Annotated in this window: 42 protein-coding genes; 29 read left to right on the top strand and 13 right to left on the bottom strand. The window is 65.7% G+C overall.

All coding sequences use genetic code 11. The features are described from left to right. On the bottom strand, nt 1–1,022 hold a 1,022-nt coding region (locus tag RT697_RS13070; RefSeq protein WP_409517436.1), incomplete at its 3' end, for a PLP-dependent aminotransferase family protein. A gap of 96 nt (nt 1,023–1,118) precedes the next feature. Here RT697_RS13070 and RT697_RS13075 point away from each other — a divergent pair. Together RT697_RS13075 and RT697_RS13080 are read left to right on the top strand one after the other, a co-directional pair. After that, nucleotides 1,119–2,381: a 4-aminobutyrate--2-oxoglutarate transaminase gene (locus tag RT697_RS13075; RefSeq protein WP_313699387.1), complete on the top strand. Its 1,263-nt coding sequence runs from the start codon at nt 1,119–1,121 to the stop codon at nt 2,379–2,381. A gap of 143 nt (nt 2,382–2,524) precedes the next feature. Continuing rightward, complete coding sequence (locus tag RT697_RS13080) at nt 2,525–3,994, top strand: NAD-dependent succinate-semialdehyde dehydrogenase (RefSeq protein WP_056566761.1); 1,470 nt, start codon at nt 2,525–2,527, stop codon at nt 3,992–3,994. 93 nt (nt 3,995–4,087) lie between these two features. Here RT697_RS13080 and RT697_RS13085 read toward each other — a convergent pair whose 3' ends face one another. Then, the gene (locus RT697_RS13085; RefSeq protein WP_313699389.1) at nt 4,088–4,864 is read right to left on the bottom strand and encodes a hypothetical protein; all 777 of its coding nucleotides are present in this window, start codon (nt 4,862–4,864) and stop codon (nt 4,088–4,090) included. A gap of 229 nt (nt 4,865–5,093) precedes the next feature. On the opposite strand from RT697_RS13085, the gene RT697_RS13090 reads away from it, so the two are divergent. After that, entirely contained in the window at nt 5,094–5,948 is an 855-nt protein-coding gene (locus RT697_RS13090; protein WP_313699391.1) for an inositol monophosphatase family protein, read from the top strand. Nucleotides 5,949–6,109: 161 nt separating this feature from the next. Here RT697_RS13090 and RT697_RS13095 read toward each other — a convergent pair whose 3' ends face one another. From RT697_RS13095 to RT697_RS13125, 7 genes are all read right to left on the bottom strand, one after another. Beyond that, nucleotides 6,110–6,928, bottom strand: coding sequence for an NAD-dependent protein deacetylase (locus tag RT697_RS13095; protein ID WP_313699392.1), 819 nt, complete (start codon nt 6,926–6,928; stop codon nt 6,110–6,112). A 57-nt stretch (nt 6,929–6,985) separates the two neighbouring features. Beyond that, nucleotides 6,986–7,933, bottom strand: coding sequence for a serine O-acetyltransferase EpsC (epsC, locus tag RT697_RS13100; RefSeq protein ID WP_313699394.1), 948 nt, complete (start codon nt 7,931–7,933; stop codon nt 6,986–6,988). Nucleotides 7,934–8,115: 182 nt separating this feature from the next. Continuing rightward, nucleotides 8,116–9,192: a UDP-glucose 4-epimerase GalE gene (gene galE / locus RT697_RS13105; RefSeq protein WP_313699396.1), complete on the bottom strand. Its 1,077-nt coding sequence runs from the start codon at nt 9,190–9,192 to the stop codon at nt 8,116–8,118. Nucleotides 9,193–9,204: 12 nt separating this feature from the next. Beyond that, a complete protein-coding gene (pgi, locus tag RT697_RS13110; RefSeq protein ID WP_313699397.1) occupies nt 9,205–10,872 on the bottom strand; it encodes a glucose-6-phosphate isomerase in 1,668 nt (555 codons plus the stop codon). Between the two features lie 13 nt (nt 10,873–10,885). Beyond that, nucleotides 10,886–12,283: a phosphomannomutase/phosphoglucomutase gene (locus RT697_RS13115; protein ID WP_313699399.1), complete on the bottom strand. Its 1,398-nt coding sequence runs from the start codon at nt 12,281–12,283 to the stop codon at nt 10,886–10,888. Between the two features lie 21 nt (nt 12,284–12,304). Continuing rightward, entirely contained in the window at nt 12,305–14,566 is a 2,262-nt protein-coding gene (locus RT697_RS13120; RefSeq protein WP_313699401.1) for a GNVR domain-containing protein, read from the bottom strand. A 65-nt stretch (nt 14,567–14,631) separates the two neighbouring features. After that, the gene (locus RT697_RS13125) at nt 14,632–15,768 is read right to left on the bottom strand and encodes a polysaccharide biosynthesis/export family protein (protein WP_313699403.1); all 1,137 of its coding nucleotides are present in this window, start codon (nt 15,766–15,768) and stop codon (nt 14,632–14,634) included. A gap of 242 nt (nt 15,769–16,010) precedes the next feature. On the opposite strand from RT697_RS13125, the gene RT697_RS13130 reads away from it, so the two are divergent. Genes RT697_RS13130 through RT697_RS13190 form a run of 13 tightly spaced genes read left to right on the top strand, consistent with a single transcriptional unit; the run spans nt 16,011 to nt 29,274 of the window. Continuing rightward, nucleotides 16,011–17,420: an undecaprenyl-phosphate glucose phosphotransferase gene (locus tag RT697_RS13130; RefSeq protein WP_313699405.1), complete on the top strand. Its 1,410-nt coding sequence runs from the start codon at nt 16,011–16,013 to the stop codon at nt 17,418–17,420. Nucleotides 17,421–17,466: 46 nt separating this feature from the next. After that, nucleotides 17,467–17,919 carry a GDP-mannose mannosyl hydrolase gene (locus tag RT697_RS13135; RefSeq protein ID WP_313699452.1) on the top strand — a complete coding sequence of 151 codons (453 nt, stop codon included), beginning with the start codon at nt 17,467–17,469 and terminating at the stop codon, nt 17,917–17,919. 5 nt (nt 17,920–17,924) lie between these two features. Next, nucleotides 17,925–19,355, top strand: coding sequence for a mannose-1-phosphate guanylyltransferase/mannose-6-phosphate isomerase (locus tag RT697_RS13140; RefSeq protein ID WP_313699407.1), 1,431 nt, complete (start codon nt 17,925–17,927; stop codon nt 19,353–19,355). 31 nt (nt 19,356–19,386) lie between these two features. Beyond that, on the top strand, nt 19,387–19,749 hold the full coding sequence (locus RT697_RS13145) for a VanZ family protein (RefSeq protein WP_313699409.1): 363 nt from the start codon (nt 19,387–19,389) through the stop codon (nt 19,747–19,749). A 10-nt stretch (nt 19,750–19,759) separates the two neighbouring features. Continuing rightward, entirely contained in the window at nt 19,760–20,869 is a 1,110-nt protein-coding gene (gene gmd, locus RT697_RS13150; protein WP_313699411.1) for a GDP-mannose 4,6-dehydratase, read from the top strand. A 6-nt stretch (nt 20,870–20,875) separates the two neighbouring features. Continuing rightward, a complete protein-coding gene (locus RT697_RS13155; RefSeq protein WP_313699413.1) occupies nt 20,876–21,829 on the top strand; it encodes a GDP-L-fucose synthase in 954 nt (317 codons plus the stop codon). 44 nt (nt 21,830–21,873) lie between these two features. Further along, nucleotides 21,874–23,178, top strand: a complete 1,305-nt coding sequence (locus RT697_RS13160) for an oligosaccharide flippase family protein (protein ID WP_313699415.1) — start codon at nt 21,874–21,876, stop codon at nt 23,176–23,178. Nucleotides 23,179–23,198: 20 nt separating this feature from the next. Continuing rightward, on the top strand, nt 23,199–24,101 hold the full coding sequence (locus tag RT697_RS13165) for a glycosyltransferase family 2 protein (protein WP_313699417.1): 903 nt from the start codon (nt 23,199–23,201) through the stop codon (nt 24,099–24,101). Nucleotides 24,102–24,129: 28 nt separating this feature from the next. Continuing rightward, entirely contained in the window at nt 24,130–25,425 is a 1,296-nt protein-coding gene (locus tag RT697_RS13170) for an O-antigen ligase family protein (RefSeq protein WP_313699419.1), read from the top strand. Next, complete coding sequence (locus RT697_RS13175) at nt 25,418–26,548, top strand: glycosyltransferase (protein WP_313699420.1); 1,131 nt, start codon at nt 25,418–25,420, stop codon at nt 26,546–26,548. Before RT697_RS13170 ends, RT697_RS13175 begins: the two co-directional genes overlap by 8 nt. Before the next feature lie 13 nt (nt 26,549–26,561). Next, complete coding sequence (locus RT697_RS13180; RefSeq protein WP_313699422.1) at nt 26,562–27,449, top strand: glycosyltransferase family 2 protein; 888 nt, start codon at nt 26,562–26,564, stop codon at nt 27,447–27,449. After that, nucleotides 27,446–28,006 (top strand): putative colanic acid biosynthesis acetyltransferase, encoded by a 561-nt coding sequence (locus RT697_RS13185; protein WP_056563330.1) that lies wholly within the window; start codon nt 27,446–27,448, stop codon nt 28,004–28,006. The genes RT697_RS13180 and RT697_RS13185 overlap by 4 nt, the downstream gene beginning before the upstream one ends. Continuing rightward, nucleotides 28,003–29,274, top strand: a complete 1,272-nt coding sequence (locus tag RT697_RS13190) for a glycosyltransferase WbuB (RefSeq protein WP_313699424.1) — start codon at nt 28,003–28,005, stop codon at nt 29,272–29,274. The genes RT697_RS13185 and RT697_RS13190 overlap by 4 nt, the downstream gene beginning before the upstream one ends. Before the next feature lie 77 nt (nt 29,275–29,351). Here RT697_RS13190 and RT697_RS13195 read toward each other — a convergent pair whose 3' ends face one another. The 4 genes from RT697_RS13195 to RT697_RS13210 all read right to left on the bottom strand — a co-directional run bounded on the left by RT697_RS13195 (nt 29,352) and on the right by RT697_RS13210 (nt 34,560). Beyond that, entirely contained in the window at nt 29,352–30,248 is an 897-nt protein-coding gene (locus RT697_RS13195; protein WP_313699426.1) for a hypothetical protein, read from the bottom strand. Nucleotides 30,249–30,620: 372 nt separating this feature from the next. Beyond that, entirely contained in the window at nt 30,621–31,286 is a 666-nt protein-coding gene (locus RT697_RS13200; RefSeq protein WP_313699428.1) for a response regulator transcription factor, read from the bottom strand. Nucleotides 31,287–31,641: 355 nt separating this feature from the next. Next, nucleotides 31,642–32,391 carry a response regulator transcription factor gene (locus tag RT697_RS13205; RefSeq protein ID WP_175138027.1) on the bottom strand — a complete coding sequence of 250 codons (750 nt, stop codon included), beginning with the start codon at nt 32,389–32,391 and terminating at the stop codon, nt 31,642–31,644. 564 nt (nt 32,392–32,955) lie between these two features. Next, on the bottom strand, nt 32,956–34,560 hold the full coding sequence (locus RT697_RS13210) for a hypothetical protein (RefSeq protein ID WP_313699430.1): 1,605 nt from the start codon (nt 34,558–34,560) through the stop codon (nt 32,956–32,958). Between the two features lie 377 nt (nt 34,561–34,937). Here RT697_RS13210 and RT697_RS13215 point away from each other — a divergent pair, with 377 nt between their 5' ends. From RT697_RS13215 to RT697_RS13275, 13 genes are all read left to right on the top strand, one after another. After that, complete coding sequence (locus RT697_RS13215) at nt 34,938–35,621, top strand: TetR/AcrR family transcriptional regulator (protein ID WP_056563348.1); 684 nt, start codon at nt 34,938–34,940, stop codon at nt 35,619–35,621. A gap of 78 nt (nt 35,622–35,699) precedes the next feature. Then, a complete protein-coding gene (locus RT697_RS13220; protein WP_313699432.1) occupies nt 35,700–38,048 on the top strand; it encodes an acyl-CoA dehydrogenase in 2,349 nt (782 codons plus the stop codon). Between the two features lie 12 nt (nt 38,049–38,060). After that, nucleotides 38,061–39,353, top strand: a complete 1,293-nt coding sequence (locus RT697_RS13225) for an acetyl-CoA C-acetyltransferase (RefSeq protein ID WP_313699433.1) — start codon at nt 38,061–38,063, stop codon at nt 39,351–39,353. After that, the gene (locus RT697_RS13230; RefSeq protein WP_313699434.1) at nt 39,350–41,311 is read left to right on the top strand and encodes a 3-hydroxyacyl-CoA dehydrogenase NAD-binding domain-containing protein; all 1,962 of its coding nucleotides are present in this window, start codon (nt 39,350–39,352) and stop codon (nt 41,309–41,311) included. The genes RT697_RS13225 and RT697_RS13230 overlap by 4 nt, the downstream gene beginning before the upstream one ends. 61 nt (nt 41,312–41,372) lie before the next feature. Beyond that, a complete protein-coding gene (locus RT697_RS13235) occupies nt 41,373–42,695 on the top strand; it encodes an OmpP1/FadL family transporter (protein WP_313699436.1) in 1,323 nt (440 codons plus the stop codon). 55 nt (nt 42,696–42,750) lie between these two features. Next, nucleotides 42,751–45,141 (top strand): 3-hydroxyacyl-CoA dehydrogenase/enoyl-CoA hydratase family protein, encoded by a 2,391-nt coding sequence (locus RT697_RS13240; protein ID WP_313699438.1) that lies wholly within the window; start codon nt 42,751–42,753, stop codon nt 45,139–45,141. A 16-nt stretch (nt 45,142–45,157) separates the two neighbouring features. Further along, nucleotides 45,158–46,357: an acetyl-CoA C-acyltransferase gene (locus RT697_RS13245; RefSeq protein WP_313699440.1), complete on the top strand. Its 1,200-nt coding sequence runs from the start codon at nt 45,158–45,160 to the stop codon at nt 46,355–46,357. A gap of 13 nt (nt 46,358–46,370) precedes the next feature. Beyond that, nucleotides 46,371–46,916 (top strand): DUF4442 domain-containing protein, encoded by a 546-nt coding sequence (locus tag RT697_RS13250; RefSeq protein ID WP_313699442.1) that lies wholly within the window; start codon nt 46,371–46,373, stop codon nt 46,914–46,916. Then, the gene (locus RT697_RS13255) at nt 46,880–47,467 is read left to right on the top strand and encodes a chalcone isomerase family protein (protein ID WP_313699444.1); all 588 of its coding nucleotides are present in this window, start codon (nt 46,880–46,882) and stop codon (nt 47,465–47,467) included. The genes RT697_RS13250 and RT697_RS13255 overlap by 37 nt, the downstream gene beginning before the upstream one ends. Before the next feature lie 29 nt (nt 47,468–47,496). Continuing rightward, the gene (locus RT697_RS13260) at nt 47,497–49,245 is read left to right on the top strand and encodes an AMP-binding protein (RefSeq protein ID WP_313699446.1); all 1,749 of its coding nucleotides are present in this window, start codon (nt 47,497–47,499) and stop codon (nt 49,243–49,245) included. Nucleotides 49,246–49,563: 318 nt separating this feature from the next. Then, nucleotides 49,564–51,654 (top strand): TonB-dependent siderophore receptor, encoded by a 2,091-nt coding sequence (locus RT697_RS13265; protein ID WP_313699454.1) that lies wholly within the window; start codon nt 49,564–49,566, stop codon nt 51,652–51,654. A gap of 192 nt (nt 51,655–51,846) precedes the next feature. Beyond that, entirely contained in the window at nt 51,847–52,833 is a 987-nt protein-coding gene (locus tag RT697_RS13270) for a 2-keto-3-deoxygluconate permease (protein WP_409517437.1), read from the top strand. After that, nucleotides 52,830–53,098, top strand: a 269-nt coding sequence (locus tag RT697_RS13275; RefSeq protein ID WP_313699449.1) for a four-carbon acid sugar kinase family protein, incomplete at its 3' end; no start/stop codon positions are given. The genes RT697_RS13270 and RT697_RS13275, both read left to right, overlap by 4 nt.

Below are 53,098 nucleotides of genomic sequence, written 5' to 3' on the forward strand. Positions count from 1 at the left end.
CCGAGACGCAGCGACGGCATCACCGTTTTGCTGAAGGTGCCCATGTAGATCACCGGCGCGTCCGGCTCCAGGCCCAGCAGTGAAGCAATCGGCCGGCCGGAAAACCGGAACTCGCTGTCGTAGTCGTCTTCGATGATCCAGCTGCCGCATTGCCGCGCCACCGCCAGCAATTGCCGCCGGCGCGCCAGCGACATCACGGGCCCCAGCGGATATTGGTGCGACGGCGTGACGAAGATGAATCGCGGCGGCGTGTCTACCGTGTCCGGCACGCGCATGCCTTCTTCATCCACCGGCAGATGCACCGTGCGCAGGCCGTTGGCCTGCAGGATGGTGCGCGCGCCCCAGTAGCCCGGGTCTTCGACCCACGCCGTTTCGCCCGCCTCGCCCAAAATACGCGTCGTCAGGTCGATGGCCTGGTGCGAGCCCTCGGTGATGATGATCTGCTCGGGATCGCAGTCGATGGACCGCGTCAGCGCCAGATGCTGCGCCAGCGCCTCGCGCAGCGCCGGCAGGCCGCCGCCATACGAATACGTCAGCAGATCCGGCGCGGGGTTGCGCCACAGCGCGCTGAAGATGCGGCCAAACTTCTTGTGCGGAAACTCGGTCAGGTCGGGCACGCCCGGCATGAATGCGCCCCATTGGTACGGCGAGGCCGACACGCCATCCACGATGGCCGCGCCGCGCGGCGACAGGGCCGGGCGCGAGGGCGCCTGCTGCGCCTGCCGCGCGCGCCGGCCGCTGGCCAGATACGAGTCCGGCACCGAGGCGTTGACGAAGGTGCCGTTGCCCTGCCGGCTGCGCGTGTAGCCCTCGGCCAGCAGCTGGCTATAGACGTGAACGACGGTGTTGCGGGCAATGCCCAGTTCGGCCGCCAGGTCCCGCGTGGCGGGCAGGCGCGAGTCCGCGGCAATGGATCCATCCAGGATCGCTTCGCGGATGCCGCGATAGAGCCGCTTGTTCATGGGCTCGCTGGCGCCGTCAGCCAGGCGCAGCAGCAGCAAGTCACCGACGATGGACCGCAATTGGTTCTACCTGATTTATCAAAGTGGTTCCCACAAGTGGGGCCATCGTAGCATTAAATAAGTGTTTTACCGCCCATCACTCTCATCGAGACCGAGATGAAGAATCAGGATCTGAATACCCGCCGTTCCCTGGCCACGCCGCGCGGCGTCGGCGTCATGTGCGACTTCTACGCCGTGCGCGCGGAAAACGCCACGCTGTGGGATGCCGAAGGCAAGGAATACATCGACTTCGCAGGCGGCATCGCCGTCCTGAACACGGGCCACCTGCACCCGAAGGTCAAGGCCGCGGTCGCCGCGCAACTGGACAACTTCACGCACACGGCCTATCAGATCGTGCCGTACGAAGGCTACATCTCGCTGGCCGAGCGCATCAACCGCACGGCCCCCATCGACGGCCTGAAGAAGACCGCCTTCTTCACGACCGGCGTAGAAGCCGTCGAGAACGCCGTGAAGATCGCGCGCTCGTCCACCGGCCGCTCGGGCGTCATCGCCTTCTCGGGTTCGTTCCACGGCCGCACGATGCTGGGCATGGCGCTGACCGGCAAGGTCGCCCCCTACAAGCTGTCGTTCGGCCCCATGCCGGGCGACATCTATCACGTGCCGTTCCCCAACGCCACACAGTCCATCAGCGTGGCCGACTCGCTCAAGGCGCTGGACCTGCTGTTCAAGGTCGACATCGATCCGAAGCGCGTCGCGGCCATCATCATCGAGCCGGTGCAAGGTGAAGGCGGCTTCAACATCACGCCGCCCGAACTGATGACCGCGCTGCGCAAGGTCTGCGACGAACACGGCATCCTGCTGATCGCCGACGAAGTCCAGACGGGCTTTGGCCGCACCGGCAAGCTGTTCGCGATGGAACACCACAGCGTGCAGGCCGACATCATCACCATGGCCAAGAGCCTGGGCGGCGGCTTCCCGATCTCCGGCATCGTCGGCCGCGCCGACGTCATGGACGGCCCCGCCGCGGGCGGCCTGGGCGGCACGTACGCCGGCAACCCGCTGGCCGTGGCCGCGGCGCACGCCGTGCTGGACGTCATCGCTGAAGAAAAGCTGTGCGAACGCGCCGCCCAACTGGGCGAGAAGCTGCGCGCGCATCTGGAAGGCCTGCGCGCCAAGGTTCCGGGCATCGCCGACGTGCGCGGCCTGGGCTCGATGGTCGCGCTGGAACTGAACGACGCGGCCGGCAAGCCCGACGCCGAAGCGGTCAAGCGCGTGCAGCAGCGCGCGCTTGACGCCGGCCTGATTTTGCTAAGCTGCGGTGTATACGGAAACGTCCTGCGCTTCCTGTATCCCTTGACCATTCCCGACGCCCAGTTCGCACGCGCGCTGGACATTCTGTCCGAGGCGCTTGCCGCTTGAGGCAAAGACCCTGAATAACCGGTTATTCGGCTGGCAGGAACAACGATTGCGGGCGTAGCAGGCAGGCGGCTTGATGAACAGGCCGCACGCCTGCAACGCCCGCAATCGCTTGGCCCGCCGCACCCATCAAGGAGACTTCAAACATGACAGCACTGTCCCATCCCCTCGCCCGTCCCGACCTGCTGCGCGACGCCTGCTACATCGACGGCAAGTGGGTCGGCGCCGGCGAAGGCGCATCGATCCCCGTCGACAATCCGTCCACCGGCAAGACCATCGTGTCGGTGCCCAAGCTGGGCCGCAAGGAAACCGAGCAGGCCATCGCCAGCGCCCAGGCCGCGCTGCCCGCGTGGGCCGCCAAGACGGGCAAGGAACGCGCCGCGATCCTGCTCAAGTGGGCGCAACTGATGATGCAGCACCAGAAAGACCTGGCCGCCATCATGACGTCCGAACAAGGCAAGCCGGTCACCGAAGCCGCGGGCGAAATCGCCTACGCCGCGTCGTTCCTGGAATGGTTTGCCGAAGAAGCCAAGCGCATCGACGGCGACATCCTGCAAAGTCCCAAGGCCGGCCAGCGCCTGATGGCGCTCAAGCAGCCCATCGGCGTCACCGCCGCGATCACGCCCTGGAACTTCCCGGCCGCGATGATTACCCGCAAGGTCGGTCCGGCCCTGGCCGCCGGCTGCACGATGGTCGTCAAGCCCGCCCAGCAGACGCCGCTGACCGCGCTGGCGCTGGCCGTGCTGGCTGAAGAAGCCGGCGTGCCTGCAGGCGTGTTTCACGTCATCACCGGCAGCTCGCGCGACATCGGCGCTGCGCTGTGCGAAAGCGACGTGGTGCGCAAGCTGAGCTTCACGGGTTCGACCGAAGTCGGCCGCACGCTGATGGAGCAATGCGCGCCCACCATCAAGAAGCTGTCGCTCGAACTGGGCGGCAACGCGCCCTTCATCGTGTTCGACGACGCCGACCTGGACCGCGCGGTCGACGGCATTCTGGCCTCGAAGTACCGCAACGCCGGCCAGACCTGCGTGTGCGCCAACCGCATCTATGTGCAGGCTGGGGTGTACGAGGAAGTGGCCAAGCGCCTGGTCGCCAAGGTCAACGCCATGAAGGTCGGCGACGGCTTTGAAGACGGCGTGACGCAAGGTCCGCTGATCGACAAGAACGCCATCGAAAAGGTGCAGGAGCACATCGCCGACGCCACGGCCCACGGCGCCAAGGTCATCGCCGGCGGCAAGCCCCACGCCAAGGGCGGCACGTTCTTCGAACCGACCGTCGTGCGCGACGTGACGCAATCGATGCGCTTCGCCAGCGAGGAAACCTTTGGCCCGGTGGCGCCGCTGTTCCGCTTTGAATCGGAAGACGAAGTCATCGGCATGGCCAACGACACCATCTTCGGCCTGGCCGCCTACTTCTTCACGCGCGACTACGCCCGCATCTGGCGCGTGTCCGAAGCGCTGGAGTACGGCATCGTCGGCATCAACACCGGCCTCATCTCCAACGAAGTCGGCCCGTTCGGCGGCGTCAAGCAGTCGGGCCTAGGCCGCGAAGGCTCCAAGTACGGCATCGAAGAATACCTGGAGATCAAGTACCTCTGCGTCGACCTGGGCGCTTGATGCCAGACGCGCGCGGCGCAATGCCGCGCGCGATCACAGGAAGCACGCTGCGCGGCGGGCCCGCCGCCACGCAGCGCGTTGCCGGCCAGCCAGTCACTTCGTGAACTGCATGTTCATCCCGAAGAACACCTGCCACTCCGGCTGGCCCTGCCCCCGGCTCGCCACCGACACCTGCGGCTCCAGAAAAAAGTTGAATACCGTGTGGCCGCGCCGGACCACCTGGCCGATGCCGAGCCCGATGGGAATGCTGTAGGCGTCGTTCTGGAAGTTGTAGGACCAGATCGGCGTCGAACGCAGATACGTGCCGCCGCCAAGCTGATAGAACGCGAACGGCTGAAACGCCGCGGCGTTCACGCTCGACCGGTTGCTGCTGCCCGCGAAGCTGGCTTCCCACGTCAGCAGATAGCCGTACTGGAATTTGTGCGAGCTGGCGTCGAACAGCACGTTCACCAATCCCGCGGACCACTTCTCGCTGCCCAGTTCCTTCTTGCTGGCCGTTGGCGCGGTGATCTGCGGACCGATGCCGAAACTCACATCGGGATTGCCCACGTCGATGAGATAGGCGGCGAACATGTTGAGATCGCCGGTGCCGGTCTTCTGGCCCCCGGCCGGCGTGATGGGAAAGCTGTTGATCGGCAGCGATCCCCGGAAGATCCAGTCTGTCTTGCCCACCGAGAACGGTTGGGCATAGCGCACCCAGAACTGATTGGCACTGTCTTCGAACCCGGACAGATCGCCGATGTAGTAGTTCTGAAGGTTGAATGCGGTCATGTTGGCCAACGGATTGTTGGCCTGGGCGGCGTCTTCCGCCGCCGCGGCACGCGCGATCGCGGACAGCACGAGGCCCAGTGCGGCATGTTTTTTCTGCATGGTGTCACCTCTGCAACGTGATGGGGAAACGTGGGGCAAAAACTCACGCAGATACGGCGAACGAGGCAAGGCTAGAAAAAACCGTCAAGCGGCGCCAGATGCGGTCGGCAGGGTATGGCTGGCGCGTACGGCGCAGGCCATCCTGTGGACACACGGACGATGTGCGTGCCGCGACCGAACGGATACCATCCGGGCATGTTAGATTTGCGCGTTCCGTGGACGAGTCCGTATGAGCAGAACCTTCACCCTTGAGGACACCCGCAAGCTGGCGGCCATCCTGGCGGAGACCGCGCAGACCGAGGTCATGCCGCGTTTTCGCAACCTGCCCGAAGGCGCGGTGCGCGGCAAGACTTCGCCGCGCGATCTGGTCACCGACGCCGACGAAGCCGCCGAACGTCTGATTGCCGCGCGCCTTGCCAAGCTGCATCCCGGCGCCGTGCTGATCGGCGAGGAAGCCTCCGCGCGCAATCCCGCCCTGCTGAACATGCTGGTCGATGCCGACCTCGCCTTCCTGATCGATCCCATCGACGGCACTCGCAATTACGTGGCGGGCCTGCCGCTCTTCGGCATGATGATCGCGGCCTGCCATCGCGGCGACGTGATCGCCGGCGTGATCTACGACCCGGTCAGCCGCGACAGCGCGCTCGCCGTGCGCGGCGAAGGCGCCTGGCTCGAATTTGAAAACGGCAAGCGGGTCCCGCTGGCCGTCGCCAATCCCGCGCCCCCGCAGGACATGGACGGCCTGATCTCCACCGGCGCCCTGCCCGAGCCGCTGCGCACCACCGTCAACGGCAACCTGTCCCGTCTGGGCAGCACGGCCTCGCTGCGTTGCGCCGCACACGAATACCGCATGATCGCCGCCGGCCATTGCCACGTGGCGCTGTACAACCAGCTGACGGCGTGGGACCACGCCGCCGGCTGGCTGCTGCATCGGGAAGCGGGCGGCTATGCGGCGCATTTCGATGGGTCGCCCTACAAGCCCACGCACCGCACCGGCGGCCTGCTCTACGCACCGGACGCCGGAAGCTGGCATGCGGCGCGCAAGGCGCTGCTCGGGGACGCATTGGAAGGCATCGAGACTTGACAACGTAGGCCGGGACCACCCCAAAAAACTGGGGTTATCCCTAGGAGTTATCCCCAGATCCTGTGGACAACCCTATGGAAAGGTCTGTAACCGGCCGAAAAAATCGTTGTCGGGCAAGCACTTGCTTAGACCGGTCAAAAACCGGCCGACTCCGCTTCTTTCTAAAGCGCTTCCAGCGCCAACGCGATGGGTTGTTCCACTTTCAGGGTCAACAGGCTGTCGGCGCGGGTGCGCCCCAAGTTGATGGCGGCGATCGGAAGGCCCGCGCGCGAGGCGGCGGTCACGAAGCGATAGCCCGAATACACCATCAGGGACGAACCCACCACCAGCACGGCGTCGGCGCTCTCAAGGCCGGCATTGGCCCGTTCCACGCGCTCGCGCGGCACGGTTTCGCCGAAGAACACCACGTCGGGCTTGACGATGCCGCCGCAGCGCGGACACGGCGGCACCGTGAACCGCGAAAAATCGTAGCCGTCCAGATCGGCGTCGCCATCGGGCGCGTCGCTGGCTTCAAGCTGCATCCAGTCCGGATTGAGCGCGTGCAGTTTTTCCTGCCAGTCGTGGCGGCCGCCGCGCCAGTCGCAGTTCATGCAGCGCACCGCATCCAGCCGTCCGTGCAGGTCCACGACGTCGCGGCTGCCGGCGGCCTCGTGCAGGCCGTCCACGTTCTGCGTCACCAGGATGGCGACGTGACCGCGATCCTGCAGGCGCGCCAGCGCAAGATGCGACGCATTCGGTTTGACGTGACCGAAGCGGCGCCAGCCCACCATGCTGCGCGCCCAGTAGCGCGCCCGCGAAAGCTCGGCGCCCATGAAGGTCTGCAGCGTCATCGGCGGCTGGCGCTTCCATTCGCCTTCGGTGTCACGGTAGTCGGGGATGCCGGAATCGGTGCTGACGCCGGCCCCGGTCAGGACGAAAAGCCGCGGATGGCGGTCGACAAAGCCGCGCAGCGCGGCCAGCTCCGGAAGTGCTGTATCCAATCCTCGCTCCTTGCGTCCCGCCACCGCGCGGCGATCATGCCGCGTGGCACGCGGCGTTCAGCCGCCCAGCCCGCAATCGGGCATGTCGCTGACCAGGCTGGCCTGCGTCACGTTGCTGCCCGGCGCCACGCTGCGCGTGAGCCAGACGTTGCCGCCGATGGTCGAGCCCTTGCCGATGGTGACGCGGCCCAGGATCGTGGCGCCCGCGTAGATCACGACGTCGTCCTCGATCAGGGGATGGCGCGCCAGACCCTTCTTGAGCTCGCCGTTTTCGCCGGGTGGGAAGCGCTTGGCGCCCAGCGTGACCATCTGGTAGAGCCGCACGCGGTCGCCGATGATCGCGGTTTCGCCGATCACCACGCCTGTGCCGTGGTCGATGAAGAAGCTGCGGCCGATGGTGGCGCCCGGATGGATGTCGATGCCGGTGTCGGCATGGGCGATCTCGGCCACGATACGCGCCAGCATCGGCACGCCCAGGCGGTACAGGACGTTGGCGAGGCGGTGGTGGATCATGGCCGCGACGCCCGGATAGCACAGCAGGACCTCGTCCACGTTGTGCGCGGCCGGGTCGCCCTGATAGGCGGCCATTACGTCGAGGTCGAGCGCGGCGCGCACGGCCGGCAGCTCCGCGCCAAACCGGCGCACGATCTCGGTGGCGCGCTGCTGCGTGTCCGCCTGCAGCGCCGGGTCATGCCGGCCTTCGTATTGCAGTTCCAGACAGACCTGATGCAAGAGCGCATCGAGCGCGGCGCCGATGGTGTGGCCGACGTAGAAGTCCTCGACCTCTTCGCGCAGGTCGATGGGCCCAAGCCGCATCGGGAACAAGGCGCCACAGAGGTCCTTGACGATCTGGCGCAGGCTTTCCTGCGAAGGGAACTCGCGCAGGCCGGCGTCGTCGCGCAGGCGGCCGCGCGGACCGCGCCAGGCGACACGCGCGTCGCGCAGACCGGACACGATGCCGTCCAGGTTCCAGTGCGCCGTGGGGAAATGGGAGGGGCCGCTCATTGACGGGCTCCGGACACGGAGCCGGCAGTTTCGGCAGACGGATGGATAACGAACATGGTATTGCCTCGCTGACGGTGCGAAGCCCCCAGCGCAACGCCCCTGGGAATGCTGCTTCGCAATAATTCCGTCAACTGTAACCGCTCCGGCGTATCCGCCGGAAGTCCTCCGACACGGCGTTGGGGTTATGCCGCGGCCGAGACCGAGACCGAGACGAACCCCGGCTCCGCCTCATACCCTTGCGGGTTGCCCCGCTGCCAGCGCCAGCCGTCCGCGCACATGGACTCCACGTCGTGCTCGCTGCGCCAGCCCAGCAGCGATGCCGCCAGGTCGGGGTTGGCCCACATGCGCTCGACGTCGCCCGGGCGCCGCAGCAGGATGCGTAGCGGGATCGTGCAGCCGTTGACCCGTTCGAACGCGCGCACCAGTTCCATGACGCTGGTGCCCTGCCCCGTGCCCAGGTTGACCGCCACGAAGCCGGGATGGCCGTCCGCATAGGTCAGCGCCTGCACATGGCCGCGCGCCAGGTCCATGACGTGCAGGTAGTCGCGCACGCCGGTGCCATCCGGGGTGTCGTAGTCGTCGCCGAAGACGCGCAGGAACGGCTGGCGTCCCACCGCCACCTGCGTGATGAACGGAAAGAGGTTGTTGGGCAGGTCGCGCGGGCTTTCTCCGATCAGCCCGCTGGGATGCGCGCCGATCGGATTGAAGTAGCGCAGCGTGACGGCACTGAACGCCGGCTCCGCCGCGCACACGTCCTTCAACATCTCCTCGACCATCAGCTTGGTGCGGCCATACGGATTGGCCGGCGCCAGCGGATGGGCCTCGGTGAAGGGCAGGTACTGCGGTTCGCCATAGACCGTGGCCGACGAACTGAAGACCAGCCGCGTCACGCCCGTCTCGCGCATGGCGCGCAACAGGACGAGCGAACCCTGCACGTTGTTGTCGTAATACTTGAGCGGGTCCGCCACCGATTCGCCCACGGCCTTGCAACCTGCCAGATGCAGCACCGACTGCACGGGCGAGCCGCGCGCCGCCGCGTCCGCCAGCACGGCCGCCACCAGGCCGCGCGAGCGGATGTCGCCTTCGATCAGCGGTATCGGCGTGCCGCACAACTGTTCGACCCGGCGTACGGCCTCGCGGCTGCCGTTGCTGAGGTTGTCCAGCACGATCGGCCGCAAGCCGGCGGCGATCATCGCCACCAGCGTGTGCGTACCGATGTAGCCGGCGCCGCCTGTCACCAACACTTGCGTGTCCGGCATGTCAACGCTCCGTCACAGGTGGGCCGTCATGCCGGGCACCCACGCATGGCGGGGACGCGGGGCCTGGGCGTGGCTGCGATAACGGTCGATCCAGTACGACGTGGAGGCGTCATGACCCCAGTCGACCACACCGGCCGACACCGGCACCGCCAGCTCGCGCTCGATGCCGGCGGCAAGCCGCTTGCCCAGTTCAACGCCGTATTGGTCGAAGGGGTTGATGCCCCAGACCACGCTCTGCACGAACACCTTGTGCTCGTACAGCGCCAACAGCGCGCCCAGGCCGCGCGGATCGAGCTGACGCAGGACGATCAGCGTCGACGGCCGTCCGCCCGGATGCACCATGTGCTGCGCCAGCGTCAGCGCGCGCTCCTGGTTATCGATGTGCGCCACGTCCAGCAGCGCCTGCTCCAGGCTCTTGCCGCGGAGCAGCGCCTGGCGCTGCGCCAGGCAGTTGGCCAGCAGCATGCGATGCGCATCGGGGCTGTCCGCGTGTCCTTGCAGGCTGGCGATGAAGTCCACCGGCGCGCCTTCCTCGCTTTGATGCAGCCACTGGAAGAAGGTGTGCTGGCCGTCGGTGCCCGGCATGCCCCAGATGATGGGCGCCGTCGGCACGCCGACCGCGGCGCCGTCGCCGGCGACCCGCTTGCCCAGCGATTCCATTTCGAGCTGCTGCAGATAGGTCACCAGGTGCAGCAGGCGCCCGCTGTAGGCCGCCACATTCAGCGAGTTGAATCCCAGCACGCTGCAATTGACCAGGCCGGCGAGCGCCAGTTGCACCGGCGCATTGGACGCAAACGGCGTCTGCAGGAAATGCTGGTCCATGGCCTCGGCGCCCGCGCGCATGCCGATCAGCACGTCCACGCCCACCGTCAGCGCGATCGACAGACCCGCCACCGACCAGACGGAATAGCGTCCGCCCACCCAGTCGCACATCTTGAAGACCTGGCTGGACGGCACGCCCAGCGCGCGCGCGGCCGGCGCATTGGCGGTCACGGCCGCCAGATGGTCGGACACGTCGGCCACGCCGCCCTGCTTGAGCCACGCCATGGCCGCGCGCGCGTTGTGCAGCGTTTCCGATGTGGTGAAGGATTTGGACGAAATGACCACCAGCGTGCGGCGCGGGTCCAGCCCGGCCACGGCGTCATGGAAGGCATGGCCGCAAATGTTGGACACGAAGCGGATCTGCCGGCGCTGCTGCGGTCCGCCGAAGGCCTGCACCGCCAGGCGCGGACCCCAGTCGCTGCCACCGATGCCGATGTGCAGGACGGTGGAGAAGTCCGCCGTCTGGTCCACGCGCCGCACGAAGTCGGTCATGCGCGAATACTCGCAGACGGAATCCGCGTCCTGCCCTTCCGGCTGCTCGCGGGTGCGTCCGGCGCGCAGCGCGGTATGCCATGCCGCCCGGTTTTCAGTCCAGTTGACCGGTTCCCCGGAAAACAGCGCGCGGCGCGCCTCTTCCAGCCCGCGCGCCTGCAAAAGCGCCTGTCCCGCGCCGTCCAGCGACGCCGACTGGCGTTGCATGGTCAAGTCCACGCACAACCCTGCCGCTTCGATCACCTTGAGCGCACTGGCGTCCAGTTCAGCGTTTTGCGCAGCCTGCGCGAAAGCCACCCACTCCGGGCTGTTTGCCAGTCCGGAGTCTGCCCTTAACGCCTCAATCGCCTGTTGAGCCTTTCCCATCGCGTGATGCTCCTTAGAACGGTAAACGAATGTGAGGTGCAATGCGCCTGAACGCCTTGCGGAAGTCCTCCTCGATACGAGCCAGCGCGGCCACGTTGTCTCCTTCGAACCGCAGTACCACGGTCGGTGTCGTGTTGGACGGGCGCGCGAGGCCGAAGCCGTCGGCGTAGTCCACACGTATCCCGTCGAGTTCGTTGATGGACACTGCGCCGGGGAATTCCCCTTGATCGCGCAGCGCCTGCACCAGCTCGACGCCTTCCGTGGTCTCCAGTTTCAATTCGGGGGTGGCGCAGGACTGGGGCAAGCTTTCCAGCAATGCCGAGGGGTCTGGCGCCGACGAGAGGATTTCCAGCAGGCGGGCGGCGGCGTAGATGCCGTCGTCAAAGCCATACCAGCGCTCCTTGAAGAAAATGTGGCCGCTCATCTCTCCAGCAAGTAGCGCTCCCGACTCGCGCATCTTGGCTTTGATAAGGGAATGCCCTGTCTTCCACATGGTCGCCTTGCCGCCCGCCTCGGTGATGGCGCGGGCCACGTGGCGGCTGCATTTGACGTCGTAGATGATCTCGGCGCCCGGGTTGCGCGCCAGCACGTCGCGGGCAAACAGGATCAGCTGGCGGTCCGGCCAGATGATCTGTCCCGATTTCGTAACGACACCCAGCCGGTCGCCGTCGCCATCGAACGCCAGACCGACCTCGCAGTCCGAATAGCGCAGGCAGTAGATAAGATCCTGCAGGTTGTGAGGATCGGCGGGATCGGGGTGATGCCCCGGAAAAGAGCCGTCCACCTCGCAGAACAGCTCCGTCACCTCGCAACCCAGCGCCCGGAACAGCGCCGGCGCCACCGCGCCCGCCACCCCGCTGCCGCAGTCGATGGCGATCTTCATGGGCCGCGCCATGCGGATGTCGCCCACCAGCCGCGCCGCGTAGCACGGCGTGATCTGCATCTGCGTGCGGCCTCCGGGCGTGGGCGCGGCGTCGATCGGCTGGCGCATCGCGTCGCGCAGCGCGGTCAGGCCATCGCCATACAGCGAGCCGCCCTCCATCACGATCTTGAAGCCGTTGTGCGTGGGCGGGTTGTGGCTGCCCGTCACCGCGATGCCGGTCCCGGTGTCCATCAGCCGGGCCGTGAAATACACCATGGGGGTCGTCGCCATGCCGATGTCGATCACGTGCATGCCGGCCGAGCGCAGCCCGGCCTGCAGCGCCGCGGACAACTCGACGCTGCTCAGCCTGCCGTCGCGCCCCACCACGATCGAGCGCACCCCCTGCGTGTGAGCCTTCGTGCCCACCGCCATTCCCAGGCTGTGGGCAAACCTGGCATCCAACTCGTCCGGTACCGTTCCCCGTATGTCATAGGCCTTGAAAACCGCATCCAGAATTTGCGGCGTGTCCCAGCCAAAAGTTCCGTGCATGCCAGTTTCTCCGTGTGGCGTTTACTTGGGACCGTTCTGTTTGAAATCACCGTAGTAAGCCGCACGGGAGTAGCGATAACCGCCGTACTTGGATCGGAAGCCGAAGCGTTCGGGCATGAGCTTGAGCCCGTTGAAGACCACGCCATCGACCGGCGCGCCCGCCTGGATCAGGCGCTTGGCCGTTTCGCGGATCTCGCCCACCGTATTCATGCCCGACCGCACCACCACCATGACCGCGGCGGCATGCGTGCCGACCACGGCGGCATCCGGCGACGACAGCACGGGCGCCGTGTCCAGAATCACCATGTCGTATTGCGTGGCCAGTTCGCGCAGGGTCTCGCCGAATACCGGCGAGGCCAGCAGTTCCGACGGATCGAAGGTGACGGCGCCCGTGGCGATGAAGTCCACGCCTTCGGACACGCTGTGCTTCCTGACGCGGCTGAGCGGGATCGTGCCGGTCAGCACTTCGAACAGGCCGTCTTCCTTCGGCACGCCGAAATAGCGGTTGAGCTGGCCCTTGCGGAAGTCGGCATCGATCAGCAGCACGCGCTTGCCCACGCCGCCCTGGATGAAGGCAAAGTTTGCAGACAGGAAGGACTTGCCCACGCCCGCCACCGGCCCGGTGAACATGACCATGTTGTTGGCGGACTGACGCAGCGAGGCCTGCAGCACATTGCGGAAGGACCGCAGGCTTTCGATCGGTGGCGAGTTGCCCTGACTCTGCGCCAGCAGCGCCGGCACGGTGGCGTTCTTGCGCCGGCTGCGGCGCCACAGCTTGTCCTGCACGTCGCTATACGGAATGGCCGCCAGCACCGGCAGACCGGTGTGGCGTTCGACGTCTTCCGGCTCGGACAGGCCGCCGAACAGGGCGTTGCGCACGAACGCGCACAGCATGGCGAAGATCAGGCCGGCCGCGGTGGCCACGCCGATGATGATCGCGCCCTTCGGACGCACGGGCTTGTCCGGCTGCACGGCGGCATCCAGGATGCGCACGTTGCCCACCTTGCCGGCGCGGATCAGCTTGAGCTGCTGCGTGTTGTTCAACAGCGCGGTGTACAGCTCGGTGTTGACGCGCACGTCGCGCACCAGGCGCACCACGTCCTGTTCCAGATCCGGAAGCTGTCTGATGTTGTTGCCCAGGCGGTTGACGTCGCCCGTCAGCGATGCGATCTGACGGTCGATGCCCACGATGCTCGGGTGCGTCGGCGCAAAGCGGGTAATCAGTTCCTGGCGCTTCTGGCGCAGTTCCATCACGCGGGTCTGCGCATCGACCGACTGCGCAAGGATGAGTTTGGCTTCTTCGCTCAGGTCGATCGTGCCGCGCTTGTTGCGCAGCTGGTTGTACTTGGTTTCCGCGGCGTCCAGCTCGGCCTTCAGTTGCGGCAGTTGCTGCTCCAGGAACACCAGCGACTTCTCGGCCTGCGCCGACTTCCGGTTCACGTTCTGCTGCACGTATTCCTGGCCGATCTGGTTCAGCACCGCGGTGGTCAGCGCCGGATCGTTGCCCTCCAGCGTGACGCCGATCACGCCCGAGGCGCGGCCGCGTTCAAAAATGCCCATGCGCGCCTGCACGTTCTCGATAGCCGCCAAGCGCGAGCTGCGCGACACCGTGAACTCGGTGCCGGGCCGGCCCGACAGCGCGTCGACGTGCACGTCCATCGCGCCGCCGCCGGGCAGGAGGAAGCGCTCGGGCTTGCCGACCGTGCCGGTGAAGGTGGCGCCCGTCAGCTTGTCGCTGAGCGTGTAGCGGCCCTCGCCCAGCGTGGTCAGGCGAAACGGCTTGCCCAGCCATTCGTTGGGCACGTCCAGCTGCGAGATCGCGATGCTCTCGCCGCCCCACGCATAGCCCCCGCGCGGCAGGCTGGTCGGATACGGCAGGCTTTCGTAGCGCTGCGCCAGCCATTCGCCCACGACGGGGAAGTAGCGCGGCTTGGCATGGATGTACAGCAGGAACTTGTCGACGGCGGGACCGACGACCATGCGCGAGCGCAGCACTTCCATTTCGCCCGACGCTTCCGCCTTGGTGTCGAACATTGATGAGACATCGCCCAACAGACTGCGCGCCTGGCCGTTCGGGAGTTCCTCCTCGACCTGCACGATGATGTCAGCCGAATAGACCGACGGCGTCACCATCACATAGGCCAGCGCGCCGAGAAACGCGAACAGGGTGATCGCAACGATCATCCAGCGGTTGGAAAAAATGGCGTCCACGTGGGACGACAACGGGGTTTCCTGCTGACGGGCCGGGACTGACGGCTCGAACGATTCGATGGGCAACGACATGCAGCTCTCCAGGAGAGGGCGCCGCCGCGGTTGCGGCGCCCCCAAAGGCGGGGTTTTGAGGCGGACTAATCGATGGACCTGACGGTCTGTACGGTTTGCGCGCTCGGGAAGAGGTTGCTGATGAAGCGGTTCCACCGCACCAGGCTGGCCGAATCCACGAACACGACATCCTTGGGTTGCAATTCAAACTTGGCGCCTACCGCCAGGGCCTGCGGCGATGCGGCGTTCAGGTGGTACACCAAAGGCTTTGCCTCCTCCGTGGCGCGCACGACGAAAATCTGCGAGGTATCGGCGGTGGTCTGGTTGGGCCCGCCTGCGAGACCCAATGCCTCGGTCAGCGACAAGCGTCCATCGCGCATGACGGAAGCCCCCGGGATGAACACTTCACCCATCACGAACACCTTGCTGTCGTCGCGCGGCGTGACTCTCACAATGTCCCCTGCCCTGAGCATGACCTGGTTCAGATCCTGGCCGCGCTCGATGAGCGCGGGAAGGTTCACGCGAGTACGCTTGCCGTCGCGGATCACATAAACCGCACTGCGGTCTCCGGTCGGCAGGATGCCTCCGGCCCTGTTGAGCGCTTCCAACAGGGTCATGGGCACATCATTGATCGCAACCGTACCCGGCGTGGTCACCTCGCCATCGACGAAGATGCGCTTGCTGCGGAATCCCAGAACGCGTACGGTGATCTGCGGGTCCTGTATGTACTTGCCCGAACTATTGACTATGAGATTGCGCGCCTGAAGTTCAGTCAACCCCGCCACTTTCAGCAGTCCCGTATACGGAAATTGGATATATCCAGTGGATGAGACCGTATAGCCCGGAATGCCCGAGGCGGTATCCCCAATAGCTAATTCCGTTGCCCCAGATCCGATGGCGTAGGTTTGCGTCGGAAGCACGAGTTCGGGGTGATCCCACACGACGATGGAGAGGATGTCTCCCGGCCCGATGAGGTAGGGCGCCGGCTTGCCGACGAGGTGGCTGATGCCTTCGTTGTCGAGCAGCGCTTCGCGCGCGCGCTGTTCTTCAAGAACGAGCGACGGCGTGATCTGTTTGATTTCGGCCTTGGAGTTCGGGTCCAGCGGATCCGCGAGTTGGTTGGCGTTGAACGTCATGCCGGGTGATAAGGCGCAAGCACCCAGCGAGGACACGAGCGCGATAGCGGCTATGGCTCGGCTCATCGTTCCGAAAAATGTAGTCATGGCGAATCCACTGTGAATGACTTCGTTGCCTGGAAAGGAGCCCGATGCGTAACGGGTTGCGACATTCCACACGCTTTTCCTAAGCCCGCACATTCGACGGATGCCCTAAGCCTTCTCCTACATCGTTTGGAGGTTTCGGGTGAGTTGCGCACTCAATAAGATTTTGTCGGTAGCCACATGCTTTGCGGCACTGCACAGTTTTTGCTTGGCGCAAGGCGCTCCCACCCGAACAGGAGTGCGCGATGGACCCGTCCCAAACGGACACGTCGGCAAGGTTCAGCGGGGCAAGCTATCTGTATCGCTTGCTCGACGCCGCGATCGTCATCACCTGCGGCCTGACTGCCACCGGCTTGAAGTTCTCGGAAGATGCTTTCACGGATCCTCCGCAGATTCATTTGTTCCTGATCTATCTGTGCGGCCTGGGCGTGATCGCCCTCTTTCCGGCCTTCCGCCTGTATGTGTCGTGGCGCGGACGCCTGCTCACCGATCTGGTGGTGCGCAGCTTGGCTGCGTGGGCCACCGTGTTCGCGTTGGGCATCTTCGTCAGTTTTCTCATGCACCAGACCGGCGCGATATCCCGCTTATGGGCTGCAACCTGGTTTGGCATGGCGGCGCTGGCGCTGGCCGGCGTGCGCATCGCCGTCTATGCGGCGCTGGGCGCGGCGCGTGATCGCGGCATGGACAAGAAGCGGGTGCTGCTCGTGGGCTTTGGCGCGCTGGGCCACGACATGTGGCGCCGCGTGGAGAAGTACCGCGAGGCCGGCTATGAGATTTCGGGGATCTACGCCGAACCGCATGAGATCCTGCCGCCGCAGGTCCGCCGTTTGCATGATCTCGACAATCTGACCGACTTCGTCCGCGAGAACAAGGTCCGCGAGATCTGGATCGTGCTGCCGATGGAGGCCGGCCAGGAGCTGCGCGAGGTGCTCTATCACCTGCGCAACGACCTGGTGGACATCCGCTGGATTCCGGACGTAATGTCGATCCAGCTGCTGGGCCATCGCATCGGCGAATTCCTGGGACTGCCCGCGATCCAGCTCAACAGCCTGCCCGCCGCCGGCGTGCGCGGCTGGGCCAAGGAAGCCTTCGACCGCACCTTCGCGCTGTGCGCGCTGATCGGCCTGGCGCCGGTGATGCTGACCGTGGCCATGATGATCAAGCTGACCTCGCGCGGCCCGGTCTTCTTCACGCAGCCGCGGCTGGGCGTGGACGGCAAGGTATTCCACGTCTACAAGTTCCGCACCATGACCGTGCACCAGGAGCACGGCGTGGTCACGCAGGCCACGCGCAACGACAACCGCGTCACGCGCATCGGCGGCTTCCTGCGCCGCACCAGCCTGGACGAGCTGCCGCAATTCCTGAACGTGCTGATGGGCGACATGTCGGTGGTCGGCCCGCGCCCGCACGCGTTGGAGCACAACGAAATGTACAAGGACCTGGTGCAGCGCTACATGATGCGCCACCGCGTCAAGCCCGGCATCACCGGCTGGGCGCAGGTCAACGGCTTTCGCGGCCAGACTGACACGCTGCGCAAGATGAGCGACCGCGTCGAACACGACATCTACTACATCCAGCACTGGACTTTCAGGATGGACCTGCTGATCATCGCGCGCACCGCGGTATCGGGATGGACGGGCCGCAATGTCTACTGAACCGTTGGGATGGCCCGTGCGCGAAGCGCCGGCGCCGCGTGGCGGCATGCTCGCCCGCTCGGACTTCCGCCAGGCGGTTGAGATGCTGCCCCTGGTGTCGATCGACCTGCTGCTGCGCGACGGCGCCGGCAACTACCTGACCGGGCTGCGGGCCAATCCGCCCGCCCAGGGCGCGTGGTTCGTGCCCGGCGGCCGGATCCGCAAGAACGAATCGCTGCGCCACGCGCTGCGCCGCATCGTCCACGACGAGCTGGGCCTGTCGCTGCCCGATCTCGTGTGGACGCCGCGCGGCGTGTACGAGCACTTCTATGGCACCAATTTCGCGGGTGAGGCCGGACGCTCCACCCACTACGTCGTCCTCGCGTACGAGGCCGAGCTTTCTCTGGATACCGCAAGCCTTCCCCTGTCCCAGCACAGCGGCTACCGCTGGCTGCCAAGGGAAGTGATCGCCGCCGATCCCGGCGTGCACCCGTACACCCAGGCCTACTTCAAGGAGTGAGAGCCATGACCAACCCCCGTCCTCCGTACCGGGCAGTGATTCTTTGCGGCGGTTCAGGCTCGCGCCTGTGGCCGCTGTCGCGCGAACTGTTGCCGAAGCAGTTCATCCGTTTGACCGATGACCGCAGCCTTCTGCAGAACACCCTGCGGCGGCTGGAGTCGGCGGGCGCGCAGGAGCGGCCCATCCTCGTCTGCAACGAGGCGCATCGCTACATCGCGGCGGAGCAGGCTGATGAGCTGGGCATCAAGGACGTCGAGGTCATCCTGGAGCCGTTTGCGCGCAACACCGCGCCGGCCATCGCCGCCGCCACGCTGCGGGCGATGCAGGATGGCGAGGATCCCATCATGCTCATCATGCCGTCGGACCACGTGCTGGAGGATGGCGAGCTGCTCAGTACCGCATTTGCCCAGGCGTACGACGCTGCGCGCCAGGGCGCGCTGGTGACGTTCGGCATCAAGCCGACCGCGCCGCTCAGCGGCTATGGCTACATCCAGGCCGACGAGCCCGGCGCCATGGCCCCCGCGCGCCGTGTACGCCGGTTCGTGGAAAAGCCGTCGCCCGAAGTCGCCCAGCGCTTCATCGACGACGGCGGCTACTACTGGAACAGCGGCATGTTCGCCTTCCAGGCGTCGGTCTTCCTGGCCGAGCTGGGCCGGCTGGCGCCCAAGATCCTCGCGCAGGCCCAGACGGCCGTGGCGACGGGACACGGCGACAACGGCCTCTTCCATCTGGACGGCCCGGCGTTCGAGGCTTGCCCCAGCGATTCGATGGACTACGCCATCATGGAGCGCACCGACAGCGCGGTGGTCATTCCGCTGGCCGCCTCGTGGAGCGACGTCGGCGCGTGGGACGCGGTGTGGGGCATCGCCCAGAAGTCGGTGGAAGGCAACTCCACCACGGGCGACGTCATGGTGGAGGACTCGCGCAACTGCCTCATCCATTCGACCAGCCGTCTGGTCGCCTCGGTAGGCCTGGACGATATCGTCGTCATCGAGACGGCCGACGCCGTCCTGGTGGCGCACAAGTCGCGCTCGCAGGACGTCAAGCGACTGGTCGAGGTCTTCAAGTCGCAGCACCGCAGCGAACTGAACCACCACCGCGAAGTGCAGCGGCCGTGGGGGTCTTACGACTCGGTCGGCCAGGGGCCGCGCTACCAGGTCAAGCGCATCACCGTGAAGCCGGGCGCGCGTTTGTCGTCGCAGATGCACCACCACCGCGCCGAGCACTGGATCGTGGTGTCGGGCACGGCGCGCATCTATAACGGCGACAAGCAGTACCTGCTGACCGAGAACCAGTCGACCTACATCCCGCTGGGCGAGATCCACAGCCTTGAGAACCCCGGGAAGATTCCGCTGGAGATCATCGAGGTGCAGTCGGGCGCATACCTTGGCGAAGACGACATCGTGCGATTTCAGGACATCTACGGTCGTGTCTGAGCGGGTTTCGGTTCCTTTCTGGCGCCCGGGCATGGCAAGAATCTGCCTGCCCGTGGCGGCCCTCTTTTTCATCGTGCTGGTCACGGTGGGCAACCTGCCCGGGCTGGCGGCGGACATGTCCGATGCCTTCGGCGACAAGCGGCTGCACCTGGCCGCCTACGCCTTCCTGACCGGGCTGATCTATGTATCGGTCAACCGGCGCCCGGCGCTGGTGGCCATGCTGGCGGTTACCGCATTGGGAGTGGTAGACGAATCGATCCAGTCCCTTATTCCCTACCGACAGGCTGAACTCTTAGACCTTTTGGCCGATATCTCAGCGGCTGGTGCAACAGTAATCTCTTTGCACATTGGTAACGCAGCCATCGGCTCCTTTCGTGCAGTCACTAAGTCTTAAGGACACAACCATGCCAAAACGGGCACTGATTACCGGCGTAACTGGCCAAGACGGGGCCTATCTGGCGGAGCTTCTGCTGGCCAAGGGCTATGAGGTCCACGGCATCAAGCGGCGCGCTTCGCTGTTCAACACCGCGCGGATCGACCATCTGTACCAGGACCCGCACGACCAGCCCCGCAATTTCGTCCTGCACCACGGCGACATGACGGACTCGTGCAGCCTCATCCGCATCGTGCAGTCGGTGCAGCCCGACGAGATCTACAACCTGGCTGCGCAAAGCCATGTGGGCGTCTCGTTCGAGGAGCCGGAATACACGGCCAACGCCGACGGCCTGGGCACGCTGCGCCTTCTGGAAGCCATCCGCATCCTGAAGCTGGAGAACAAGACGCGCTTCTACCAGGCGTCGACGTCCGAGCTGTATGGCCTGGTGCAGGAAACGCCGCAGAAGGAAACGACCCCCTTCTACCCGCGCAGCCCCTACGCCGCCGCCAAGCTCTACGCCTACTGGATCAGCGTCAACTACCGCGAAGCCTATGGCATGTACGCCTGCAACGGCATCCTGTTCAACCACGAATCGCCCAAGCGCGGCGAAACCTTCGTGACGCGCAAGATCACCCGCGGCCTGGCGCGCATCGTGCTGGGGCTGCAGGAATGCCTGTACCTGGGCAACCTGTCCGCGCTGCGCGACTGGGGCCACGCCCGCGACTACGTCGAAATGCAGTGGCTGATGCTGCAGCAGGACACGCCCGAGGACTACGTCATCGCAACCGGCATGCAGTACAGCGTGCGCGAGTTCATCAATACCGCCGCGCGCGAGCTGGGCATCCTGCTGGCCTGGGAAGGCGAAGGCCTGGAAGAGACGGCCACCGTGCTGTTCTCGCCGGTGCATGACGTCAAGGCCGGCCAGGTCATCGTCCGCGTCGATCCGCGCTACTTCCGTCCGACCGAAGTGGAAACCCTGCTGGGCGATCCCACCAAGGCCCGCGAAAAGCTCGGCTGGTCGCCCCGCACCACGTTCGCGCAGCTCGTCAAGGAAATGGTCGAAGCCGACCTGAAGGACGCGCGGCGCGATGCGCTGGTTGAACAGAACGGCTACGAAATCTACGCCTACAAGGAGTAGCCCGCCATGACGAACCTGGACCAACGCGTGTTCGTCGCCGGCCACCGCGGGATGGTGGGCGCGGCGATCACCCGCGAACTGCACCGGCGCGGCTACGAGAACGTGCTGACCCGCAGCCGCGCGGAACTGGACCTGGAAAACCAGAACCAGGTGCACCGCTTCTTTTCGACCACGCCGGTCGATGTGGTGTACCTGGCCGCCGCCAAGGTGGGCGGCATCCTGGCCAACCAGACGCATCCGGTGGACTTTCTGTACAAGAACCTGATGATCCAGTGCAACGTGATCCGCGCCGCGTATGCGGCCGGGGTGCGCAAGCTGCTGTTCCTGGGTTCGTCATGCATCTACCCGCGCGAGGCGCCGCAGCCCATCCGCGAGGACGCGCTGCTGACCGGTCCGCTGGAAGCCACCAACGAGCCTTACGCCATCGCCAAGATCGCCGGTCTGAAGCTGTGCGAGGCCTATCAGCGGGAGCACGGCGCGCGCTTCATCTGCGCCATGCCCACCAACCTGTACGGCCCGCACGACAACTACGACCTGCACAGCAGCCACGTGCTGCCCGCCCTGATCCGCAAATTCCACGAGGGCCGCGAGGCCAACGCGGAAAGCGTGACGATCTGGGGCACCGGGTCGCCGCTGCGCGAGTTCCTGTACGTGGACGACCTGGCGCAGGCCAGCGTCATGCTGATGGAGCATCCGGACGCCGAGGGCATCTACAACATCGGCGCCGGCCAGGACATCTCCATCGCGGACCTGGCGCGGCTGGTGGCGCGGGTGGTCGGCTACGAAGGCAAGATCGTCTACGACACCTCCAAGCCCGACGGCACGCCGCGCAAGCTGATGGACTCGTCGCGCGTGCAGGCGCTGGGCTGGCGGCCGGAGATCTCTCTGACGCACGGCATCACGCTGGCCTACGGCCATTTCCTGCGCGAGCGCACGCAACAGGCGCTGCCGGTGGCCTGACGGCCGCGCCAGCATGACAGACAGGGTTACCGATGCTCGGATTCGTGAAGAAACACATCGCCGGCAATGCCTCCTTCTGGGGGCTGGTGGAGTACGGCATCGGTCCCGTCGCGGCGCTGGTGGCGCTGCCGATCCTCTTTCGCCAGCTCGGCACGGTCGGCTTCGGCCAGTATTCGATGATCATCGCGCTGGCCGGGTTCGGCAACGCGGCCAACCTGGGCGCGGCCGTGACCGCGACCAAGCTGGTCTCCGAGAGCGCGCACGAGCCCGGCGGCGCCTATCGCGCGGCCGGCGTCAGCATGTCGCTGATCGGCTGTGCGCTGGCCGTCGTGACCCTGGTGGCCGTGCTGCTGTGGGGCGTGGTAGGGCTGGGCTGGCCCGACGCCACGTTTGGCGGCGTGGCGGTGACGATGCTGGCCATGCCGGCGCTCGCCATCTACCTGACGCAGCAGTATGACCAGCTGTTTTCCGGCTGCCTGAAGGGCCGCGAGGACTTTCGCGCCACCGCACTGTGCGAGGTCTTCAGCCGCACCGGCACCATGGCGCTCGCCTGCGCGGCCGCCTGGTACACCGCCTCGCCCACCTGGACGGGGCTCGCGCAGGCGCTGGGCCTGCTCGTCGCGGGGAGCGTCAAGATGCGCGTGTTTTCGCGCGCCTACGACCGCTACATCGTGCGGCCCGTGCGGGACCGCGGCGCCATGATGTCCGCCTTCCGGTTCTCGCGCTGGTCGTGGCTAAACAGCCTGAGCGCGCTGGCCTTCGGCTCGGTCGACCGGGTGCTGGTCGGCAGCCTGATGGGACCGGCGGCGCTTGCCATCTACACCGTGGGCGTGCAGGTGGGCCAGATCATCCACACGGCGTCCGTCGCCATCTTCCAGAAGGCGATGCCGCGCGTGACACGCCTGTCGGTGTCGCCGCCCTACCCGGGGGCCGCCGAACGCGAGATCCGCCGCATGATGCTGTGGAACCTGGCGCTGTCGGCCGGCGCCACGCTGGCGGTGCTGGCGGTCAGCCGGCCGCTCTTGAACGTGCTGCTGGGCGACAACGTCGCCAGCGGCCATCTGGGCACCTTCCAATTGCTGATCGTGGCGTCGGGCCTGCTGTCCCTGAATGCCGCGGCGCACTTCTCCCTCCTGGGGCTCGGCAATTCCCGCGCCGTCGCGATCCTGAACGGACTGGGCGGCCTGGCGATGCTGTGCGTCATGGCGGGACTGGTTCACGTGGCGGGGGAACACGCCGCAGCCTGGGGCCGCATGGCCTACGCGGCGATCACGCTGGCCGGCGTGGCCCTCGCCATCCGTCAATCCCGCCCCGAGTTTCCGGGCGCCATGCCTGCGGCCACCCGTTAACCAACATGCTGAGGTCTTACATGCGCAAGCGCCATAACGAGTATTCACGCCAGCTCATCGACTTCGTCCGCGAGCTCCGTCCGCCAGCGCCCATCGCCAGCGGCCTGCTGCCCAAGGTGACGATCGTGACCCCCTCGTTCAACCAGGCCAAGTTCCTGGAGCGCACCATCCTGTCCGTGCTGAACCAGGGGTATCCGCGGCTGGAATACATCATCATCGACGGCGGCTCCACGGATGGCAGCGTGGACATCATCAAGAAGTACGAGCGCTACCTGTCCTACTGGGAAAGCACGCCGGACCGGGGCCAATCGCACGCGATCAACAAGGGATTCGAACGCGCCACGGGCGACTACGTCGGCTGGCAGAACTCGGACGACCTGTATTTCCCGGGCGCGCTGCGCAAGCTGGGAGTGGCTGCGGCCAAGGGGCGCGCGCCGATCGTCAGCGGCAACCTGTTCGTGGCGGACGCCGACAACCGCATCTTCCGCAAGATCCACTACACGCCCGTCAACCGCGGCACGCTGACGGTGGTGAAGGCCTCGATCCCGAACCAGTCCGCCATTTTCCGCCGCGACCTGCTGCGCAAGTACGGCCTGCTGCAGGAGAGCATGCGCTACTGCATGGACCTGGAGCTGTGGAGCCGGCTGCTGCGCGAGGGCAAGAACCTGATCGTGCCGGACGCGCTGGGCGTGTACACCGCCCACGACGAGACCAAGACGGCGCTGATGCAGGACGTGCTGCTGGAAGAGCGCGAGCAGATCGTCAGCCGCATCCGGCGCACCGAGCCGGGCCTGGGCAAGCTGTTCGAGCTGTCGTGCCGCGCCTCGAAGGTGGCCGCGCATGCCCGCCAAGGCGACCTGACCTATCTGCTGGAGAAGCTGACCACCAAGATCTTCGGACGCGACGACTGGGCCGCGCACTAGGCCGGCCCGACACTGATACGGAACTCCAATGACCACGCGCCGCCGGCTTTCCACCCTGCACCTCCTGGGCATGTTCGTCTTCACCGCGCTGGCGCTGAACGACGACAGGTTCATCGTGGGGGTCGGCAGCTTCAAGCTGTCGCCCTTCGATCTGCTGTTCGTGGCGATGCTGGGGGTCAAGGCGCTCAGGCTGGCCGACCCGCGCGCCTATGCGCTGCCGCGCGGGGCGCTGGGCGTGCTGCTGGGCATCCAGGCGATCTCGGTGATCTACCTGCTGCTGGTGTCGATTGACCATCCGGGCATCGAGACCGGCGACGTGGCGCGCGACCTGCGCATCGTCTTCTACTTTCTGTGCACGCCGTTCCTTTGCTACAAGGACATCGACAGTCCGCACGCCTACGCAATCCTGCAGAAGTACATCGTGGCGGCGAGCCTGGCGGTCGCCACACTGATGCTGGTGGAACAGGCGGCCGGGTTCAGCGTGGCCAATCCGCTGCGCAACGTGCGGCTGGGCGTGTGGGCCATCCCGATGGGCGTGGTGTCGCTGCTGTACTTCCGCCGCACGCTGAACGTATCGGGTCCCAAGGCCTACGCACTGATCCTGTTCATGGTGATGGCGCTGGTGTTCTCGCTGAATCGCAGCCAGTACCTGCAGTTGGCGATCTCCGTCACCATCGCCGTGCTGCTGGCCGGCAACGCCGACATCCGCCGCCGCGCCGTGATGATCTTCGTTCCCGCGGCCGTGGCCGGGGTGCTGATCTTTGCCAGCATCGGCTATCTGGACGTGCTGACCAATCGCATCTTCAGCGTCGAGCGCCTGGACGAGGATTCCAGCTACGGCGCACGCGTGCAGGAGATGGAAGGCCAGATGGCGTTCTTCGCCGAGAATCCCGTCTTCGGCAAGGGCGCCGGCTTTCGCAGCTGGGTGATGGGCGAAAACGGCTTCGAGCTGAGCACGTTCGCGCACAACTCCTGGGCCTTCTACCTGATGAAGTTCGGGATCGTCGGCACAACCATGATCATGCTGCCGCCCCTGTTGATCCTGCTGTTCTCGCTCTTTCGGCGCTATGCCCATCCCGGGCTGGAGATGCACCGGCGATATCTGCTCGCCACCGCGCCCATCTACATCTTCATCGACTCGATGTCCGGTGGCTTGGCCTATGCGCCAAAGACCGCGTTTACCGGATTCCTCCTGTGCTATTGCCTGTCGCTGATGCGCAATGCACAGATCATGCCCGTGCCTCGCCAAGAATCTCCCGCTCCCAGCCCTCGCCCGGACATCGTGCGCCGGGCGCCACCCACGCGAGTAATACCTCATGTCTGATGTCTTGTTTGTCGCACCGGACTTGCATGGCGGCGTCGGAAGATGCGTCGCCTTCATTGTGGATGCGTTGCCGGAACAGGGGGTGGACTCCGCCCTGTTCCTGCTGCGCTCGCGCAATCGCGAGTATCCCATCGCCAATCCCAAGGTCACGCGCGCATTTCCCATCATCGAGTCCCCAACCAAGCTGCGGCTGGCGCTGCCCGTGGCGTTCTTCAAGCTGCTGCAGCACATCCGCCGCGAAAAGCCCGCCATCGTCTGCTCGCATGGCCTGTTGTGCAACATGCTGGTCGTGCTGGCCAGAAAAATCCTGCGCGGCAATTTCCGCACCGTGGCGTTCGAGCACAGCAGCCCGGCCATCCACTACGGCGCCTCGAAGATGCGCCGTCTGAAGTGCTGGCTGGTCAGCCAGACTTACCGGCGCCATGACGCCGTGGTGGGCGTGTCGCGCGGCGTGAAGGAAGACCTGGTCAGCATGTTTCCGCCACTGCGCGGCAAGGTCCACACCATTTACAACGGCGTGCCGCTGGACAACGTGCGCCGGCAAGGCGCGCAACCCAAGCTGGCCGACGACGGCGAGTCGCCCTACCACGTGGTGGCCGTGGGCCGGCTCGAGGCGGTCAAGGACTATGCCACGCTGATCGACGCGGCCGCGCTGCTGGACGATCCGCGCATCGCGTTCACGATCCTGGGCGAAGGCTCCGAACATGCCGCCCTGCAAAAGCGCATCGACGACAAGCCTTCGCGCACGCAGGTCACGCTGGCGGGCCATATCGACAATCCGTTTCCGGTCATCGCCGGCGCCGGCGCCTTCGCGCTCACCTCCGTGCGCGAGAGCTTCGGCAACGTGCTCGTGGAGGCGCTGTGCCTGGGCGTGCCCGTGATCTCGACGGACTGCCCGCATGGTCCCGCCGAGATCCTGGACGCCGGCCGCTACGGACTGCTGGTGCCGGTCGGCGACGCCGAGGCGCTGGCCGAGGCGGTGCGGCGCCTGGCCTACGACGGCGAGATGCGCGAGAAGCTGGCGGCCCAGGGCCCCGAGCGCGCGGACGCCTTTTCCCTCGAGCGGCACTGCCGCAACGTCATCGATCTCTTCCGGCCGCTCATGCAGCGCGGAACGCCCTGAACAGGACAGCATCATGCAGAAGATACCGGTATCCGTCGTGGTGATGACGAAGAACGAGGAACGCAACATCGCGAAGTGCCTGAAGGGGCTGGCGGATTTCGACGAAGTCTTCGTCGTGGACTCCAACAGCACGGACGCCACCTGCTCGATCGCCACGGCGATGGGCGCGCGCGTCTCGAACTTCAATTGGGACGGCAAGTATCCGAAGAAAAAGCAGTGGTGCCTTGAGCAACTGCCCTTCACCCACCCCGTCGTGCTTTACGTGGACGCCGACGAAGAGATGACGCCGGGCCTCGCCGCCGAAATCCGCGACGTGCTGCCGCGCTTTGCGGCGGGCGCAGGCGGCGCGTTCGTGCCGTTCGACTACGTGTTCTGCGGCAAGAAGCTCGAGCACGGCCACCGCGTCTACAAGCTGGCGCTGCTGGCGCGCGACCGCTCCCGCTTCCTGGACTATGACGACCTGGACGTCGCCAACATGTGGGAAGTTGAAGGCCACTACCAACCGCAGGTCGAAGGCGAGACCTTCGCACTGCGCCAGCGCATGGTGCACAACGACCACGATTCGCTGTATCACTACTTCGACAAGCACAACCGCTATTCGGACTGGGAAGCGAACCTGCGCACCAAGGGACTGATGAACGACCCGCGCGAAGCCAACGTCGGCGGCCGCGCCCTGCTCAAGCGCATCTTCCAGGCCATGCCGTTCAAGGCGCCCATTTCGTTCCTGCACTCCTACCTCTTCAAGCTGGGCTTCCTGGACGGCAAGGCGGGCTATGACTACGCCGTCGCGCGCGCCATGTACTACTGGCAGATCCGCATCAAGACCGAGGAAATCCTGAAGGCGCGCCGGGCCAGCGAGGCCGCCTCGCAGCGCGATGCCGTTGCGGGAGCGGCCAAATGAGCACCTTGCAACGCCTGGACCAGTTCGCGCTGGCGCCGGGTCAGCGCGGGCGTTCGGCGCTGACCGTGCAGTTGTGGTGGATGGTGCAAGGCACGCTCTTTCGCTGGTCGCCGCAGGTGGCTTACGGCTTTCGCCGCTGGCTGCTGCGCTGCTTCGGCGCGCGCGTGGGCCACAAGGTGCTGATCCGGCCCACGGCCACGGTCACCTACCCCTGGAAGGTCGAGATCGGCGACTACGCCTGGATCGGCGACGACGCGGTGATCTACAGCCTGGGTCCCATCCATATCGGCGCCCACGCCGTGGTGTCGCAGCGCAGCTACCTGTGCGCGGCGGATCACGACGCCGGCCGGCCCGACTTCCCGTTGCGCGAACGCGCCGTTCGGGTCGAAGACGGCGCGTGGGTGGCGACTGACGTGTTCGTCGGGCCGGGCGTGACGATTGCGCGCGAGGCGGTCATCGGCGCACGCAGCTCGGTGTTCCGCAACATGCCGGCCGCGATGGTCTGCCACGGCAATCCGTGCCGCCCCATCCGGCCCCGCACCGCCACGCCAACATGAAAATACTCATCTATGGCATCAACTACGCGCCCGAACTGACCGGCACCGGCAAATACACCGCCGAACTGGCCGAATGGCTGGCCGCCCGCGGGCACGAAGTCAGCGTGGTCACCGCCCCGCCCTACTACCCGCAATGGAAGGTGCACGAGGGCTACCGCGGTTCGCGCTACACCAAGGAATCGCGACGCGGCGTGACCGTGCGGCGCGCGCCCTTGTGGGTGCCCGAAAGGCCGGGCGGCGCCAAGCGGCTGGTGCACCTGGCAAGCTTCGCGCTGTCCAGCCTGCCGTCGCTGCTGCGCGCCGCGATGCGCCGCCCGGACATCATCCTGGTCGTCGAACCCGCCCTCTTCTGCGCGCCGGCCGCGTGGCTGACAGCCCGCCTGACCGGCGCGCGCGCCTGGCTGCACATCCAGGACTTCGAGGTCGACGCGGCGTTCGAATTGGGGCTGCTGAAGGGCGGCGCTTTGCGATCGATGGTCAAGCGCGCGGAGCGTTGGCTGATGCGCAGGTTTGATCGCGTGTCGACGATTTCGAACCGGATGCTGGATCTGGCGCTTTCCAAAGGCATCGATCCGAGCCGTGCGGTGCTGTTGCCCAACTGGATCGACGTCAATGCCATCACGCCGCTCGCTGAAGGCGGCGATTACCGCGCGCAGCTCGGCATTCCGGACAACGCCATCGTTGCGTTGTATTCGGGGAATATGGGTGGCAAACAAGGCTTGCAGATTCTGGCGGACGTGGCGCGTCGTCTTAACCGAGAAGACCGTCTTTGGTTCCTGTTCTGCGGTCAGGGACCCGAACGCGCGGCCCTGGAGGAAAAGTGCCGGGGTCTGACGCGGGTCATCTTTCTGGATTTGCAGCCGGCAGAACGCCTGGGCGCGTTGCTGGGCACGGCAGACATCCACCTGTTGCCCCAACGCGCTGGCGCGGCCGACCTGGTCATGCCTTCGAAACTGACCGGCATGCTGGCCAGCGGCCGCCCGGTCGTCTGCGGCGCGGCGCGTGGCACGGAGCTTGCCAGCGTCGTGTCGCGCTGCGGGCTGCTGACACCGCCCGAGGATGCCGTCGCGATGGCCGAGGCGGTGCGCAAGCTCAGCTACAACGCGCAGATCCGCGAAACCCTGGGCGCGGCAGCGCGGCAGTATGCGATGGCGCATCTGCATGTGGATGCGGTGCTGGGCGCGGCGGAGCGGGAGTTTATGGCGCTTGCGAAGAACAAGGGCCGCGGAGCGCCGGCGGGGACGCAGGCGAGTGAGGGGGATGTTTGAGGGGGGGTGCCGGAATGGGCGCATGCATGGCGGGCGCGGAACAGCATGGACAGCGTCGCCTTGCTTAGCCCCCCTGATTAGCCGGTAGAAAAACCACACCGTCGACTGTTCTCTTCCGGAAATTCAATCTCCGGGTACTGGAGAATGATCAGATGCGGCAGGGCCATGGACGGCATGAACACGAGCAGGATCGCCAAATCCACCCAGATCATCAGCGGCAACCATCGCCGCCATTTCCTTGCGGTGAAGGACCTAATGATCCAACGTCCACCGTAGCGCAACAGTACGTCTCTCGGGCTTTGAGGGAGCGAAACAATCTTTGGTGGGGGCAGGCCTTCAACCTTAGCCATATAACGATTGAGCCAAGCCCAGATATGGTCTGCATAAATTTTCTCGTTGGACATGATTGGTATCTTGACCAATTGAGGTGCAGGCAAGTTGCGGGTATAGCCCACAAGGTAAAGATAAGGTTGCGCTTGACCTGTTGACCAGCAAATGCCCTGCAACTGATCCCAGTCAAGTTCCCATATTTCATCCGAGCTTTCTTCGGGATATGGGACGTAGTAGACGCAGCGGCTACGGCGATCGAACCGAACTTTCGAGCACCGGTATCGGAAGCGCGGTCCCAAGACACAAAAAAGAAAAAACACCATAAGCCCTATGGCCGGAAGGCCTAGAACGGCCAGCCAAATCAACCCGAACCCATTGTCAACGCCTGCGATCACTGCAGAAAAGAATACGAGCAGTCCAATAAGCGTGAAAACTTGAAGCATCAAGCTATGACCTTCGGATTTCAGCGAATCGGAGATGACCTCGATGCAATGCTCGTTGATCCGCGTCGCCTCTATGGAGGCGGAATCCTTCGGGCCTGGCGCCAGAGGCAACAACGTACTCGCGAAGCGAAAGATCCGCCATTTTTTCTGGATTTCTCTAAACGACGGGCGCGGCTGCCGGATTTGCTTGCTGGTTCGCATTACTTGGGGTGTTGGGCGATTGAGGAGGGAGATGTGAGGATGGAGGAGTCGGCCTTGCGCAGGTGTTGGCGGGTGGGACGCCCTTGAACGCGTCGCCTCGCCCGGCCATTACGTCACGCCAACTCAGGGTTGGCTATCAGACACGTATGATTCTGAGGTGCATCAGCTGAGCACTCGATCGGGTACGCAACACGTTCGCTTTGGTGGTGGCCGGGCTTCGCCACGCGCCGTTGCAATGCTTAGTGGCGCAGCGTCCGATGACGCAACGCTCAACAAACCACTTTTATTGCGATAACTTTCACGCGCCCAAAAAAATCAGGGCCTGTGCAGGCGGCATCGCCACCCGCACAGGCCCTGATTCCCGTCATCGCATCAACTCCCTTCGCCCTTCCCCGGCGCAGGCTGCCCGTTCGAGCTGCGCACCAATCCCATCTGCACCGCGATGTACGCGGCCTCGGCCTGGTTGCGCGCGTTGAGTTTCCAGTACAGCGTGCGCGCGTGGCTCTTGACGGTGGCGACCGAGATGCCGACCTGCTGGCCGATCTCGCGCATGGTCTTGCCTTGCACGAGAAGCTGCAGGATCTCTTCCTGCCGCTGCGTGAGCTCGCGCAGCTCCTGCACGGACGCGTGTGTCGTGCTGGGCGGCCTGCCAGCGGGTTGGGGATAGCACTCTCCGCCCGCGATCACCAGGCTGACCGCTGCGGCCAACGCATCGGGGCTGGACGCCTTGGGCAGATAGCCCGCGACGCCGGCGCGCGCACACGCGGCCATGACGCTCTGGTCCATCGCTGAATACAGGACGAGCACGAGCCGCGGCATGAAGAATGCCATCGCCTGGGAAAGAAGCCCGATGTCCTGCTCCGCGGAGCCGCTGCAACCCACCACCAGCAACTCCACTGGCTTGTTGATCGAGCTGGACATATTGAGAAGGTGGGCTGGCGAAATGGCCAGGATATCGTCGGCGTTGCGCACACGTTCCAGCACATGCTGAATTGCGACACGAAGCAGAGCGTAGTCTTCGATCAGTACGGTTGTCATCCCGGGAAGAACCTTGTGACGCATGGCCCATTACGGTTCCCATGACGCTGGCGCGACGCCGCGCAAGGCGCGGGTTCACGCGCGTCGCCAGGCTCAGGGGAATCCTGTCCGCAGCCTTGGGATTGCAGTGGCGAGACTAAGTGATTCGCCCTATCAATCCATGCTTGCAGACACAACTCATGCTATCAGCGGCTACGTTCGCTGAATCTCGTTCAGGAGGATGATTGGTGGCGGAAAGCGAGGTGACAGCAACCCGAACACCTGCTTTCTATGCCTTAGCCGTATTGGCTATGCGCAACCCCGGCAGCGTTGGAACTGGGCGTTCCTGCTGCCGGGCAGGCAGCGCAAACCTGACTCAACCGAGCTTGCGCCCATAGATCTGCCCGGCATCCACTTCACGCCCGTTCGGTTCATGCCATTCCAAGGTCGCACCGCGTTGCAGCGCCGCGTAAACGGCTTCGCCCTTGTTCTTGACATGCAGGCGTTGATACAGCGTGCACGCGTGCGTCTTGGCGGTCGCCACCGAGATGTTGAGCATCCGGCTGACGGTCTTGATGGGATAACCCCGTGCAAGCAGCACCAGCACTTCGTACTGGCGCGGCGTGATCTGCAGGAGCTGTGCCCCCGCGCTCACGGGCATGGTGCCCTTCGAGCCGGCTTCTTCCGCGTCCCGAGACGGCAAGGCGCATACGGTGGAGGCCGGAGCCTGCAGCGCCTGTTCGCTGGGGAAGCATTGCCCGCCCGCCATCACCAGGCGTATGGCGGCCTCGAGGATCTCGACCGAAGCCGTTTTCATCAGGCAACCGTACACGCTGGCGCCAGGCAGGCCTTGCACCGGCATGGGCAAGGGCATGACGTCCGTCAAAAGCAGAATCCGCTTGGGCGTCAGCACGCGCTGAATCTCGTGCAAGGCGCTCCATGCTTCATCGGTATCCACTGGCAAACCATAGATCAGAAGATCGGCGCCCGCGTGCACGCCGTCGGCCTTGGACACGTCCGCAAGGCCCATCCCCTCGATCTCCCACACATCATCCAACTTGCTAAGAATCTGCCACAACCCCAACCGCAGTAGCGGATGGGCTTCAATCAGGACCATCTTGGCCATGGTGTCCTCCCGGTTTTTCGACGAGCCTAGAAGGGATCTTCGCTGTGCTGAAGACTATTTTTTTTTCCAGCCCTGCGGGGGTGGTCCGCATATCCCGGAATATCTAATGAAGCTGAACCGGGACATTTGGGCTGGGCAACTTTGGTAGCCAACATAACGGATGGCATGGAACCCATCTTATGGTTCGGATTTGTCAAAATCAAGACGTTTCAGGGCGATATAATCCGACAAAATCAGAAATCAATCGTTAGCCTTAATCACGTTCGTAAATATGGATGAGAAAGTCATCTCGTCCTTTTCGCCGCTAGGGTTTTCACCAGCACCAACATGGCGCGGGGACGCATCTCCCCTATGAAGCAGCCTTGCAAGACTGCCCGCACAGGCGCTCTGGCCCTTGTTACAGACGAAAAAAAGCCGCGTCGGGACATCTGCCGGACGCGGCGTCGAATAGCCGGAGGAGAAGGGAAACCTGTCAACTTGTATCCGCGGACACATCAAGCCCGTGAACAGTCCCTGTATTCGAAATAACGGTAACATTTTTTATTTTCCCGCCCGCAGGCGGATTTACTCCATATAGGCGAAGTCAAATACCGTGTGACCCCCCTGATGATGCCAATGGTGCATTGAAGCATGGCGTTTTCTCAGGAAGTTTGCGTAGTGGATTTCGCCGTCGGTTTCAACGTAGGTGGAAGGCGTCAGCTCCTCGATCCGGTTGAGCGAGACACCCTTGCCGTAGTGACAGAACCCCTGGTACTGCGCGCACCGGATCACGTCTCCCCCTGGCGACACAACGATTCCGGCGTTGCGGGCGCGCATCGGATTGCGCACGATCGGGTTGCAGGCGTGCGGCGTCCAGGTCGTGGAACGCGGCGAATCGGAAAAAAACGCGAACAGTTCGTCGCAATGGCTCTGGCCGTCCGTCCGGTCGATATTTGTTAATAGCCACCAGTATTCGCCGTGTTTAAAGATAATGGTATCCACGGCCGAAATATTGGTCATCAGATTAACGTCAAGCTCCCATTTCAGTGGAAATTCAGTGCATTTCCACAACTCAATACTGCGATTTCCGCATGTTTCAGGGACCATGTACGTCACGCCTTCGTGTTCAAAAATATACGGAAACGAAAGGTGATACGGCAGGTTCAGCGCGGTGCCCAACAGCCGGAAAGCCCCGTCGGAGTAGGTCGCTACCGAGATCGTGCCCTTGCGGGACGTAAAATCATAGTCCTCGAAAAATATATATGGTTTTTTATCGTGCGTATAAACAAAAGGGTCGGCAAAAAACCGGCCCTTTGGCGGTTGCAACACCATGGCTTCGGAGACCACGGCCTGCTGGCGTGCGGACGGAAACATACCGATCCGCCAGCGGATATTGCGTTTCATGACGCGGCGCACAACGAGATCCGACATTAACCATGCCTGGCGCGCAATATATGCCGCGCTATCCCACTCCGCCGGATCGGCCCGGCGCGGGCCGCTCATGATCTGCATGGCGGGCGGCGCGACGCCCGGGCGGTCATGGGCCAGCGCCTGCAAGGCGTCATAGACCATGAAGTTTCCCAAGCTGAATGCGCGCGCCTGATTCTTCAGCCAGAACACTTCCGTGTTGAAACTGCGCTGGTCCAGAAGCTCGTCGTCTTCCTGCCTGGCGCCGACGCGCCAGAGTTTCACGGTGGTGTGATCTTCGCGCTGAAAAACCTCCCAGAAGCCGGCATAACGGCTGGTGGCCACCGCAATATCCGAGTAGCTCAACTGCCAGACGCCCAGACGCGACCAACTCGCGAGCTGCGCGCGGGTGGCCAGCGACGCACCCAGCGTGATCACCAGGTCCAGCCCCAGCGCCTGCACCTCGTTGCGCGCGTGGGGATCCTCGTCGCCCGGCGCCAGCGGGATTACCGACGTGCCCGCCTCCTGCAGTCCATCGCGCATGTCGCGGCAGGCCAGCATGACGCGCTGCTTCTGCGGCAGCAGCTTGCCTTCCAGGCGCGACAGCGAACCGAACAGCGCCTTCACGCTCAGCCGGGGCGCGCTGTCGGCGGCCTCGCCGTTCATCACCAGCAAGGCCGTGAGGTCGAAATCCTGGCTGTGGAGTAGCCACTCAACCATCTCGTGCATCCAGCCGGGTTGCTCATACCCGTCGACCAGCAGTCCCACCTTGTACGTCTTCATTTCTCGTGCTCCTGTATCAGGGCGATTGGCCTGCCGCGCCGTGACTGCGAAGGGGCCTCGCCCGGCACACACCCGGGGCAATGCATTCATGTTCTCGCGCTGATACTGCGGGCTTTTGGGCGTGCGTTCCAGAGCACATTCATCCTAGGGCCGGTGTCCGAGGACGATCGGCTAAATCTCAACCTCACGGCCATGGCGCCCCTCATTCTTCTTTCCGACGCTTCTCGTTCTTACGCCCGATGCGAAGCGACCGTGCCGCAAAACCGACACATCGGGCGCGCATGGTTAGGGGTAAACCCTATTGGGGATAGCAGAGGCTCGCCTCTCATCCGTGCCTCCCGCATAATGCTTTGAAACAAACGTTTGAATTCAACCTTATGCAAGAAATCCGCTCGACCTCCACGAGGGAAACCATCCTCGACACCGCCGAATCCCTGTTTGCGCAACAGGGACACGAAGCGACGTCGATGCGCCAGATCACGGGCGCGGCCGGCGTGAACCTCGCGTCGGTGAACTATCACTTCGGCTCGAAAGAGTCACTCGTACAGGCGGTGCTCAAACGCCGCCTGGAAGTGCTGAATCGCGAGCGCATGCGCCTTCTGGACGAACTCGAGGCGCAATCCGGCGGCAAGCCCCTGAAGCCCTCGCAGATCGTGGACGCGTTCTTCGGCACGTTGCTGCGTCTGGCCGCCGATCCGGCGCAGGCCGGCAGCACCTTCCTGCCGCTGCTGGAACGCACGATGACCGACCCCACGGATTTCATCCGCGCGCTGTTTGCCGAGGAATATGCGGACGTGCTGGCGCGCTACCGCAATGCGCTCTTCGCCGCCCTGCCCGACGTGCCGCGCGCCGAGATCATCTGGCGCTTCCAGTTCATGCTGGGCGCGACGTCGTACGCGATCATGGGCACCGATCTGCTGCGCTCGGTCACCGGCCTGGCCGGCGACGAGGCCGAACAGCCCAACGACCGCGAGCTGCTCTTGCCGCGCCTGATGAGTTTCCTGCTGGGCGGGCTGCGCTCGCCCCTGCCGCACTTGAACGCAAGCCCCGGAGGCGCCTGACCGCCTTCCACCGCAACAGGCCGGCGAGCCGCCTTCGGTCACCGCCAGGCAACTGAAGAACAACGAGGAGACAAGAAAATGTACGCAGTCATCGTCGCGCTGGTTGTCATTGCGCTCCTGGCCGCCGTGTTGCTGGGCGTGCGCCCCATCCGGCGGGCGCTGCTGTCCGCGCCGATCTTCAACCTGTACCGCAAGGTGCTGCCGCAGATGTCCGACACCGAGCGCGATGCGCTCGAGGCCGGCACCGTCTGGTGGGAAGGCGAGCTCTTTCGCGGCCGTCCCGACTGGAGCCGTCTGCTTGCCTATCCGCGGCCGCGCCTGACCGACGAAGAGCAGCGCTTCCTGGACAATCAGGCCGAGACCGCGTGCCGCATGGTCAATGACTGGAGCGTCACGCAAGAGCGCTTCGACCTGCCCGCCGACGTCTGGAACTATCTGAAGTCCGAGGGTTTCCTCGGCATGATCATTCCCAAGCAATACGGCGGCCTCGCGTTCTCCGCCTACGCCCATTCCGAAATCGTGACCAAGCTGTCCACGCGGTCCTCCGCGCTGGCCGTGTCGGTCATGGTGCCGAATTCGCTTGGCCCCGCCGAACTGCTGCTGCACTACGGCACCGAGGAACAGAAGAACCATTACCTGCCGCGTCTTGCGCGTGGCGAAGAGGTGCCGGCCTTCGCGCTGACCAGCCCCTGGGCGGGCTCGGACGCCGCAGCCATCCCCGACAGCGGCATCGTCTGCAAGGGCGAATGGCAGGGCCGCGAGGTCATCGGCATGCGCGTCACGTGGGACAAGCGCTACATCACGCTGGCGCCCGTCTGCACGCTGCTGGGCCTGGCGTTCCGCCTCTACGATCCGGACGGACTGCTGGGCGGCAAGAAGGATCTGGGCATCACCTGCGCGCTGGTTCCGCATGACCACCCCGGCGTGGACACAGGCCGCCGCCACTTCCCGCTGAACGCCATGTTCATGAACGGCCCGACGCGCGGCAACGACGTCTTCATGCCGCTGGACTTCATCATCGGCGGTCCCGCGATGGCCGGCCAAGGCTGGCGCATGCTGATGGAATGCCTGGCCGCGGGCCGCTCGATCTCCCTGCCCTCGTCCAACACCGGCATGTCCAAGCTGACGGCGCGTGCAGTGGGCGGCTATGCCCGCGTGCGCAGCCAGTTCCGCATGCCGGTCGGCAAGTTCGAAGGCGTCGAAGAGGCGCTGGCCCGCATCGGCGGAAACACCTACATGATGGACGCCGCGCGCACCATGACGGCGGGCGCGGTGGACCTGGGCGAAAAGCCCTCGGTCGTGTCGGCCATCGTGAAGTACCACGTCACCGAACGCGCGCGCCAGGTCGTCAACGACGGCATGGACGTGATCGGCGGCAAGGGCATCTGCCTGGGACCGTCCAACTTTCTGGGCCGCGCCTACCAGCAGATCCCCATCGGCATCACCGTCGAAGGCGCCAACATCCTGACGCGCAGCCTCATCATCTTCGGCCAGGGTGCGATCCGCTGCCATCCGTACGTGCTGGCCGAAATGCAGGCCGCGCAATCATCGGACCGCAAGCAGGGGCTGGACGATTTCGATGCCGCGTTCTGGGGCCATGCGGGCTTCGTGGTGCGCAACACGCTGCGGGCGCTGGGCGCCTCCCTGACCGGCGCGCGCTTCGTGGCCGTCAACGCCGACGTCGCGCCGGACATGAAGCGCTACTACCAGCTGCTGGGCCGCTATTCGGCCGCGTTCGCGCTGCTGGCGGACACATCGATGCTGGTGCTGGGCGGCAGCCTGAAGCGCCGCGAGCGTCTGTCGGCGCGCCTGGGCGATGTGCTGTCGCAGATGTACCTGATCAGCGCGACGCTCAAGCGCTTCGAGGACGAAGGCCGCCAGGCGGCCGACGCGCCGCTGGCGCACTGGTCGATCCAGGACGCGCTGTGCAAGCTGCAGGAGGCCTTTGACGGCGTGCTGGACAACTTCCCGAATCGCGCTGTCGCGTGGATCATCCGCCGCATCGTATTCCCGTGGGGCCACAGCCAGATTCCGCCGTCCGACCAGCTTGGCCAGGACGTGGCACGGCTGCTGATCAGCCCCAACGCCACGCGCGACCGCCTGACAGCCGGCTGCCATCTGCCCGACACCGCGGACGAACCCGTGGGCGCCATCGAGCAGGCGCTGGCCGCCACGCTCGAAGCCGAGCCCATCGAAGCCAAGATCCGCGACCTTGAAAAGCGCGGCGTCATGGACGGCAATCCGCAAGCCAACGTGCGCGACATCGCCGACGCGGCGGTCACCATCGGCGCGATCACCGCCGAAGAGTATGCGGTCGTCAAGCGCCGCAACCGCTTGCGCGATACCGTCGTCAAAGTGGATGATTTCCCCTTTGACCTCGGCGCCGCCGACGCAGACCGGCCCACGGCCGAACGCAAGGTCGCCTGAGGGAGGGAACGGATGGCATTCAAACCGGTTTACGTCGTCGATGGTTCACGCACGCCCTTCCTGAAGGCCCGCACGGGTCCGGGACCCTTCTCCGCCGGGGATCTGGCGGTACAGGCCGGCCGCGCCCTGCTGCTGCGCCAATCCTACGCGCCCTCTGACCTGGACGAGGTCATCGTGGGCTGCGCCGCCCCCTCGCCCGAAGAAGTCAACATCGGCCGCGTGATTTCGCTGCGGCTGGGCTGCGGTGATCGCGTGCCCGGCTGGACCGTCATGCGCAACTGCGCGTCCGGCATGCAGGCGCTGGATTCCGCCATTGCCAACATCCAGAACGGCCGTTCGCACCTGGTGCTGGCCGGCGGCACCGATGCGCTGTCGCGCGCGCCGGTGCTGTTTTCGGACGGCATGGTGCGCTGGCTGTCGCGTTGGTACGCCGCGCGCGGAGTGGGCGCCAAACTCAAGGCGCTGGGCGGGTTCCGGCCGAAGAACCTGGCCCCCGTCATCGGCCTGCTCAAGGGGCTGACCGATCCGGTCGTCGGCCTGTCGATGGGACAGACTGCCGAAAATATCGCCACGCTCTTTCACATCGACCGCGCCGCGATGGATGCCTACGCGGCGCGCAGCCACCAGCGCGCGCTCGCCGCGCGCGCGGCGGGCATGCCCGAGATCACGCCGCTCATCGACACGCAGGGCAAGCTGCACCCCCACGACGACGGCGTGCGCGACGACTCCACGCCGGACAAGCTGGCCAAGCTCAAGCCCGTGTTCGACAAGCCCTGGGGCAACATCACCGCAGGCAACAGCTCGCAGGTCACCGACGGCGCCGCAATGCTGGTGCTGGCCTCGGAAGAGGCCGTTCAAAAATGGAACCTGCGCCCGCTGGGACGCATTGTCGATACGCAATGGGCCGGTCTGGATCCCGCGATCATGGGCCTGGGTCCGGTGCATGCCGCCACGCCGATCCTGCAGCGCCATGGCCTGGGCTTGAATGATCTGGACTTGTGGGAGATCAACGAGGCTTTCGCCGCGCAGGTGCTAGGCTGCCTGGCCGCGTGGCGGGACGAGGCCTACTGCCAGCAGAATTTCGGCACGCCCGCCTGGGGCGAACTGGACGCCGCGCGGCTCAACGTCGACGGCGGCGCCATCGCCATCGGCCACCCGGTGGGCGCATCCGGCGCCCGCATCGTGCTGCATCTGCTGCACGCGCTCAAGCGCCGCGGCGCCCGGCGCGGCATGGCGGCCATCTGCATCGGCGGCGGCCAAGGCGGCGCGATGCTGGTCGAAACCCTGGACGAGGACCGCCCATGACGACACTGGATACGCTTTCCCACTGGCGCCTGGACCGCGACCCCGACGGGCTCGCCTGGCTGACCTTCGACCGCGCAGGCAGCGCGGTCAACGCGCTGTCGGCCGACACCCTGGCCGAACTCTCCGTGGTGCTGGACGCGCTGGACGCCGATCCGCCCAAGGGCCTCATCATCCAGTCCGGCAAGGCCACGGGCTTCATCGTGGGCGCCGACGTCAACGAATTCGCAACGCTGGACACGCCCGAGCAGGCGCGCGGACTGGTGTCGCGCGGCTGGAACCTCATGAACCGCCTGGCCGGCGTGCGCTATCCGACGCTGGCGCTCATCCAGGGCCATTGCCTGGGCGGCGGCCTTGAATTGGCGCTCGCCTGCCGTTACCGGCTGGTGGCCGATCAGCCCGGCGCCTCGCTGGCGCTGCCCGAAGTCATGCTGGGCATCTTCCCGGGATGGGGCGGCATGCTGCGCCTGCCGCAGGTCATCGGCGCGCCCGCCGCGCTGGACATGATGCTGACCGGCCGCGGCGCCGATGCGCGCCGCGCGGCTTCGCTGGGGCTGGTCGACGCGCGCGTCCCGCCGCGCCTGCTGCTCGCCGCGGCGCGCCAGACCGTCCTGTCTCGCAAGCCCGCCCGCCGCGCGCGCGGCCTGGGCGGACTGCTGAACCGCTGGCCGTTCAAGGCCATCGTCGCCAACCGCGCCCGCAAGCAGATTGCCGCCAAGGATCCGCTCGGCCACTATCCGGCCGCGCCCGCCATTGTGGAGATCTGGGAAAAGCATGGCGGCAACGCGCTGAAGGCGCCCGACCTCATCGACCGCATCATTTCGTCCGGCACGGCGCGCAACCTGTTGCGCGTGTTCCGCCTGCAGGAGCGCCTGAAGGCCAATGGCAAGCAGCCCGGCGCCGCGCCGGCGCGCCACGTGCATGTGGTGGGCGCGGGCGTGATGGGCGGCGACATCGCGGCATGGTGCGCACTCAAAGGCATGACCGTCACGCTGCAGGACCAGGAGATGTCGCGCATCGCGCCCGCCATCAAGCGCGCCGCCGAGCTCTACGCACGCCGCCTGAAGGATCCGCGCCTGGCGCGCGCCGCGTTCGACCGGCTGGTGCCGGATCCGGCGGGCGGCGGCGTGCCGCTGGCGGACGTCGTCATCGAAGCCATCAGCGAGCAGCCCGAGGCCAAGCGCGCGTTGTACCAGTCGCTGGAGCCGCGCATGAAGCCGGACGCGCTGCTGGCCACCAACACGTCCAGCCTGTCGCTGGAAACACTGCGCGAGGGCCTGGCGCGTCCGGAACGTCTGGTGGGCATCCACTTCTTCAACCCGGTGGCCAAGATGCCGCTGGTGGAAGTCGTGCACGCGGACGGCGACGATCCCGCCATCGCGGCCCGCGCCTGCGCCTTCGTGGGCCAGATCGACAAGCTGGCGCTGCCGGTCAAGAGCGCGCCCGGATTTCTGGTGAACGCGGTGCTGGCGCCCTACATGCTGCAGGCCATGCGCAGCGTGGACGACGGCGTCGCACCGGAATCCGTGGACGCCGCCATGGTGGCCTTCGGCATGCCGATGGGGCCGCTGGAACTGGCGGACACCGTGGGTCTCGACATCGCGCGCGACGCTGGTGCACAGCTTGCCGACGGCGCGGAACCGCCGCGCTGCCTGGCCGACCGCCTGGCGCGCAACGAACTGGGCAAGAAGAGCGGCAAGGGCTTTTACACCTGGCGCGACGGCAAGCCGGTCAAGCAGCGCGACCCCGCCGCCGCGCCGGCCGGCTTGGCGCAGCGCCTGATCCAGCCCCTCATCGACGCGACGCGGCAACGCGTGTCCAGCGGCATCGTGGCCGACGCCGACCTGGCGGACGCCGGCGTGATTTTTGGGACGGGTTTCGCGCCTTTCACGGGCGGCCCCTTGCATTACGAAGACGGCAGCACCCAGCAGCACCGCAGTACGGCGGCTCGCGCCGAATAGACCGGCCACACCAGGCCGGCAGTGGAAAAGAGACACACATTCAACTCGAGGAGTCAGTACCATGCGCAGACGTCCATTGTCCCTGAGCACCCTGTCGGCCATCCTGGTCGGCCTGGGCGCATCCGCAACGTCCTACGCTGCCGGCTTTCAGCTCTTGGAGCAGAACGCCAGCGGCCTGGGCAACGCGTATGCCGGCTCGGCGGCAAACCCGGAGAATGCCAGCATCATGTATTTCAACCCGGCAGGCTTGACCTATCTGCCGGGCCTTAATTTCTCCGGCGGGGTAAACCTGATCAAGCCGTCGTTCAAGTTTTCGGACAACGGCAACAGCCGCAATCCCAGCGTGCCCGGCATTCCCGGATCAGGATTGAACGGTTCCATTCCCACCGGCGGTAATGGCGGGGACGCGGGCCACCTGGGCGTCGTGCCCAACATCTATGCCTCCTGGCAACTGAACGAGCAGTGGTACATCGGCCTGGGCATCGGCGCCCCCTTCGGCCTGATGACCGAATACGACGACGGCTGGGTCGGCCAGTACCACTCGAACAAGTTCGACATCAAGACCATCAACGTCAACCCGTCCATCGCCTACAAGGTCAACGAGAAGTTCTCGATGGGCTTTGGCCTGAACTGGCAGCACATCGACGCGAACTACAAGAAAAAGACCGTGGTGCCCATCGCCGGCCTGCCGCTGGCCACGAATGGCGACGCGGACCTGAACCTGAAGGGCGACGCGTGGGGCTGGAACGTCGGCTTCATGCTGCAACCCACCGAAGACACCCGCATCGGCCTGTCGTATCGCTCGAAGATCAAGCACTCGGCCAAGGGCGACACCGACATCGACAACATCGGCCCGACCGGCCAGCGCGTGTCGTTTGACGCCAAGGCCAATGTCGACCTGCCCGACACGCTGATCCTGAGCGCCACGCACCAACTCAACGAAAGATGGGAACTGCTGGGCGACGTGTCGTGGACGGGCTGGAGCAGCATCCCCCAGTTGAAGATCAAGAACTCGGGTCCGGGCGCGCGTGACGATGTGCTGCCGCTCAACTTCCGCGATACCTGGCGCGTTGCCGTGGGCACCAACTACAAGTTCGCCCCCGCCTGGAAGTGGAAGTTCGGCCTGGCCTTCGACCAATCGCCGGTGCACGATGCCGCCGACCGTCCCACGTCCCTGCCCGACAACGATCGCTACTGGTTCTCGACCGGCGTGCAATGGGCCGCCACGAAGTCCACCACGATCGACGTCGGCTACACCTACCTATACCTGCGCAAGACGGACATCGACACCACGTCCGGCAGCCAGGCCACCAAGGGCCGCGTGGCGGGCACGTACGACAGCAACGGCCACATCTTCGGCCTGCAGCTCTCGTCCCGCTTCTAGGCTTGAACGGTCGGACGGCCGCCGCGCCGTCCGACCGATTTTTCAGGAGACTTCTTTGAGCAAGTTCGTCGTCAAACACGTCGCCGTGCTGGGTGCCGGCGTCATGGGCGCGCAGATCGCCGCCCACCTGGCCAATGCCGGCGTGCCGGTCACGCTGTTCGACCTGGCCGCCCGCGAAGGCGACCGCAACAGCATCGTCAAGAAGGCGCTGGCCGGTCTCAAGAAACTGGAACCCGCGCCGCTGGCCGGCGCATCCCGCCTCGCCCTGATCACGCCCGCCAACTACGATGACGACCTGGAGCGCCTGCAAGGCTGCGACCTCATCATCGAAGCCATCGCCGAGCGCATGGACTGGAAGACGGCGCTCTACGAACGCATTGCCTCGCATGTCGCGCCCGGCGCCATCGTTGCCTCCAACACCTCCGGCCTGTCCATCGACGCGCTGGCCAATGCGCTGCCCGCCGGGCTGCGCGACCGCTTCTGCGGCATCCATTTCTTCAATCCGCCGCGCTACATGCGCCTGGTGGAAATCATCGCCACGTCGCACACGCAACCGGCCGTGCTGGACCAGCTGGAAACCTGGCTGACGTCTGCGCTGGGCAAAGGCGTGATCCGCGCACTGGATACCCCGAACTTCGTGGCCAACCGCATCGGCGTGTTCTCGATCCTGGCCGCCATGCACCATACCGCGCGCCTGGGACTGGCCTTCGATGAAGTCGACGCGCTGACCGGCCCCAAGATCGGCCGCCCCAAGAGCGCCACGTACCGCACCGCCGACGTGGTCGGTCTGGATACGCTGGCCCACGTCGTGGGCACGATGGAAAAGAACCTGCCCGACGATCCGTGGCACCAATACTTCGCGCTGCCCGAATGGCTGTCGGCGCTGATTTCCAAGGGCGCGCTCGGCCAGAAGACCGGCGCAGGCGTCTATCGCAAGCAAGGCCGCGAGATCCAGGTGCTGGATCTGAAAAAGCAGAATTACGCGCCCGGCACGGGCAAGCTGGCCGACGAGGTTGCGGCGCTGCTCAAGGAACGCGATCCGGCCAAGCGCTTTGCCGCGCTGCGCGCCAGCGAGCATCCGCAGGCGCAATTCCTGTGGAGCCTGTTCCGCGACATCTTCCACTACAGCGCCGTGCAGCTTGAGCACGTGGCCGACAACGCGCGCGATCTGGACCTGGCCATGCGCTGGGGCTTCGGCTGGTCGCAAGGCCCGTTTGAAACGTGGCAGGCCGCGGGCTGGCAGGCGATTGCCGCCGCCGTCGCCGAGGACATCGCCGCCGGCCGCGCCATGAGCGACACGCCCCTGCCCGCCTGGGTGCTGGAGTCCAACCGCCAGGGCGTGCATGCCCCTGAAGGTTCGTATTCCGCGCGCACCGGCAAGCTGCATCCGCGCTCCACGTTGCCGGTGTACGCGCGCCAGCTGTTCCCGGAGCGCGTCGTGGGCGAAGCCCCCGACGACCGTGGCGTCACCGTTTGGGAAAACGAAGGCGTGCGCCTGTGGAACCTGCCGCAGGTCGACGCGGGCATCGCCATCCTGTCCGTCACGTCGCGCAACCACACGCTGGGCGCCGAAGTGCTGGAAGGCGTCTTGCAGGCGGTGGCCAAGGCCGAACGAGAATTCGATGGCCTGGTCATCTGGCACGACGCGCCTTTCGCGGTCGGCGCGAACCTGCAGCAGGTGGTCGAAGCCTGCGCGGCGGGCGAGTGGGACATGCTGGAAGCCACGGTCGAAAAGTTCCAGCGCGCCTCGCAGTCGTTCAAGTACGCGCAGATTCCGACGGTGGCTGCCGTGCAGGGCATGGCGCTGGGCGGCGGCTGCGAATTCCTGATGCACGCCTCGCACCGCGTGCTGGCGCTGGAAAGCTACATCGGCCTCGTCGAGGCCGGCGTGGGCCTGATTCCGGCGGGCGGCGGCAGCAAGGAATTCGCCGCGCGCGCCGCGGCGCTGGCGGCCAGGACGGCCACGCCGGGCGAGGTCTTCCCGTACCTGCATCCGGTCTTCCAGACGATTGCCATGGCGCAGGTCGCCAAGAGCGGGCTGGAAGCCATCGAGGCCGGCTTTGCGCGCGAACACGACATCGTGCTGTTCCATCCCGGCGAACTGCTCTATGTGGCCATCGGCCAGGCGCGCGCCGCGGCGCAGGCCGGATACACCCCGCCCCCACATTTGCAGAACGTGCCGGTGGCCGGCCGCAACGGCATCGCCAACTTCGAGATGGTGCTGGTCAACATGCGCGAAGGCGGCATGATCAGCGCGCACGATTACCGCGTGGCGCGCAGCGCGGCGGTTGCACTGTGCGGCGGCGAGGTCGAGACCGGCGCCAAGGTCGACGAGGAATGGCTGCTGGCCGTGGAGCGCAAGGAATTCGTGGCGCTCTTGCGCACGCCGGAAACCCAGGCGCGCATCCGCCACACGCTGGAAACCGGCAAGCCACTTCGGAACTAGCCTAAAGGAAATGGATATGAGCACGCAGATCCAAGACGCCTACATCGTCGCCGCCACGCGCTTGCCGGTGGGCAAGCGCAATGGCGCCTACATCACCACCCGTCCCGACGACATGCTGGCTGCCGCGCTGAATGGCGCGCTGGCGCAGGTGCCGGGCCTGGACGCGGCCCGCATCGAGGACGTCATCGCCGGCTGCGCCATGCCGGAGGCCGAACAGGGCATGAACGTGGCCCGCATCAGCCTGCTGCTGGCGGGGCTGCCGCAAAGCGTGGCGGGCGTCACCGTCAATCGCTTCTGCGCATCGGGCCTGCAGGCCGTGGCGGACGCCGCCGCCCGCATCCGCATGGGCGAGGCCGACATCATGATCGGCGCGGGCACCGAATCCATGAGCGCCATGCCGCAGATCATGGGCAACAAGGTGTCCATGAATCCGGAAATCTTTGCCCATGACGAGAACGTCGGCATGGCGTTCGGCATGGGGCTGACCGGCGAGAAGGTCGCCGAGCGCTGGAAGGTGTCGCGCGAAGATCAGGACGCCTTTGCGCTGGCGTCGCACCAGAAGGCCTGCGCGGCCATCGCTGCCGGCCACTTCCGCGCCGAGACCACGCCTTATGAGGTGGTCACGCATCTGCCGGACGGCGCCAGCGGCGCGGTGCGCGTGGCGCGCCGGCTTATCGAGGTCGACGAAGGCCCGCGCCCGGACAGCAGCCTGGAAGCGCTGGCCCGCTTGAAGCCCGTGTTCTCCACGCGTGGCAGCGTCACGGCCGGCAACAGCTCGCAGATGTCCGATGGCGCGGCGGCCGTGATCCTGGTGTCCGACCGCATCCTGCGCGAATTCAACCTCAGCCCGCTCGCCCGCTTTGCAGGCTTTGCCGTGGCCGGCGTGCCGCCCGAGGTCATGGGCATCGGTCCGGTCGCCGCCATCCCCAAGGTGCTGGACCGCGCCGGCATCAAGCAGGACGCGCTGGACTGGATCGAGCTCAACGAAGCCTTCGCGGCGCAGTCGCTGGCCGTGATCCGCGAGCTGAAGCTGGACCCGTCCAAGGTCAATCCGCTGGGCGGCGCCATTGCGCTGGGCCACCCGCTGGGCGCCACCGGCGCGATCCGCACCGCCACGATCACGCACGGACTGCGCCGCACCGGCGGCAAGTACGGGCTGGTCACGATGTGCATCGGCACGGGCATGGGCGCCGCCGGCCTGTTCGAGGCCATGTAAACAGGCGAACAGCGTGAAGCCCTACTGGTTCAAGAACCTGTCGCCCGAGTGGCGCGCGCGGCTGATGCGGGTGGGCTTCAATCTGCATCCGGCCTTTCGCGCCACCGGCGGCCGCGTGTTGCACGTGTCGCCGGACTTCCAGCACATCCGCATCAAGCTGCCGCTGCTGCGCCGCACGCGCAATATCGTGGGGTCGATGTACGGCGGCTCGCTGTTCGCCGTGACGGACGGCGCTCATCCGACCATGCTGATGTCGGCGCTGGGCGCCGATCACATCGTGTGGGACAAGGCGGCATCGATCCGATTCAGGAAGCCCGCCTACACCACGCTGTACGTCGACTTCCGGCTGCCGCCGGGCGAGATCGCCGAAATCCGGCGTCTTCTCGCCTCGCATCACGAAACGACCCGCACCTACACGGTCGAACTGAAGGACAGGGACGACGTCGTGTACGCCGTCGTGGAACGCACGATCTACATCGCAGACAAGAAGTTCTACAAACAGAAGAACACTGGAGGTGACAAATGCGTTTCAACCCCGGAGGGCGCGCCGCCGCTCTGAGTCTGATTCTTGCCGCCACCCTGGCGGGCGCGCCGGCCCACGCTGACGTCGACGTCGCCGGCGTGCGCGTGCCCGAACAGCTTGCCGAAGGCGGCCACGCGCTGACGCTGAACGGCGCCGGCCTGCGCACCCGCTTCGTCGTGAAGGTCTACGTGGCGGCGCTGTACGTCACCACCAAGACCCACGACGCCGCCGCGATCATCGGCAGCACCGAACCGCGCCGGATCCGTCTGCAAATGCTGCGCGACGTGGACAGCAAGAGCCTGGACGGGGCGCTGCAGGACGGATTGCGCGACAATACGCCCTCGCAGGCGCTGGCCGCGTTGAAGGAACCCGCTGAACGCCTGTCGCGCCTGATGGCCGACATCGGCGCCGCGCGCGAAGGCGATGTCATCGACCTGGACTTCGACGCCCGTGGCGTTGCAATCGCCAGCAACGGCAAGCCGCGCGGCCGCATCGACGATCCCGCCTTCGCCCGCGCCCTGCTGCGCGTCTGGCTGGGCGACAGCCCCGCGCAGGCTTCCCTGAAGAAAGCCCTGTTGGGCAACTAGGGCCTTGCGCCCCAACGGAACCGCAAGACATGGAACGAATCTGGCACAAGAGCTATCCCTACGGTGTGCCCGCCGAGATCGAGACCGACGGCGAGACAACGCTGGTGACGATCATCGAGGAAAGCTTCCGGCGCTTTCCCGGCAAGACGGCCTACATCAGCATGGGCAAGTCGATCACCTATGCCGAACTGGACGCGCTGACGCGCCGCTTCGCGGCTTGGCTGCACGCCAACGGCCTCGCCCGCGGCGACCGCGTCGCGCTGATGATGCCCAACCTGCTGCAGTATCCCGTTTGCCTCTTCGGCGCCCTGCGCGCCGGCTGCATCGTGGTCAACTGCAACCCGCTCTACACCGCGCGCGAACTGGAACACCAGTTGGCCGATGCCGGCGCCCGCGCCATCGTGGTCGCGGACAACTTCGCGGCGACGGTGCAAAAGGCCTTGCCGGGCACGCAGGTCGAGCACGTGCTAGTCACCTCCATCGGAGAAATGCTGGGTCCGATCAAGGGGCGTCTGGTCGATTTTGCGGTCCGGCGCGTCAAGCGCATGGTGCCCGCGTGGTCGCTGCCGCGTTCGCACAAGCTGGGCGATGCGCTGCGGGCGGCGCGCGACCTGCCGTTCAACGACATGCAGCTCTCGCCTGCCGACCTGGCGTTCCTGCAATACACGGGCGGCACGACCGGCGTGGCCAAGGCCGCCATGCTGTCGCACGGCAACATGGTGGCCAACGTGAGCCAGGCGTACGCGTGGGTAAGACCCCTGGTGAAAGACGGCGAGGAATGCATCGTCACCGCCCTGCCGCTGTATCACATCTTCGCGCTGACGGCGAACTGCCTGACCTTCATGAAGCTGGGCGCAAGCAATCTGCTCATCGTCAATCCGCGGGATATCCCCGGGCTGATCAAGGAAATGGGCAAAGTGCCGATCTCGGCCTTTACCGGCGTCAACACGCTGTTTAACGCGCTGCTCAACCACCCCGATTTTGCGCACCTGGATTTCTCGCGCCTGCGGCTCACCATGGGCGGCGGCATGGCGGTGCAGCGGTCGGTGGCGGACCGCTGGCGCGCGGCGACCGGCGTGTCGATTGCCCAGGCCTACGGCCTGACTGAAACGTCGCCCGCGGTCACCATCAATCCGCTGGACACCAAGATCTTCAATGGATCCATCGGATTGCCCGTGCCGTCCACCGACCTGTCGATCCGCGACGACGCGGGCCGCGAACTGGGCATCGGTGAAACCGGCGAGATCTGCGTGCGCGGTCCGCAGGTCACGCGGGGCTACTGGAACCGGCCAGACGAGACGGCGCTTGTCATGCACCCGGACGGCTTTCTGCGGACAGGCGACGTGGGCTACGTCGACGAGACCGGCTACGTGTATCTGGTAGACCGCAAGAAGGACATGATCCTGGTGTCGGGCTTCAACGTGTACCCGAACGAGGTCGAGGACGTGGCCGCGCTGCATCCCGGCGTGCGTGAGGTGGCCGCCGTGGGCGTACCCGACGAGCGCTCCGGCGAGGCGGTCAAACTGTTCGTGATCCGCAAGGACCCCACGCTGGACGCGGAAACGCTGATCGCGCATTGCCGCAGCCAGCTGACCGGCTACAAGGTGCCGCGCCACATCGAGTTCCGCGACGACCTGCCGCGCACCAACGTGGGCAAGATCTTGCGGCGCGAACTGCGTCCCGACGCGCCGGCGCCGGGCGCAGCACCGGCTCCCACAACTGCCGCCACGTCCGCCAGCACCGCGAGCACCGTCAACCAGACGACCGGCCAGCGCTGATTGGCGCACCGCCCACCGTACCCCGTTTTCGCGGTTGAAACATTGTGGCGCGCCGCCAACAGCACCCGTGGCGGCGCCGGGCGCCAGCGTGGGCCGGCGATCGCTTCAACCCCTTGAATTGACAGAAGTTTCCTGAGCAAGCCCTGCCGCCTTGAATGGCCGCAGGGCTTTTTTACATCTTCCTGCGACGCGCACTATTGGCTGGGAACATCGCCACAATTGATAATTATTATCATTGTTACTTCTATATGTAACTGGCCGCACTTAACCGACGCCAGTGGGGAGATCCTCTTGAAGCACCATCACACCCCGGCCGCCCTGCGCGCGCGGCTGCACCCCCGTGTTCCCGCCGCCGCCGCACTGGCCGCCTGCCTGGGCGCGGGCGCCGCGCACGCGCAGCCCGAACAGCCCGCCACCCTGCCCGCCGTGCAGGTGCTTGGCACCGGCGAAACCGCCACCGGTCCCGTCGACGGATACGTGGCCCGGCGCAGCGCCACCGGCACCAAGACCGACACGCCGCTGTCCGAGACTCCCCAGGCCATCACCGTTATCCCGCGTGAGCAGATCATCGACCAGGGTTCGCAGAACGTGCAGGACACGATGAACTACGCGGCCGGCGTGCGGCCCAACGCCTACGGCGTGGACAACCGGGGCGATTACGTGCGCGTGCGTGGCGTGGAACCCGTGCAGTACCTGGACGGCCTGCGCCAGTTCTTCAGCTTCAACAACCCGCGCACCGAGGTTTATGGCCTGGAACGCGTCGAGGTGCTGCGCGGCCCGTCGTCGATGCTGTACGGACAGGGCAGCACCGGCGGCATCGTCAACCTGGTCAGCAAGCGCCCGCAGGCCGAGCAGCAGGGCGAAATCGGCGTGCAGCTGGGCAACTTCAACCGCCGCGAGATCCAGGCCGACATCACCGGCCCGCTGACCGAGGACGGCCAGTGGCTGTATCGCGTGGTGGCGCTGGGCCGCGATAGCGACACGCAGGTGCAGTACGCGCAGGACGACCGCATGTTCCTCGCGCCGTCGCTCACATGGCAACCCAGCGCGGCCACGTCGCTGACGCTGCAGGCCTCTTGGCAGAAGGACCGGTCCGGCACGACGCAATCGTTCCTGCCCTGGAGCGGCACCGTCGAGCACAACCCCAACGGCCGCATCCCGACGCGCCGCTTTGCCAGCGAGCCGGGCTTTGACGCGTACGACACCGAGCAATTCAACGTCGGCTGGCTGTTCGAACACAAGTTCAACGACACCTGGAAGGTCCGCCAGAGCTTCCGCAACACGGTCAGCAGCGTGGACTACAAATCGCTGTACCCGAACGTGTATGGCGACCGTCGCGGCAATTCGTACATCGATCCCGACCAGACCACCGTCGACCGCTTCTACTACATCAACAAGCCGCGCATGCGCACGCTGCTGGCCGACCAGAACCTGGAAGGCAAGCTGAACTGGGGCCGCACGCAGCACACCGTCATCGTCGGCATGGACTACACGCGTTATCGCGAAACCAGCCAGTCGGACAGCGGGCTGGGATCGCCGCTGAACCTGTACCACCCGGCGTATGGCAACGCGCCCGACTACACGCTCAGCGACTCGCCCAAGCAGCGCCAGCAGCAGTTGGGCTTCTATGCGCAGGACCAGATCACGTTCGACAAGAACTGGATCCTGCTGGCCGGCATCCGCCGTGATCGCGTCGAAAGCACGGCCGAAGGCCAGGACAAGGAAACCGACCAGGCCACCACCAAGCGCTTCGGCCTGATGTACGCGGCCGACAACGGCTGGTCGCCGTACGTGAGCTACAGCGAGTCCTTCACCCCCATCGCGGGCGCGGACTTCTACGACCAGCGCTGGAAGCCCATGCGCGGCAAGCAGTGGGAAGTGGGCCTGAAGTACATGCCGCCGGGCGCCGACCTGGAATTCACGGCAGCGGCGTACGACCTGCGCGAAAGCAACCGCCAGACCAACGATCCGGACAATCCGAACAATCAGATCCAGGCGGGCAAGACGCGCACGCGCGGTGTCGAACTGGAGATGCGCGGGCGCGTCACCCAGAACGTGGACGTGATCGCCAACTACATCTACACCGAAATCGATCCGCAGCTTGAAGGCATGCCCAAGCACATGGTGTCGCTGTGGAGCAAGTACCGCTTCGCGCTGGCGGGTCAGCCCGGCTTCGCGGTCGGCGCCGGGGCGCGCTTCCTGTCCAAGTTCCGCGACGGCGGCGCGCCGGAGACGCCTTCGGTCACGCTGTTCGATGCGATGGTCAGCTACTCCAGCGGCCCGTGGCGTTACGCGCTCAACGTCAACAACATCGCGGACCGCACATACGAAGTGGTCTGCCTGGATCGTGGCGACTGCTTCTACGGCGCGCGCCGCACGGTCATGTTGAGCGGCGCGTACCGCTTCTGACGCAGAAACCGTCCCCATATCCGGGACGGTCATTGGGGTCAACCTGTACGTACATGCTGTACGTACAGGTGTACACTACGATTTTTTCACCCGTCCGACAGACGCGCGCATGAACGTCTGCAACCCAGAAAAATCGTCCTGGAGACCTCGATAGTGTCGACCGCAACTACCCGCTCGCCCTTTTTTGGCACGATGCAGAAAATCCCTGGTGGATTGATGCTGGTGCCGCTGATCCTGGGTTCCCTGATCGGCACCTTCGCCCCTGATGCGCTCGCCATCGGCGGCTTCACCACCGCCCTCTTCAAGAACAGCGCGCTGCCGCTGATCGCGCTGCTGATCTTCGCAACCGGCACGCACGTCAACGCCCGCACCGGCGGCCCGATCCTGGCGACCGCCGGCACCATCCTGCTGATGAAGACGCTCGTGCCCGCCACGCTCATCATCATCCTGGGCAGCTACGTCGGCCTTGACGGCCTGTGGGGCGTGTCGATCCTGGCCATGCTGGCCGCGTTCGACAACAGCAACGGCGGCCTGTGGCTCGCCTACACCGGCCAGTACGGCGATGCCCGCGACCGCGGCGCCTACGTCGCCAGCGCAGTCAACGACGGCCCGTTCTTCAGCCTGCTGTTCCTCGGCGCGTCCGGTCTGGCCGACATCCCGATGATCGCCCTGGTGGCGGCGCTGGTGCCCTTCCTGCTGGGTGTGGTCGTCGGCAACCTGGACCCCAAGTGGCGTGACGTGCTCAAGCCCGTGCCCAACATCGTCATCCCGTTCTTCGCCTTCGCGCTGGGCACCGGCATCGACCTGGGCGCCGTGGTTGGCGGCGGCATCAGCGGCCTGATCCTGGGCCTCATCATCAGCCCGATCACCGGCGGCCTGGTCTACCTGGGCTACCGCATGATCCTGCGCCGCGGCGGCAAGAGCGGCCTGGGCTTCGCGGCCGGCACCACCGCCGGCAACGCCATCGCCACGCCCGCCGTGGTCGCGGCGGCCGACCCCAACTTCCAGCAATACGTGTCGACCGCCACCGCGCAGGTCGCCGCATGCGTGCTGATCAGTTCCATTCTGGCCCCGGTGCTGGCATCCTGGTTCCTCAAGCGCGCCGGTGAACTGAAGTCCGAGGACCCCGACGCCACCGTCGCACCGCCCCTGACCGAAGCCCGCGGAGAGGCCCTGTGAAACCCACGATCGCCATCGTCGCCGACGACCTGACCGGATCCGGCGACACCGCCGTGCAATTCGTGCGCGCCGGCTGGTGCACGCACCTGTCGATCGGCGGCGCGGACGAGGCCCTGTCCGGGCCGGCCCACGACGGCGTCGAGGTGCTGGCCGTCACGACCAACAGCCGCGCGCTAAGCGCGGCCGATGCGGCCGACGTCATTCGCGGCAACGTGCGCCAGCTTCGCGATGCGGGCGTGACGCGCCTGTACAAGAAGGTCAATGG

Origin of the sequence: Achromobacter sp. (assembly GCF_032113835.1) — a bacterium.
Taxonomy (GTDB): Bacteria; Pseudomonadota; Gammaproteobacteria; order Burkholderiales; family Burkholderiaceae_B; genus Achromobacter.

Excerpts from the sequence above, each read along its gene's own strand:
- RT697_RS13075 (WP_313699387.1), top strand. The coding sequence starts at position 1,119 with ATGAAGAATCAGGATCTGAATACCCGCCGTTCCCTGGCCACGCCGCGC.
- RT697_RS13080 (WP_056566761.1), top strand. The coding sequence starts at position 2,525 with ATGACAGCACTGTCCCATCCCCTCGCCCGTCCCGACCTGCTGCGCGAC.
- RT697_RS13085 (WP_313699389.1), bottom strand. The coding sequence starts at position 4,864 with ATGCAGAAAAAACATGCCGCACTGGGCCTCGTGCTGTCCGCGATCGCG.
- RT697_RS13090 (WP_313699391.1), top strand. The coding sequence starts at position 5,094 with ATGAGCAGAACCTTCACCCTTGAGGACACCCGCAAGCTGGCGGCCATC.
- epsC (WP_313699394.1), bottom strand. The coding sequence starts at position 7,933 with ATGAGCGGCCCCTCCCATTTCCCCACGGCGCACTGGAACCTGGACGGC.
- galE (WP_313699396.1), bottom strand. The coding sequence starts at position 9,192 with ATGCCGGACACGCAAGTGTTGGTGACAGGCGGCGCCGGCTACATCGGT.
- pgi (WP_313699397.1), bottom strand. The coding sequence starts at position 10,872 with ATGGGAAAGGCTCAACAGGCGATTGAGGCGTTAAGGGCAGACTCCGGA.
- RT697_RS13115 (WP_313699399.1), bottom strand. The coding sequence starts at position 12,283 with ATGCACGGAACTTTTGGCTGGGACACGCCGCAAATTCTGGATGCGGTT.
- RT697_RS13120 (WP_313699401.1), bottom strand. The coding sequence starts at position 14,566 with ATGTCGTTGCCCATCGAATCGTTCGAGCCGTCAGTCCCGGCCCGTCAG.
- RT697_RS13125 (WP_313699403.1), bottom strand. The coding sequence starts at position 15,768 with ATGACTACATTTTTCGGAACGATGAGCCGAGCCATAGCCGCTATCGCG.
- RT697_RS13130 (WP_313699405.1), top strand. The coding sequence starts at position 16,011 with ATGGACCCGTCCCAAACGGACACGTCGGCAAGGTTCAGCGGGGCAAGC.
- RT697_RS13135 (WP_313699452.1), top strand. The coding sequence starts at position 17,467 with ATGCTCGCCCGCTCGGACTTCCGCCAGGCGGTTGAGATGCTGCCCCTG.
- RT697_RS13140 (WP_313699407.1), top strand. The coding sequence starts at position 17,925 with ATGACCAACCCCCGTCCTCCGTACCGGGCAGTGATTCTTTGCGGCGGT.
- RT697_RS13145 (WP_313699409.1), top strand. The coding sequence starts at position 19,387 with ATGGCAAGAATCTGCCTGCCCGTGGCGGCCCTCTTTTTCATCGTGCTG.
- gmd (WP_313699411.1), top strand. The coding sequence starts at position 19,760 with ATGCCAAAACGGGCACTGATTACCGGCGTAACTGGCCAAGACGGGGCC.
- RT697_RS13155 (WP_313699413.1), top strand. The coding sequence starts at position 20,876 with ATGACGAACCTGGACCAACGCGTGTTCGTCGCCGGCCACCGCGGGATG.
- RT697_RS13165 (WP_313699417.1), top strand. The coding sequence starts at position 23,199 with ATGCGCAAGCGCCATAACGAGTATTCACGCCAGCTCATCGACTTCGTC.
- RT697_RS13170 (WP_313699419.1), top strand. The coding sequence starts at position 24,130 with ATGACCACGCGCCGCCGGCTTTCCACCCTGCACCTCCTGGGCATGTTC.
- RT697_RS13175 (WP_313699420.1), top strand. The coding sequence starts at position 25,418 with ATGTCTGATGTCTTGTTTGTCGCACCGGACTTGCATGGCGGCGTCGGA.
- RT697_RS13180 (WP_313699422.1), top strand. The coding sequence starts at position 26,562 with ATGCAGAAGATACCGGTATCCGTCGTGGTGATGACGAAGAACGAGGAA.
- RT697_RS13185 (WP_056563330.1), top strand. The coding sequence starts at position 27,446 with ATGAGCACCTTGCAACGCCTGGACCAGTTCGCGCTGGCGCCGGGTCAG.
- RT697_RS13190 (WP_313699424.1), top strand. The coding sequence starts at position 28,003 with ATGAAAATACTCATCTATGGCATCAACTACGCGCCCGAACTGACCGGC.
- RT697_RS13195 (WP_313699426.1), bottom strand. The coding sequence starts at position 30,248 with ATGCGAACCAGCAAGCAAATCCGGCAGCCGCGCCCGTCGTTTAGAGAA.
- RT697_RS13200 (WP_313699428.1), bottom strand. The coding sequence starts at position 31,286 with ATGACAACCGTACTGATCGAAGACTACGCTCTGCTTCGTGTCGCAATT.
- RT697_RS13205 (WP_175138027.1), bottom strand. The coding sequence starts at position 32,391 with ATGGCCAAGATGGTCCTGATTGAAGCCCATCCGCTACTGCGGTTGGGG.
- RT697_RS13210 (WP_313699430.1), bottom strand. The coding sequence starts at position 34,560 with ATGAAGACGTACAAGGTGGGACTGCTGGTCGACGGGTATGAGCAACCC.
- RT697_RS13215 (WP_056563348.1), top strand. The coding sequence starts at position 34,938 with ATGCAAGAAATCCGCTCGACCTCCACGAGGGAAACCATCCTCGACACC.
- RT697_RS13220 (WP_313699432.1), top strand. The coding sequence starts at position 35,700 with ATGTACGCAGTCATCGTCGCGCTGGTTGTCATTGCGCTCCTGGCCGCC.
- RT697_RS13225 (WP_313699433.1), top strand. The coding sequence starts at position 38,061 with ATGGCATTCAAACCGGTTTACGTCGTCGATGGTTCACGCACGCCCTTC.
- RT697_RS13230 (WP_313699434.1), top strand. The coding sequence starts at position 39,350 with ATGACGACACTGGATACGCTTTCCCACTGGCGCCTGGACCGCGACCCC.
- RT697_RS13235 (WP_313699436.1), top strand. The coding sequence starts at position 41,373 with ATGCGCAGACGTCCATTGTCCCTGAGCACCCTGTCGGCCATCCTGGTC.
- RT697_RS13245 (WP_313699440.1), top strand. The coding sequence starts at position 45,158 with ATGAGCACGCAGATCCAAGACGCCTACATCGTCGCCGCCACGCGCTTG.
- RT697_RS13255 (WP_313699444.1), top strand. The coding sequence starts at position 46,880 with ATGCGTTTCAACCCCGGAGGGCGCGCCGCCGCTCTGAGTCTGATTCTT.
- RT697_RS13260 (WP_313699446.1), top strand. The coding sequence starts at position 47,497 with ATGGAACGAATCTGGCACAAGAGCTATCCCTACGGTGTGCCCGCCGAG.
- RT697_RS13270 (WP_409517437.1), top strand. The coding sequence starts at position 51,847 with ATGCAGAAAATCCCTGGTGGATTGATGCTGGTGCCGCTGATCCTGGGT.